Source organism: Bacillus sp. UNCCL81, assembly GCF_900112535.1.
Taxonomy (GTDB): Bacteria; Bacillota; Bacilli; order Bacillales; family Bacillaceae_G; genus Gottfriedia; species Gottfriedia luciferensis_B.
Genome location: NZ_FOMF01000004.1, coordinates 367,737 through 425,407, shown reverse-complemented (window position 1 = coordinate 425,407; position 57,671 = coordinate 367,737). Strand labels below are relative to the sequence as shown.

Genomic DNA, 57,671 nt, shown 5'->3' with positions numbered 1-57,671 from the left:
TATGCAGAGGACTATTCTCCACTTGATCCTAATTGTGATTGTTATGCATGTAAAAACTATACAAGAGCATATATCCGTCATTTAATCCGATGTGAAGAGACGTTTGGAATGCGTTTGACTACTTACCATAACTTACATTTTCTGTTACAATTAATGGAACAAGTTCGCCAAGCAATCCGCGAAGACCGTTTAGGTGATTTCCGAGAAGAGTTTTTTGAACAATACGGTTTTAATAAGCCGAACGCTAGGAACTTCTAAAATTTACATATTGAAAGGAAGATTAAGATGGGTAATGGTTTAATGGGGATTTTACCTCTAATATTAATGTTCATAGTTTTCTACTTCTTACTAATCCGTCCACAACAAAAGCGTCAAAAGCAAACAGCTGCTATGCAAGCTGGAATTAGCAAAGGCGATATGGTTGTAACAATCGGTGGATTACATGGTTTAGTTGATGCTGTTAACGAAGAAAATAATACAATCACTTTAAAAACTGCTGATGGATCACGTATGGTATTTGAAAAAAACGCAATTCGTGAAACAAGAACACAAGCTTAATTTTTTATTAATTGTATCGTAAGAAACGCTAGTTCCATTTTGGAAACTAGCGTTTTATTTATTTTGTAAGAAATTTAAATTAAGTCTGTAGTGGAAAAACTCAAAAAAAGTTGATTATCAGTCTGATTATTTATTATAAGATTTATTACTCGCAGCATTCACTCCAAAAATTGACCCTAACATACAAACACCTAAGAAAATACCATGATACATTATTTGTTCCTGTGAAAAAGTTCGGTCATAGCCAAGAAACTGTACAAAAAATACAAAAATAGAATACGCTCCACTCGTTAATAATCCTAGAATCCAACCTTTTTCTTTCCCTTTAGCTCCTGTAACAAAACCACCAATTAACATTACGATAAATGATAGGATAAGAGTTGTCGTTGTAACACTTGCTTCTGTAAGAGAAGTTAGTTTAAGTAATAATGATAAAATCAAACTAATTGACAATACTAATAATAGAATAGTTAAAAAGCCAAAAGAGACAGCTACAGCTGTTTTTTTCATTCATATTCCCCCTTGTACACTCTTTTAATACAAGCATATTCATGAGATGAATTTTTAGAATACTTATAGAGCAATTACAAATAGTAAAATTATGAACAAAATTCTACTATTATTTTCTTTATGGAAAATTAGTTGTATTTGGACTCATATTTACAGGTTTTAAGCGCTAGCTAAAGAACATGTTTTTTAAAATCAACAAGTTTTGGATGTGAGGGTAAGTAAAATGGAATTAGGTTCTATGACGGTTCGTACCATTTTAATTTATTTAATTATTGCATTTTTCTTTCGGTTAATGGGTAAGAGAGAAATAGGAGAGTTAAGTTTATTAGATTTAGTCGTCTATATATTATTAACTGAAATAGCAGCCATCGGAATTGAAACCCACAATGAACCGATTATAAAAGTGATTTATCCAATGTTTTTAATTGTTGTTATCCAAATAATTTTTTCCTTAATTTCGCTAAAAAGTGTTAAATTTAGAAAAATATTAGATGGACATCCTGTATTAATCATTAGTAAAGGTAAAGTTTTAGAAAAAGAGATGAAAAAACAGAGATATACGTTTGACGACTTATTACTCCAACTTAGAGAGAAGGATATAGGAGACGTACGAGATGTTGATTATGCACTACTAGAGCCTACAGGGAAATTATCAATATTCAAAAAGGAAATAAACGGTGATATAAATTATAGTTCACTCACATTTCCATTAATATTAGATGGCATCGTACAAGAAGATAATTTAAATCAGTATCATAAAGATAAACAATGGTTACTAGAACAGTTAAAAAAACATGGTTATGATGAATTTAAACAAGTATCATATTGCAGCTTACGAGGCGGAGAAATATTTTTTGATAAAAAAGACGAATAATGCAGGAGTAAGAGATAACTGTATCCTGAAGTGGAAAATAACATTAAATATTGTGGTCAGAGTGTTGAAATACTTTAGAGTCAATATGAAAAGTATGAACACTATGTTCCATGGTACATAAGGTTTCTGATTCTCATTGATAAAATAGTTTTTTTACGTTTTTAATTAAATTAATGTTATTTCGCTAAAAAAAAATTATTTAAACCTTTTTTCTACTAAAATAGTCTATAAGGGCATTACCTATAAATAATTATTCTTATTATTTTAAGAGTAATTTTTAAACTTGAAGAGTTGATTGGAACGAAGGGATGCTCGACTCCTATGGGAGATGCAGGAAGGGTGAGACCCCGCAGGAACGAGGAGGCTCAGCTCATGCCCCATGGAAAGCGAGCAACCCGTAGTGGAAATCAACAAGACATTACATATTTAATTGACAACTTTTTTTCAACAACAACAAAACCACAAAGTACATTAATTACTTTGTGGTTTTGTTATGATCTATTCTATTATCAATCATCTTGTAATCAGCTTTTTAAAGAATGGGATTCGGATGATCTCATCTTTCTTAACTAGGTTAAATAATAAAATTAATAAGATATACATCAATGTAACAACAGAAATACTTACTAAGGTTTGTACTAATAAAGAAGATGAAAAAACTACATATTCTTTGATGAACTTTCCGACATAAATACAAATACCTAAAATGATTAAACAATAAACATAATCTTTAACAAAAATCGAAAAGTTAATGGCCTTTAATACAGTGAAATAGTGAAGAACTGTTATTGTTACAATACTAATATTCATAGCTAAGGCAACACCGTTAATACCGAACTTTGGATTTGTAGCTAGTAATAAAATACTAGCGATTTTAACGACTGAACCGACAAAGCTATTAATCATAGCTGAATTTGCCAGATTAAGTGCCTGCAATACAGCTTGTAGTGGTCCTTGGAAATAGTAAAAAATAAAGCAAGGTGCTAAAAGTAATATAAAATTCGTAGCTTGGTCACTTTTGTACATTAGTGTTAAAATCGGTGAAGCAAATACGTATAAAATGACAACGGACCAACCACCAGCAATCATTGAGTAACGTAGTGCTTGCTGCAATCTTCTTTCAACAGTTACACGATCCTTTTTGGCCATTGCTTCACTAATCGCTGGCACAAGTGAAGTAGATAATGCATAAGTAATAAACGCTGGTAAAAGTAATAGAGGTAAAGCGTATCCTGCAAGTAATCCATATTGTTTAGTTGCAACAGCTGCACTTACACCTGCAATCGCTAAACTTTGTGAGACAACGATTGGTTCTAAAAACATTGATATTGAACCAATTAAACGACTTCCAGTTGTTGGTAATGCAATACTTAGTAGGTCACTAAGTGTTTTTCTTCCATCTTTAATATTGTTCTTAAATCCTGAAATGAACTTTGCATTTTTTTCTTTCTTAAATACATACAGCATATAAATTAATGAAGCTAATTCTCCTAATACAGAAGAGATAATGGCGCCACTAGCGGCAAATTCAACGCCATATGGTAAAAAAGTTTTAGTACAAACTGCAACTAGTACTATACGAACAACTTGTTCAATAACTTGGGAAAAGGAGGAAGGTCGCATATTCTGTACGCCTTGAAAATATCCTCGTAAAACTGATGAGATTGCTATAATTGGAACAACAGGAGCGATGGCAATTAGTGGGTACATAGTCCTTGCATCCGTTAATAAGTTTTTCGCAATGAAAGGGGATAAAAAAATCATTGCTGTTGTAAAAATAATACTTAATATGCCAGTTATTGACATTGAAACAGCTAAAATCTTTTTTATCCGATCTTGTCTATTTTGAGCAACTGCTTCTGCAATTAATTTTGAGATGGCAATTGGGAGGCCGAGCTGTGTAAGCGTCATGACCAAAAATAGTGTCGGGACTGCCATCATAAATAATCCTACGCCCTCTTCACCCATAATTCTTGCTACAACAATTCGATTAAAAAATCCTAATATTCTTGTGATAAGCCCTGCAATAAGTAAAAAAAACGTTCCTCTTAAAAACGTTTGCTTTGTCATTACTTTTACCACCTTCTCAAACAGCCTAGAATGATTTACAATTATATATATGCTAGAAATGTAGGCAAGCATGACAAGTTAGTTCAACATCTAGGAAATGAATGTGAAGGTCTAAAATCATTTTTCTAAAAATACAGAAAATTAGGGGGGAAGAGTATGTCGACTTTTCATCAACAAGCTGCAGAATTTAAACCTAAGCTACAGGTGGTAATTGAAAGTAAACTGGATGAATTTAGAATGCTTGGATTCGATACTGTCAGTGAGGATGATTTATGGGAATGCCTCGAAAGAACCTTATGGCGAAAGAAAGAGGATGAACCAAAGCTTTTTCAACTGGTAGAAGACATACTCTCATTAACTGTAAACGATTATATGAATTACATTCGAATCGAAGCATTTAAATCACCTACTTGGCAGTTTGGAGAGTCAGTTTAACCATTAATTGACAATAAAAAAATTGCATTTGTATAATATAAGAATGAAAACATACCATTTTCGTACTAGAACTTGAACTAGTTAGAGGAGGAAATTCACAACATGGTGAAGCGTAACAGAATTGTTGCCTTCTTCTTAATTATTGCTGTATTAGCAGCAGTAATCGGCACAACTGTATTTGGTACCGCGAAAAATATTAAGCTTGGTCTGGATTTACAGGGCGGGTTTGAGGTGCTTTACAAAGTTAAGCCGATTAAGAAAGGCGACAAAATTAACAAAAATGTTTTAGTAAGTACAGCGAAAGCTCTTGAAAAACGTGTAAACGTATTAGGAGTAAGTGAACCTAACATTCAAATCGAAGGGAAAGATCGTATTCGTGTACAATTAGCTGGTGTAAAAGATCAAGCTAAAGCACGTGATATTCTTTCTACTGAAGCGAACTTAACAATTCGTGACGTAAATGATAAGGTTCTAATGACTGGGGCGGATTTAAAAGAAGGCGCTTCAAAGCAAACATTTGACCAAATGGGTAAACCTAGTGTATCAATCACATTTAAGGATGCTTCTAAGGTTAAAGATGTTACAAGTAAAGTATTAAAAATGGGTGCTCCAAATAATATGATGGTTATTTGGTTAGATTTCAAAGAAGGACAAGACTCTTTCAAAAAGGAATCTGCAAAAGCAAAACCTAAATTCTTATCTGCAGCTAGTGTAAATCAAGTATTTACCGACGATTCGCTTTCTATTGTTGGTTCTACATTTACAGTTGAAAGTGCAAAAGAACTTTCAGATTTATTAAATGCAGGGGCTCTTCCAGTACACCTTGAAGAAATGTATTCAACATCAATCGGTGCAAAATTTGGTACAGATGCTCTGCATGAAACAATTTTTGCTGGAATTATTGGTGTATCAGTTATTTTCTTATTTATGCTTTATTTCTATCGCTTACCAGGTTTAATCGCAAGCATCATGTTAATGGCTTATACTTACGTAACATTACTTGTATTTGACGGCATGAATGCGGTATTAACACTTCCAGGTATTGCGGCATTAATCCTTGGTGTTGGTATTGCGGTTGATAACAATATTATTACGTTTGAGAGATTGAAGGACGAGCTTAAACTAGGAAAATCAGTAGCATCTGCTTATCGTGCAGGTAATCAGCGTTCATTTGGAACGATCTTTGATGCTAATATTACAACTTTACTTGCTGCTGTCGTATTGTTCTCATTCGGTACAAGCTCAGTAAAAGGTTTTGCAACAAGTTTAATTGTTAGTATTTTAGTAAGCTTTTTAACTGCAGTATTCGGTACTCGTTTATTACTTTCTTTATTAGTTCAAAGTCGTTACTTAAATAATAAGAAAACATGGTTTGGTATTAAACAAAGTGAAATTCTTGGTTTAAATCATAACTTAGCACATCCTCCTACAAAATATGATAAAGTCGATTTTGTAAGCGTTGGTCGAAAATTTGTTTATTTTTCAATCGTTACAGTAGTTGTAGGGGTTATTATACTTTCTATTTTCCGATTGAATTTAGGAATTGATTTTGCAAGTGGTACACGTGTAACATTTGAATCAAAATCAGCAGTTACAAAACAAGTTGTTAATGATGAAATTTCAAAAATGAACTTGAAGCCTGAAAGTATTACTGTTTCTACAAATGATGCAAAAACAGGTTCAATCGTATTTAAAGGAGTATTAACAAAAGATCAGATTAATGATTTGAAAAAGGATTTTACAGCTAAATTTGGGGTAGAACCAAACGTAAGTACTGTTGATCCAGTTGTTGGTAGAGAATTAGCAGCTAATGCCATTAAAGCATTAATTATCGCATCAGCAGGTATTATTCTTTACGTATCATTACGTTTCCAATTCTCATATGCAATTGCTTCAGTAATTGCCCTACTACATGATGCATTCTTCATTGTTGTAGTATTTAGTATCTTTAGATTAGAAGTAGATATCACATTCATCGCAGCGGTTCTAACGATTGTTGGTTATTCGATTAATGACTCGATCGTTACATTTGACCGAGTTCGTGAAAATATGAAGCTTAAGAAGAAAATTCGTTCTAGAGAAGAATTGAAACAGGTTGTTAACGAATCAATTCGTCAAACTTTAGGTCGATCTGTTAAAACAGTTCTTACTGTACTATTAGCAGTACTTGCATTGCTTTTATTCGGAAGTCATGCAATTCTTAACTTCTCACTTGCATTATTAATAGGTTTAGTTGTTGGAACATATTCTTCAATCTTTATCGCTTCACAAATTTGGTTATTTATTAAAGGTCGCCAACTTGATAAAAACCAAGTAATCGATGTTGAAGAAGCTAAATAAATTTAAAAGAGTATAAGCTCATGCTTATACTCTTTTTTGTATTAAATTCATTATGATTTGAAGATACTAATATAATGTGTTAATAATGATAAGTGTATTTTTTACAGTTAGAAAAAGGGAAGTAGGTAAAGTATATGGAACAGGAAGAGCGTTATAAGGAAGCCAAGAAAGGGGCTTATATCGGAATATATGGAAATTTACTTCTAGCAATTGTTAAAGCAATTATCGGATATATTGGAAATAGTAAAGCTTTAATGGCCGATGCAGTACATTCAGCGTCAGATGTGGTCGGTTCGATAGCGGTTTTATTTGGTTTAAGAGCTGCAAAAATGCCACCGGACGAGGACCATCCTTATGGCCATGGTAAAGCTGAATCAATCGCTGCTATTATTGTTGCCGTACTTTTATTTATCGTTGGAATTGAAATAACTAAATCATCTATAACCGCGTTTTTTAAGCCAGTTCATCCACCAGAGTTAATTGCTTTATTAGCAGCTTTTATATCTATCTTTTTAAAAGAATGGATGTTTCGCTATAAATATGCTTTAGGGAAAAGGTTAAATAGTGACGCAATCATCGCTAATGCATATGAACATCGCTCTGATGTATACTCATCTGCTGCAGCTATGGTTGGTATTGGTATTGCAATTCTTGGTACTAAATTTAATATGCCAGTACTTTTATATGCAGACCCTGCGGCTGGGCTTATTGTAGCAATTATGATTTTAAAAATGGCGTGGGATATTGGAGCAGAATCAATACATACAACAATGGATCATGTACTTCATGAAGAAGATATTGAACCATATAAAGAAGTAGTTAGGAATGTAGAAGGAGTTAAAGAGATAAATTCTCTCTATGCAAGAGAACACGGCTATTACGTCATCATCGATATAAAAGTCTCAGTAGATCCATATATAACCGTTGAAGAAGGACATAAGATTGGTAAAAATGTTAAAGCAAAGTTGATGGAACAAAAAGATGTGGAAAATGTTTTTGTCCATATTAATCCATATAATGATAAAAATAACTCTTTCATCCAATAAGTTTACTTTAGTATAATAGTACAGTTAGGGGTGAGAGTATTGTTAAAGTCAAAAGCACGTTGGAAACCGAAATTATCGAATCACCAAGAAGAGCAATTATTAAGTAAAGAATTACAGATTTCCCCTCTATTAGCTAAGCTACTTGTTACTCGTGGATTTAATACAGTAGATGCAGCAAGTAAGTTTTTATATGAAGATCAAATGAGCTTTCATGACCCGTTTTTATTAGAGGGTATGGATCTTGCAATTGACAGAGTGTTTCAAGCAATTGAAGAAGATGAAAAAATATTAATTTTTGGCGATTATGATGCAGATGGAGTTAGCAGTACTTCAGTATTGTATTTAACATTAATCGAACTAGAAGCAAAAGTAGATTTTTATATACCAAATCGTTTTACTGAAGGGTATGGTCCAAATAAGAATGCATTTAAATGGGCAAATGAACAAGGTTATTCATTAATCATTACTGTAGATACAGGTATTTCTGCAGCTGAGGAAGTTAATTTTGCAAATGAACTAGGTATGGATGTAATTATTACGGATCATCATGAACCACCAGAAGTATTACCAAACGCTATTGCAATTATTCATCCAAAGCTAAGTCCTAGCTATCCTTTTAAAGAATTAGCAGGTGTAGGAGTTGTGTTTAAATTCGCTTCCGCATTATTAGGTAGGGAGCCAGAGGAATATTTGGAACTAGTTTCGATTGGGACAGTTGCTGATTTAGTACCATTAGTTGATGAAAATCGTTTAATCGTAAAAAAAGGTGTAAGGCAACTAAAGCAAACTCAGCGTGAAGGACTAAGAGCTCTTTTAGAAATTAGTGGAACCACAACAGATTCAATTACGGAAGAAACAATTGGATTTGCAATTGGTCCTAGAATTAACGCAGTTGGTAGACTTGGCGATGCTAAGCCTGCAGTAGATTTAGTTTTAGAAAATGATAGAGCTATTGCTAAAAAAAGAGCAGAGCAAATTGAAATCTTAAATAAGGAACGACAAGAATTAGTTTCACGTATGACAGAAGAGGCAATTAAGCAAGTTAACGAACTTGATTCATCTTGTTCAAATAAAGTGATTATTGTCGCAAAAGAAGGCTGGAATGCAGGAGTAGTTGGAATCGTAGCTTCGAAATTAGTTGATCGCTTTTACAAACCAGTAATTGTTCTAAGTATTGATCATGAAAAAGGAATTGCAAAAGGTTCTGCAAGGAGCATTGAAGGTTTTTCTTTATTTGAAAACTTAACAAAATGTAAAGATATTTTACCTCATTTTGGAGGCCATACACTTGCTGCTGGTATGACATTAGCTATTGAAGAAGTCGAGCTATTAAGACATCGTTTAAATGAATATGCAGATCAAATTATGACAGATGAAGATTTTATCCCATTAAAAGAAGTCGATTTAAAATGTCAGGCTAGTGAAGTTTCAATCTCATTTATTAATGAATTAAATATGCTGGCACCTTTTGGGATGCATAATCCAAAACCTGTTTTAGAAATAAATGAGGTTGATGCTCTAAATATTAAACAAATCGGTAATGAAGGTGCACATCTTAAAGTACAACTAAAAGATGACGTTACATTCCTTGATGCTGTAGGGTTCGGATTTGGACATGTTGCTAATGAAATTGCAGCTGGTTCAAAAGTATCCTGCTTAGGAATGGCTTCTATCAATGAATGGAATGGTAAACGAAAGCCACAGTTAATGATTCATGATATTAAAGTAAATCATTGGCAGTTATTTGACTTAAGAGGTCAAGAGCCACATCGATTAACTTTACCTCATACCGAAGAAAAATTCATATTTTTACATCAATCATCAAATGAATATGAAAATTTAAAGACTAAATATCCTATTTCTACGTTTGTTGCATACGAAGATGTACTAAACTTAGATATTAATATACAAAATAATTATGTGATCCTACTTGATTTACCTAGTTCTGAAAATGATTTGAAAGAGGTATTTCGAAAAGGATTATCAGAACGTATCTACTTAATTTTTAATCAAGAAGAATTACATTTCTTCTCACCAATTCCGAGTAGAGAAAGTTTTAAAAAATTCTATTCAATCTTAGCGAATACTAATCCATTTGACATGAACATGTATGAAGTGGCATTATGTCGTAAGATGGGATGGAAAAAAGAACAAGTCGATTTTATGACAAAGGTGTTTTTTGATTTAGAATTTGTTACAATAGAGGATGGAAAAATTCGTTTGTTGCCACAAACTGAGAAGAAAGATCTCTCTTTATCTAATACCTATGCAAGAAAATTAGCTAGTATTGAACTAGAACGTTTGTTTCTGTACTCAAAATGTGATGAATTAACTACATTTTTTCAAAATATGAAAAGTCATTTTTCCGAAAATGGGGAGGCACTTATTTAATGAATTTAAAAGATTATATAACGATCGTACCAGACTGGCCAAAAGAAGGCGTTCAGTTTAAAGATATTTCATCATTAATGAATGATGGAAAAGCTTATAAAGAAGCAACTGATCAAATCGTAGCTTATGCGAAAGAAAAAGATGTTGATTTAGTAGTTGGACCAGAAGCTCGTGGATTTATCGTTGGTTGTCCAATTTCTTACGCTTTAGAAATAGGTTTTGCACCTGTTCGTAAACCAGGTAAATTACCTCGTGAAGTTATTAGCTACAACTACGATTTAGAATATGGTACAAATACGTTAACAATGCATAAAGATGCTATTAAACCAGGTCAACGTATTCTGATCACTGATGATTTATTAGCTACTGGTGGTACGATTGAAGCTACAATCAAACTAGTTGAAGAATTAGGTGGAATTGTAGTAGGTATTGCTTTCTTAATTGAGCTTTCTTACTTAGAAGGTCGTAAAAAATTAGAAGGTTATGATATATTTACACTAATGACATATTAATTTTTAACATATGATAATGTTATCCAAACGGGGTACTCTGATTAATCAGAGTGCTCTTTTTCTATCAAAGATCTGCAAAAAAAAATGAAATTTGACGACTCCTGCTTTACAAAAAACGAAATTTTCATGATAATAAAAGAAATAATGATTTAAGGTGATTAGATGGCTACTGAGCAAGTTTTGACAGCAGAACAGGTTTTAGAGCAAGCGACCCATTATTTAAAAGAGGATGATGTGGCGTTTATTAAACGTGCTTATGAATATGCTCGTGACGCACATAGTGAGCAATTTCGTAAGTCAGGTGAACCATATATTATACATCCGGTTCAAGTAGCAGGTATCCTTGTTGGCTTAGAGATGGATGCTACAACCATTAGTGCTGGGTTTCTTCATGATGTAGTAGAGGATACTGAAGTATCTAAAGAGGACTTAGAGACCCATTTTGGCAAAGAAGTATCTATGCTTGTAGATGGTGTAACAAAGTTAGGTAAAATCAAGTTTAAATCGAAGGAAGAACAGCAAGCTGAAAATCATCGCAAAATGTTTGTAGCGATGGCACAGGACTTGAGAGTTATATTAATTAAATTAGCCGATCGCCTTCACAATATGAGAACGTTAAAACACTTACCTCAAGAAAAACGTATGCGAATTGCAAATGAAACGTTAGAAATATTTGCACCGCTAGCTCATCGACTAGGGATTAGTAAAGTAAAGTGGGAGCTTGAAGATACAGCATTACGCTATTTAAATCCACAACAATACTATCGAATCGTTAACTTAATGAAGCGAAAAAGAGCAGAGCGCGAGCAATATTTAGAAGAGGTTATAAACGAAATTTCAACTCAACTTGAAGATGTAGAAATCAAAACAGAAATTTCTGGACGTCCTAAGCATATTTATAGCATTTATCATAAAATGGCTAAGCAGAATAAACAATTTAACGAGATCTATGACTTATTAGCCGTACGTGTAATTGTTAATAGTATTAAAGATTGCTACGCTGTTTTAGGCGTAATTCATACAAGCTGGAAACCAATGCCAGGTCGTTTTAAAGATTATATTGCCATGCCAAAGGCAAATCTGTATCAATCTCTTCATACGACTGTAATCGGACCAAAAGGTGAACCACTAGAAGTACAAATTCGTACACAAGAAATGCACCAAATTGCTGAATATGGTGTTGCAGCACACTGGGCATATAAAGAAGATAATGGAAATCTTACTTCACAAAAAACGTTAGAAAATAAATTAAGTTGGTTCCGTGAAATTATCGAATGGCAAGATAATTCAACAAATGCAGAAGAGTTCATGGAATCAGTAAAAATGGATTTATTCTCTGATATGGTTTTTGTATTTACTCCAAAAGGTGATGTTTTTGAATTACCACTAGGATCTGTTCCAATCGATTTTGCTTACCGAATTCACTCTGAAATTGGAAATAAAACAATTGGTTCAAAAGTAAATGGAAAAATGGTACCACTTGATTATAAACTTAAAACCGGTGATATCGTTGAGATTATGACATCGAAGCATTCGTATGGACCTAGCCAAGACTGGTTAAAGGTCGCTCAGTCTTCACATGCTAAAAATAAAATACGTCAATATTTTAAAAAGCAAAGAAGAGAAGAGAATGTTGAAAAGGGCAAGGAATTAGTTGAAAAAGAAATTAAGGCTTTAGAATGTGATTTAAAAGAAGTATTAACATCTGAAAATTTAAAACGCGTCGCAGAGAAATTTAATTTCTCTAATGCAGAAGATATGTATGCAGCCGTTGGATACAATGGAATTACTGCAACACAGATTGCTCACCGTTTAACAGATAGATTCCGTAAACGTACAGAAATTGAGCTAGAAGACCGATTAAAAGAACTTTCCTCGGATCTTAAAAAAGCTCCATCACGTCGAAAAGATGCTGGAATTTCTGTAAAAGGTGTAGATAATTTATTAATCCGTTTATCAAAATGCTGTAATCCTGTACCAGGTGATGATATTGTTGGCTATATCACAAAAGGCAGAGGAATCTCAGTTCATAGAAGCGATTGTGTAAACATGTTAAATGATAGTGAAGAAGATCGCTTTATTGAAGTTGATTGGGAAGAAAGCCCAACGTTTGAACGTGATTATAACGTTGATATAGAAATTTTCGGTTACGATCGTCGTGGTCTTTTAAATGAAGTTCTTTCAGTTGTAAATGAAACAAAAACGAATATCTCTTCAGTAACAGGAAAAAATGATCGAAATAAAATGGCAACTATTACAATGAGTTTGTCTATTCGTAATATAAACCACCTGCAAAAAGTAGTGGATAAGGTTAAACAAATTCCAGACATTTACTCTGTGAGACGTATTTTCCACTAATAGGAGGTGCCGCTTATGAAAGTATTATTACAGCGCACAAAAGAAGCAAAAGTCGTAGTAGATGGAAAAGTAGTAGGTCAAATACCTAAAGGGTTATTATTGTTAGTCGGAATAACGCATGAAGACACTATAGAAGATGTTAAATATTGTGCTGACAAAGCAGTTAACCTAAGAATCTTTGAAGATGAACTCGGAAAAATGAATTTATCATTAAATGATGTTGGAGGCCAGATTCTATCCGTTTCTCAATTCACCTTATATGGCGATACGAGAAAAGGTAGACGCCCAAGCTTCACAGATGCAGCTAAACCAGAAATCGCAAATGAATTATACGAATATTTTAATTCATATTTACGAGAACAAGGATACGAAGTACAAACGGGCATATTTGGTGCAGATATGGAAGTAACCTTTACAAACTGGGGACCAATTACCATTATGATTGAAAGTAAATAAGCTAATCTTTAACCTCCTTTTCCAAAAAGGAGGCATTTTTTTTTGATAGACTTAATTATTAAAATAATAACTTCATTTAACGAATATACTGAAGTACACGGGTTCTTACAAAGAATTCAGAGGAGGTAACTATATGGACATAATTACAATCGTGTTAATTCTAATCGCTGGTGTAATTTTGTTTACAATCCTCAAAAGTTTCTTTAAAGCACTTTTATTTGTTATTTTAATCATCCTAGTTTATTACGGATTAATGTATTTCATAGACGGATCAGTTGAAAGTGTTCAATCTAGTTTAAGAATATTTCATTAGACCATGGTATGTACCATGGTTTTTTTAGTTGAGAGGAAGATTTGTTGGATATAGTAAGTAATGACTGGAAATCGCAATAATAATAGGGAATGGCAAATAAAACCCTGGAATGGCAAATAAAAACTAAGAATGGTAAATAAAATTCGGGAATCGCAAATAAAATTTGGGAAACGCAAATAAAAACTGGGAATGGCAAATAAAATTCGGGAATCGCAAATAAAAACTAGGAATGGCAAATAAAATTTGGGAATGGCAAATAAAACCTGGAATGGCAAATAAAAATAGGGAATCGCAAATAAAACCCTGGGATTGCAAATAAAAACTAGGAATGGCAAATAAAATTCGGGAATCGCAAATAAAAACTGGGAATGGCAAATAAAATTTGGGAATGGCAAATAAAAACTAGGAATCGCAAATAAAAATAGAGAATCGCAATTAAAAATCAGAAATCGCAAATAAAACCCTGATAAACACAATTAATCTCAATAGATTTATGTAATTATCAATAAAAACATCAAATTTTACTAAATAAAATCTACTTTCAAGAATATCCACATTAAATACTACTCAAAATTGATTAGATTCCATTTCGTTTTCTCTGAATCCATAGAACTATATAAGTGATGTACAAAAAATATTAATTCAATTAAAAGCTTCCCAAAGTATTCAGGTAATATTTTGATTGTTTAATCCATTAATTAATTGGACATCCTATATAACAACATACTTGGAAGGAGACTGCAGCATGAGAATAAATAATCGTAATAGTCTAGGATCCGGTAGAAAAGGTGTCTTGAATATGGATTTTCATGAGTTTCAAAATAGGGGGCAAGAATCGAATTCATTAGAGATGGCAAGTGAGTTTGGTTTAACTTTAAGAGAAGTGCGTGATTTAAAAAGACAGTTGGAGCGTTCGTAAAAAATATTTAACTGTTCTTGACATTTGTTGTATCCGAACGTAAGATATAAAATAACATATTGATACATAGTAACATTCCATAGACGGAGAAAAGTAGGATAGGATCTCTTGTATAGAGAGGAAGTGCCGTGGCTGAGAGCATTTCCACAAGTAGACTATTTGAAAGACACTCCTGAGGCTTTATTCTGAACGATTTCTAGTAAGGATAAACGTAATCGGCGTTAACGATGAAAGTGGGAGAACAGTTTATTGTTCTTCAATTAGGGTGGCACCACGGGCTTATAACTCTCGTCCCTACTGTTTTTATTTCAGTAGGCACGAGGGTTTTTTGTATTTATAAAGGTTTATTATTTAGGAGGATTTAAAATGTCGATTAATATCCCAAGAGGTACGCAGGATCTTTTACCTGGTACAGTTGAAAAATGGCAGTATATTGAAAAGTTTGCAAGAGACTTATGCAAACGATATAACTATAACGAAATTCGTACACCAATCTTTGAACATACTGAATTATTCCAACGTGGTGTTGGAGATACAACGGATATTGTTCAAAAAGAAATGTATACATTTACTGATCGTGGAGATCGTCAATTAACATTACGTCCAGAAGGAACTGCATCAATCGCTCGTTCTTATGTTGAAAATAAAATGTACGGAAATGGCAATCAACCTACAAAGTTGTACTATATCGGTCCTATGTTCCGTTATGAACGTCCACAGGCTGGTCGCTATCGTCAGTTCGTACAATTCGGTATCGAAGCTTTAGGTAGTAATGATCCTTCGATCGATGCAGAAGTATTAGCTCTATCAATGGATTTATATCGTGGTCTTGGATTGAAAAATGTTAAGTTAGTACTTAATAGTTTAGGTGACTTAGAAAGCCGTAAAGCACACCGTGAAGCGCTTGTGAAGCATTTTAAACCGGTAGCACATGAGTTATGTAGTGATTGTAATAATCGTTTAGAAACTAATCCATTACGTGTTTTAGATTGTAAAAAGGATCACGATCACCCTTCGATGAAGACAGCACCATCCATTTTAGAATATTTAAATGAAGAATCTATGAACTATTTCGAAGCTGTACAATCTTATTTAACAGCTATGAAAATTCCGTTTGAGATCGATTCAAATTTAGTACGTGGTTTAGATTATTATAATCACACTGTATTTGAAATCATGTTAGAAGGTAAAGGATTCGGTACAATTTCAACTTTAAGTGGTGGTGGTCGTTATAACGGATTAGTTGAAGAAATCGGTGGTCCTAATACTCCTGGTATTGGTTTCGCATTAAGTATAGAGCGTTTATTATTAGCTCTTGAAACAGAAGGAATCGAGCTTCCAATCCAACAAGAAATGGATGTATTCCTAATTGGACTTGGAGAAGAAGTGAAAAAAGAAGCGACGGCTATTTTATATCAATTGCGTAAAGCTGGTCTTGTTTGTGAAAAAGATTACCAAGATCGTAAAATAAAAGGGCAATTCAAAGCAGCGGAGCGTTATAAAGCAAAATATGTAGCGGTTCTAGGTGAAGAAGAATTATCTCGAGGAGTCATTAATTTAAAAGACCAAGAGACTGGTGTACAAGAAGAAGTTGCATTAGACATCTTTGTAAAATACGTAAGCTCTAAATAAACAAATGGGGGAATTGAAAATGGAACAACGAACGCATTTATGTGGAGAACTAAGAGAATCACATATTGGTCAAAGTATAACACTTAAAGGATGGGTACAAAAAAGACGTGATTTAGGTGGATTAATTTTTATTGATTTACGTGACCGTTCTGGACTTGTACAAATCGTTTTTAATCCTGAAACTTCAGGTGAAGCTTTAGCTCTAGCTGAAACTGTTCGTAATGAATTTATTCTTCACGTTCACGGGAAAGTAGTATCTCGTGGTGAAGGTACAGCTAATACAAATCTTGAAACGGGAGCAATTGAAGTTTCTGTTGAAAAGCTTGAGATTATTAATAAAGCTAAGAATCCTCCATTTGCAATTGAAAATAAAACGGAAGTAGCAGAAGACCTTCGTTTAAAATATCGTTATTTAGATCTACGTCGTCCAGTTATGTATGACACTTTTAAATTACGTTCAAAAATTACAAAATCAATTCGTGATTTCTTAGATGGTGAAGACTTCTTAGAAGTTGAAACGCCAATTTTAACAAAGAGTACACCAGAAGGAGCTCGTGACTATTTAGTTCCTAGCCGAGTACATCCTGGTGAGTTTTATGCATTACCACAATCACCTCAAATTTTTAAACAATTATTAATGGTTTCAGGGTTTGAACGCTATTTCCAAATTGCACGTTGCTTCCGTGACGAAGATTTACGTGCTGACCGTCAACCAGAATTTACTCAAATAGACATTGAAACGAGCTTCCTTTCTCAAGAGGAAATAATGGAAATGTCTGAAAGAATGATGGTTAAAATGATGAAGGAAACAAAAGGTATTGAACTAGTTACACCACTTCCTCGTATGAGCTATGATGAAGCGATGAATCGCTATGGATCTGATAAGCCTGATACTCGTTTCGGATTAGAGTTAATTGATGTATCTTCTTTCGCTAAAGAAAGTGGATTCAAAGTATTTACATCAGCTGTTGAAAACGGTGGCCAAGTAAAATGTTTAAATGTAAAAGGTCAAGCAGCAAATTATTCTCGTAAAGACATCGATGTTCTTCAAGAATATGCTGGTCGTTATGGAGCAAAAGGTCTTGCTTGGTTAAAACTTGAAGAAGATGGTTTCAAAGGTCCAATTGCTAAATTTTTTAGTGAAGAAGAATTTGCTACATTAAAATTAGCTGTAGAGGCACAAGCAGGAGACTTAATCTTATTTGTAGCTTCAGATGCTTCAGTAGTTGCAAATAGCTTAGGTGCACTTCGATTAAAACTAGGTAAAGACTTAGATTTAATTGATCAATCTAAATTCAATTTCTTATGGGTTACTGACTGGCCATTACTTGAATATGATGCAGATTTAAATCGTTATTTTGCTGCTCATCATCCATTCACTTCACCTGTTCGTGAAGATATTGATAAATTAGATACAGATCCAGGTAGTGTTAAAGCTCAAGCTTATGACTTAGTGCTAAATGGTTACGAGCTTGGTGGAGGATCAGTTCGAATTTACGAAAGAGACATACAAGAGAAAATGTTCAAATGCTTAGGATTTTCTGAAGAAGAAGCACAAGCGCAATTTGGTTTCTTAATGGAAGCATTCGAATACGGAACTCCACCACACGGCGGAATTGCCTTAGGTTTAGACCGTATTGTTATGTTACTTGCAGGTCGTTCAAATTTACGTGACACAATTGCATTCCCTAAAACAGCATCAGCAAGTTGCTTATTAACAAATGCACCAAGTCCAGTTTCTTCTGCACAATTAGAAGAATTAGCGTTAAAAACAACTGTAGAAGAGTAAAATAAAAAGGAAGGGTGAAGGAATTAATTTTCTTAATCCTTTCCTTTTTCTTGTTGAAGGATTAAGAAAAATTCGGTTTTTCTTTAATTCAAGCTTGATGTAAATAGCTTGTATCATGTATATTTAAATCATTGTAATCTGATTAAGATAGTGGGAGTTGAATAAATGTTACACCAATTTTCTCGTAATGAGCTTGCTTTTGGTAAAGCAGGTTTAGAGCGATTACAAAACAGTACGGTAGCTATTTTAGGTATTGGAGGCGTTGGCTCATTTTCTGCCGAAGCTTTAGCGCGTTCTGGAGTCGGACGTTTAATACTAGTGGATAAAGATGTTATTGATATTACAAATGTGAATAGACAAATTCATGCTTTATTATCAACTGTTGGAGAGCCTAAAGTAGAAATGATGAAGCAACGTATTCTTGAGATTAATCCTGAGTGCGAAGTAATTACACATAGAATGTTTTATACAGAAGAAACATTTGAAAAGTTTTTCGAAATTCCATTAGATTATGTAATTGATGCTTCTGATACAATTACATATAAAATTCACTTAATTAAAGAGTGTCGTCGTCGTGGAATTCCACTTATTTCAAGTATGGGTGCTGCTAATAAGATGGATCCAACTCGATTTAAAATTGCTGATATATCAAAAACAACTCACGATCCTATTGCAAAGGTTATTCGAACTAAACTTCGCAAAGAAGGTATTCAAAAAGGAGTAACAGTTGTCTATTCAGATGAAAGTCCTATTGTTATTCGTGAAGATGTACGTAAAGAAATCGTACCAGATGAAAATACAAAAATTCGTAAAGCAAAAATGCCACCTTCTTCAAACGCCTTTGTACCATCAGTTGCTGGCTTAATCGCAGCTAGTCATGCAGTACGTGAATTAATAAAGGATATTGAAATTCAGCGTGTAGGTAAAGAATAACTAATAATACTAGCTGTAGGAATTAATTTCCTACAGTTTTTTTATTTATTAATGTAAAAACTACCTTCAATAGGAGGTGTTTGATATTGAATAGAGCATTGAAAGTATTTTGTACTTTCGGATTATCATTATCAATATTAACTGCTTGTAATAGTACAAGTGACGTGGAAAAAGATTCAAAACAGCATAGTGTAGATAATTTATCCAATCATTTAAATGTTAAGTATAACAGGAAAAATAATGTAGTTGAGAAAAACGGTAAGGTTGGCAAAGATGGCGTTGTAAACGATATGGAATCGATTGAAATGAATAAACGTAAGCCTAATAAATAAAAAAGACCCCCAAATTTCTTGGGGGTTTCAGACTGCCCGAAAACGCTCGCTTTCTTCGTTGCTTCACCAGTCTGCGGTGTTCATTACCGTCTAGGGTAACTCCGCTCCTCACTAGGCTTCACGCCACGAAAGACTAGCGCTTTCAATCAGTCTGCTCGGACACATTACTTTATAGGCTAAGGGGTTACATATTTAAGTCCTTCTCATTTTTAGCATTATTTTTCCGTCTTCTCACAAATTGACGTCCAATTAGTGAAATAACTAATAGTCCAACTACAAGAAGTAGAATTTGGAGATATGATAAGTTAAAGTATTTGGCACCGGTAACTATTAATAATGTAGATAACGTACCTTTAATAATAAAAAATATAATAATCCATAAACCGCCTTTTTTCCAATTCATTTCATTATACTCCTTACTATTGCTTTGCATATTGTTACTTCATTATACAATAGTACAAGTGATGATATACTGTGAATGTTTTACATTATTTTGTCCAAATTTATTCTGTTAGATTGAGCAAAACATTTTGTTTCTTTTGGATTAATGTTTTTAGATTAACAATTTGTTTGTTTAAATTTTCATTGTCAATTTTTAATTTAACTACTCTTTCTTTTAACTGTATATTTTCCTTCGAAGCTTGATTGTTTTGTTCGAAATTCATTAAGAATTGGATGACCATTTCAATATTGATTGAAGGAGGATTTATAAGCATATTTAACTTGCTAACTTCTTTAGGTTTGTTTATTTCTCTAAATTGATCTTTTGATAGTTTTCGGTATCTAGAAGCACATGCTGTCTTTGTCCGATTGATAATATTTGCTACCATTTCAAATGCTTCTTGCTTCGATTTACCTTTACTTTCGTATTTTTCAACTAGTTCAATTAATGTGTTTTCATCTTCAAGTGACCATTTTGTTTTTGGGGCATTCATTTTTTCACCTTCTTTATTTCATCTATTATTATCTTCACCAAATAAATTGTTAGTCAAAAGAAATATTTCCTAGGTGCAGATGAAAAATGTTTCCAATTCAATTACAATAGTAAAAAGAGTTATAAAGGAGGGAGAAAAATGAGTCATGAACCTCTAGCATACCGTATGAGACCAAGAACGATTGATGAATTAATTGGTCAGGAAAAAATTATCGGAAAAGAATCAGCGTTATATCGATTAATACATAACGGACGAGTTCCTTCAATGTTAATACACGGGGAACCTGGAATAGGTAAGACATCGTTTGCCCATGCAATTGCTGGTACTGTTGATAAACGTTTTGTAACTGTAAATGCGACTACTTCTGGTAAAAAAGAACTTGAGGATATCGTTCATGAGGCGAAAATGTTCGGTGAGATCATTCTTTTTGCAGATGAAATTCATCGTTGGTCAAAGTTGCAACAGGATTATTTATTATCATATGTAGAAAGCGGGTTTATCACGTTAATTGGGGCAACAACTGAGAACCCATACCACGATGTTAACAGTGCAATACGATCTCGATGTAACCACATTTTAAAATTAGAACCGCTCTTACCAAAACATATTTATAAATTATTAGATAAAGCATTAAGAGATGAGGATAGAGGATTAGGAAATTTGCAAATCCAAATTTCAGAGGAACAAATTTTAAAAATTGCTCATGGAGTAAACGGAGATGCAAGATCATCATTAAATATTTTGGAATCAATTGTATACGGTTCAACAAAAGAGTCAGACGGAACGATTGTAGTACAAGATGAAATTATTGATGAATTTCTTCGTTCAAAAGGTTTTAATCATGATAAAAATGGAGATTTTCATTATGACACATTGTCTGGTTTCCAAAAGAGTATTCGTGGAAGTGATGTAAATGCAGCACTTTATTATTTGGCCAGGCTCATTGAAGCGGGCGATTTAACTAGCATTATTCGAAGATTATTAGTGATTGCTTATGAGGATATCGGATTAGCCGGCGATCCATGGAAGGTTGTCCTGGCTTGTGAAGCCGCAAAGCAAGTTGGATTTCCTGAAGCAAGAATTATTCTTTCTAATGCAGTAATTGAACTTTGTTTGTCATCCAAATCGAATTCTAGTGTCACATCAATTGATCGAGCATTAAATGATGTGAGAAGTGGGCTACACGATGATATTCCAGCACATTTAAAAGATGCGCACTATGCTGGAGCAAAGGATATGGGGCATGGGGTTGGTTATATTTATCCGCATGATCATCCTTTAGGTAATTTTGGTGGTTGGGTAAATCAACAATATCTTCCAGATCGACTAGTAAATCAAGTTTACTATAAACCAAAAGAAGCAGGTAACGAAAAACGCTACGGGGCTATTTTTGAAAAACTACAGCAGTTTAAGAAAAATCGTAATTAAAGAGAAGGTAGATATAAAGCGAAATTGGTCGCTTAATCTACCTTTCTTTTTAATATAATCCACTCAATTATGATTAAATTTATTAATAAACCTACCCAAATATTAACATTTAGGGCTTCCTCGACCATTCGTTCTCTTCCACCAGGTAGATGCAATCCATTTAGCAAAAAGTAGGCTAATAATATAAATGGCACTAAAACTCGACCACTTACTGCTACTAAAGTGATTCCAAAACTTCGAGTCATCCAGATTTGATGAGCATTGTAGTTTTTCTTCTTAGCGCTATGAATACCTTTTATGGTAGTGAAAATCCAAAGTATAGCTAAAACAAGAAAAGACATTACTTTTGAAAAATTTTCAATATAAAATATTACGATCAATGACAAAATTCCACTAATAAAAACGCTAGTATAGTAAATAGTTCCAATCATTCGATGGATTCTTGGATAACGAGATCTAATCTTTTTTACAAATTGTAAAAATCCAGCAATTAAAGCAATAAACGCAAAAAAGATATGTGTAATTAAAGTAGGATATTGAATTGAAGTTGAACTAATTTGGATACGACTTTTCTCAGGATCAATAAGAAAATAAGGAGCCATAAATGGAACAATGACACATAACGATATAATAAATAAAATCCACCAACTTTTTCTAGAATTCATAAATTAACCTGTCCCCCGATATTTAGTTGATAATATGTATAAAATCTTTAAGTAATATCATAACAACCTATTATGAACGGAACATGAATAAAAAAAGTCGAGATTCGAGTCCCGACTTTACATTTAAGCACTAACATCATTTTCAAAAACTTCAATAGTTGGAGAATCAACTAAATGACTAGTTAATAATTTTATCTCAAGGAAAAGTAAATCGGGTTTAATAAAAGTTGAAGGGATTGATAAAATCTCTTCATCATCTTTATCATAGAAAACAATATAATTTACTTTTCGTTGATATGCTGCCATTTTGCCTTCGTTTTTACCCCATTTTCGGAGTTCGATTGTCATCCGATTTATCTTATGAAGCTCGATCGACTTCAATTCATTACCTTTTTTTAAAGTTAGCTGTCTACTTGTTAAAATTAACTTAGACTCTTTGCGAAGTTGAATTGTTGCATACACTTTATATAAGAAAATAATCCATAGTAAAGCTAGTAATAAAAAATAAATAGGATCGTGATTTCCAAAAGCAGTACCTGTTCTAACAGCAGTTAGAAATCCGAGGAAATAAGTACCAAAATGCCAGTTAGGCTTTGATTCCAAAATGACTTCTTGACCTAATTTATCGTTTTCTTCTTTATTTAATAATTCAAGTTGAGCTTTATGTTCATCCTCAGTATATTTATCCCATTTTGTAAATGCCGTAATTGTTTCATCATAAAATCGTGGACTAGGAATTTGTTCAGAAATATAAGCCCCTACATATGCAGCCATCCAATCATTTTCTGCCCAGTTTTCTTGCTGACTACGGAATTTAGTTAAATAATAAGTTACTTCTTGTTCATAATAGTTGGAAGTATCATAGCGTTTTATAATTTCTATCTCGTCGGGAATCACACCAAAATCTTCATGAGTAATTAAATAAAGAAACAGTCTGTTTTTCACAAAACTATGTTGATGTTCTTCTGTAAATGTGTACATATCTTTCTTTGAAAATTCATTTAATTTTGTATAAAACCATACCGCAGATTCAATATTATGAGCACAATAATCAAGGATTTCTTTTTCAATTTGTACGCCATGTTCCATCAGTGAAATAACAGCATCCACTTTTAAGTAAGGATCTTTATACTCAAGTGCTTCTTTTAAATATTCATGCATGCTATCGTCAAAATAATATTGCATTAATTGAAGGTAAATACCCATTTCTGTGCGAACGATGAGGTAAGATTCTTTCCAAGCTTGGTACACATATTTTAAGTTGTAATCTTGATCATAATTTAAATATGAATCTCGTTTAAGCTTATATAAAACTTTAATTTGTTCGATTATATAATCATTCTCAGCGGATGAAAATGGTAAAGAAATTGAATTTCTTTTACACAATAGAATCAGATGGAAAATTGAAACTGCAGTTTCTTCATTTTCGATTAAATGTAATAGTTTTTTTACAAGTTCTGGAGCCCAATTTGTCTCTTCGAAAATGAATTGAACATCGATATCAAGCGAGTACCGTTTACTATTTTTTTCAATGATTCGTATATATGCATCTCTAGCTAACTCTGATTTTAGACTTATTAATAAATAAAGAGCTTGAAGTTTTGCTCGTTCACTATATGCTTCAAAATTCTTTTCGATTGGAGTTATTAATTCTTGGAGTGCAAACTCTGAACAAAACCCAACTAAGTGATAGCTTCCATCATCCCAATCTTCTATTGATTTCGGGAAATTGCTTCCCGCTTCTTCTAATAAATATTTTAATGATTCAATAGAAGCACCTGATTGAAGAGACTTTCTAAGTTGGTCTATGCCTTTTGCACGCTGATATAGATCTTGGTGGCGTAATTGATTTACTATTTTCTTGAATTTTCTTTGTACAGCCAACTTAAAACCTCCTCTAGCTTCTTTTTAATTCCAATATATCATAATAAGGGTAATGAGAAATAGTTAAATAGTCTTGTAGTGTATTTGTTTAAATGAAAACTCAGGTCTTTTACCTTATTTTTTGTCATAATTGGATAAATTTTACAAATTGTTTTGATAATTTATTTTTAAGCTTTTATAATAATAAGAACAAGCTGTTCATATTTTATATAGAACTTGTCCAATCCTAGCGATCATTTCGATTAACTAATTCTCGAAACGAAAGTAGGAATTTTTTTTGTACCTAAAAATAGAGGAGGATGAACATGGTTAAGCTCTATGTCCTGGCGGTTGTCATTGGTGGAGTGACCGGATTTATTTTTCACATCCTGTTTAACAAAGGTACGATTATGCTTCCGGTGAGACGAAAGAAAGGCTTTTATTTAGGTTTTCTTGCAGATATTTTATTTGGAGCAACAGCCGCGACACTATTTGTTTCTTTATTTATACCAGAAAACATGTTAAAAGATATGCGTATGGTAATCGGATACTGTATATTAGCTGGTCTCTCATCTCAAAGCTTTCTTTTAAGCAGAGCACTTAACACTGAACGGGAAAGGGTAAGTTCACTGCATAATATTTCTAAGCAAATTGTGTAGTATTTTCAATAATTTACTTGGCAAAAGATGAAGGAGGCATGTAATGAGGCTAGTGCTAACACCCGAAGAGAAAGCAATTTATTTAGATTTATTAGAAGATTTATTAAATGCTGATACTGAATACGAAATTAAAAGTATCGAATTCCAAGTCATAAGCTTTTTAAACAACATAAAAGAATCTAGAAAAAATGTTGAAGATTTCGATGAAAAAGCGGCAGCCGCTCAATTCGTACGTGCTGGTAAATTGAAAAGTTAAGCAAGCATTTAATTGACTTTATTTAGCAACTAAAAACTGGAACTCAAAATTAGAGTTCCAGTTCTTTATTTTAGTTAATTCCTAGTTTTGCTTTAATTGTTTGGATTGTTTGACCATTAAGCTCTTGGACTGGACTCGGTGTATCTAAAACATAATCATTTTCTTTTAAATAATTGGTTTCTAGTAATTTAAAATCTTTTGTATCGGTAATGCCATCAAAGTTAATGTCAGTATTTCGATTGTTTTTATTCCAGTTTGCTTCTAGCAAAATTGCATCATTTAGATCGACCACGTTGTCTTTATTGATATCTCCAGCTTTCGATTTAGCAGTGTAGTAATAAATGCTTTCTCCAATACTTATATTTCCAGCTTTTCTTCCAACTTCAAGCGGAGTGTAAGTAGTAAAATGTCCTGGAACATCTACAATAACAGTGTAAAGAAGTTCGTTCGAAGGCAGGTTGTTAATAAAGATTTGGCCGTTTTTTTGTATTTCACCTATATATAAGTTACCTTTAGAATCTTGTACTTTAACACTTGCACCAACAGTTGTGTAATCCGTTGAATAATTGTAAGTGCCATCTTCTTTGTATAGGCCTTGTGCTCCAAGCTGAGCTTGTACTTTTGAATAGGGTGCAAAGATTGGAAGTAGACCTGTTTGCATCAGTGGTCTAACAGTTGCTCCACTAAAATCTTTGTATGCCCCTCCGTAAATATTAAATAGTTGACTAAGTACATTTACATATTCATCTGCTTTAGTATCAAATACTAGATCGATTAATGGCACATCCCCTGAAATACCATCGTTAGGCATTTTCAATGTAATGTTTGAAGTTAAGCTAGTTGTACCGCTAGTAGTAGTAGTAAGATCAGAACCATCTGGTAATGTTTTGTTTTTTTCTATCTCAACAGAATCAAAATATTTATTCAAGTAATTTATCGAAAAGCTCATTTCTTTAGCGTTCTTTAATCCATGGCTAAACAAAGTATAGGTTACTTTATCACCCATAGTTATTGATTCTTTATTGGGCTTAGCATAAATGTATTGCGAACCAGCTTTTACATAGTAAATTACCTTTGGTGCAACAGATGAATTACCAGCTCGATCAGCACCTACAAATTGAAGCATTGTAGCAGACGAAGAGCCAGTTACAGAAATTTCTTTCGAGAATTTACCATTTTCATCTACGCTTATACTTAATGCTGGTCCATTAGAGCCGTAATATACCTTGTTAGTAGATTGTGTTATATTCATTCCGTTCTTTTGCATTTCACTTACTTCGTTATCGATTACCGTGCCCGATAACGTAACTGTTTTTTGATCTGGTGCTAATTCAACAAATGGAAGATCTCCTTTTGGTATAGCATTTGTTTGATCTAATGAGAGCGTTGCACCGTTATTATCGATATAGACTTTATCAGTTTTGACAAATTGTTTACCAGCTTGATTTGTTCCAATGGCTTTAATTTTATAAACGCCATCTGGAGCTGAAATAGAAGTAAATCCAATCGGCTTTTTAGCATTTCCAGTAAAGGGGAAATATCTACCTGCAAATCCATCTTGTAAATAATAATCATAGTCTACAGCAGCACCTGTCGTGTTGATTGAAGTGATTAACCCTAAATCTTTATCTGTTTTTGGATCAACTAAAACAAAATCGATGGTTTTCATAGGTGAATTTAAATTGAAATCTAAATCAGTATCTTTAATACTATATTGTGCGATTACACGATTATTTGAGATAGATGGAGAGTGGGTCGCAAAATATTTAAATCCTTCTTCAACAACACGTGCGCCAAATGGAATTTGATAATTCTCTTCAGGATTTTTTTCATTTTCAATACGAATGTATCCTTCATACGTTCCTTTTTCAGCTGTTTTTGGAACTGTTAATAAGACAGAAAGTTCTTTTTGAGTACCTGATTTTATCTTAAAAGAATCCTCAGATAATTTTACATTTACACCGTTTTTTTCAGCATCCAATGAACCTTGCGCGCCTACATTATATTCTACAGAAATAACGTATTTTTTCATTTTTTTGCTTGAGTTAGAGATTACAAGTTTCTTTGACTCGTTGAAAGAAGTTTCATTATTCATAGGAATAAAACCATAGCTAAGACCACCTGTTTGCTCTTGAATCATATGCTCTTGTCCATTTTCAATATAAGGTGTTTCATCTAAAACTGATATTTCTGTATCAGAATGAATAGCTTCATAAGGGTCAACCCTGCCTGCGCCTATCTCAAATACGCTATTCTTACCGTTTAATGGGTCCGCTGTATTCATTAATACTGTTTTAATATCAGCAGGTTTATAGCTTGGGTTTGCTTGCAGTAAAAGTGCTGCAATACCTGCAACATGGGGAGTCGCCATTGATGTACCTGACATTCTTTCATATGCAGATGAATAATCATTCTTATCATTTTTATTATTGATATAGGAAGGAACTGTTGAAAGTACATTTACGCCTGGCGCTGTTATTTCTGGTTTTATATCGTATAAAGTTCCTGATGGACCTTTTGAACTGAAGTCTGCTAATACATCACCGGGAATTTCACTCTCTCCTAATGCACCTAATGAAACAGTTAATGGACCAGTTGGTAATAAATCCCTAACTGCCGAGCCAGTATTATTATCCAACGAAAAGACTGGAATATTGTCATTACTCTCTCCTAAAAAGTATGGAATTTGCCCCTCGTTACTATTGTTGTTATATATAATAATTCCTGTTGCACCGTTTTGTTTTGCATACTTCATTTTATCGATTAAAGCATATGTGCCACGTATAACAAATGCTATTTTCCCTTTTACATCTTTTCCGGAATAATCATTTGGACCACCTTCTCCAACATTTACAATATCAAATGATTTTCCAGAAAGATTGCTAAAGTCATCGGTCCATTTTTTAGTCATTAACTGTAATGTTCCGTTTATTTTTCTTTTTCCAACTTTAAAACTACTTTTAAAGGTTGTTACTTTAGTAGATGCTGAGCTTGCCCCAACGGTTAATGCTAGTGCAGCTGCACCCGGCGAGCCTAATGTAGACATTCCGTACTCGCCTGAATTTCCTGCTGCAACAACTGCTGTGACACCACTTAGTACAGCATTATCAATTGCTAGGCTTGTAGGGTCTAATGGGTCATTATAATCGCTTCCTAATGATAGGTTTATCACATCCATGTCATCTTCTACGGACTTATCAATTCCAGCAATTACCGAAGAATTTGCGCCGCTACCATAGGGACCTAGAACACGATATACATATAAATCAGCATCAGGCGCTATGCCTGTTACTTTGAAATCTGAATCGTTTTTAGCTTGTCCAGCAATCGTACCTGAAACGTGCGTACCGTGCTCGGTATAATAAGCATTACCAATATAGAATTCAGGTTTTCCAGATTTCTTCCAATCATCGTAAGTCGTTTCCATTGGATTGTTGTCATTGTCTACGAAGTCATATCCACCTTTATACGCATCCTTTAAATCAGGATGATTAAAATCAATACCAGTATCAATTACGCCAATCTTTATTCCTTTTCCAGTAATGCCTTCTTTATGAAGCTGATCTACTTTTAAAAATGGTATACTGTCAACGTTTGTTTTGTCCTTTGTTTCATCAATCAGTTTTGGAGGATTTACTCGAACTTGAGAATCACTGAAAATTGCTTTCACATCATTAAATTTTAATAATTTTTTAATCTGATTTGCAGGGAGAGTTAATGAGACTCCATTAAGTGAATGTTTATAAGTATGTTTAATTTGATAAATAGTTCGATTCGATTTCGTATCTTTACCTATTTTTTCTTGTAAATCTTTTTTAAATTGAATGTGAGATTTCTCTACTTTGGCCTTAGCGGTATCAAGTGAAATGTTTTTTCCTTTAGCAGCTGCCGTTAACTGTTCAGTTTTCGCGGGAAGAACATTAAATTCAACAATTACGGAAACTTCTTTTGAACTATTTAAATCTACATCTGATGAAAGATGCAATCCCGTTTTGAATTCGTTCGAATTTAATGTTTGAAGTGCCGCTCTTTGTTCTGATGTCAATGTAGCTAATATCGCTTCACTTGAAGAAATTGTTTCAGCATTTGCATTAAAATGATCAGTAATAGGTGCAAAGGTTCCAAACAGTAGACAAGTACTTAATCCAATGGTTGTAAGGTGATTCGTTTTACTTTTCTTTGATTTTCGCATTTTTTCCCCACTTCTTTCTCAATTAATAAACTACTAGTATTTATTTTACAGAATATTCTTTGAATAAAAGGCGGGTTATTTTTGATGCATTTTTGTTAATTTTAACTGATTAAAGTGTAAGCAATTTAGTGAAACCTTGAATTAACAACATTTCGTGTAGAAAGAAATTGGGCGGATTTTTAGGACAGTAGATTATTTGTGAAAATGGAGGAGTAAGACTAAACGTTTTTATTCTACGGTTTGTTAAAAAGTTAGACTAGTAAACTAAAAAATTTTACTTACAGTTTTTTAGATCGATATTGCACTTTTCCAATTGGTATAGTGCATTTTTTACCTGGTATGTGAATTTATAGGATAAATAGTGTACAATAATTGTATTACTACAGTTTAAAAATAGGATAAATCTGATAAAAATAAGAGATACAGTTTATTGAACGGAGTGAATTAATGAAGATTTCAACTAAGGGAAGATACGGACTGACAGTTATGATTGAATTAGCTAAAAGATATTGTGATAAACCAATTTCACTCAAGAGTATTGCGAAAGCACAAAATCTTTCAGAGCATTATTTAGAACAAATTATTTCATTATTACGTAATGCAGGATTAGTTAAAAGTATTCGCGGGGCATATGGTGGGTATATTTTAACAAAGGAACCGAATGAAATTTCTGCAGGTGAAGTAATAACTGCACTTGAAGGTTCACTATCTCCAATCGAAAATCTTGAAGATGAAAATCCTGCACAAAGAGAGTTATGGACACGTGTACAAAAAGCGATTAATGAAGTGTTAGACCATACGAGTCTTGAGGATTTAGCAAAATTAGAATCTGATGATTTAAATGGATATATGTTTTATATTTAATTTTAGTGCGTTCAAAATAGGTGAACGCTTCATAAAGAAAGGATTTAATAAAAATGGAACGTATTTATGTAGATCATGCTGCGACTTCTCCAATGCATCCAGAAGTAATTGAAAAGATGGTTGTAGAAATGCAAGAGACTTTTGGAAATCCATCTAGTATTCATTCATTTGGCCGACAAGCTCGTCAAAAGATTGATACTGCACGCATGATTTGTGCTAATAGTATAGGATCAAAAGTTAACGAAATTATTTTTACAAGTGGTGGAACGGAAAGTGATAACCTTGCTGTTTTAGGTGCTGCTTATGCGAATCAAAAATATGGTAAGCACATTATTACCTCTAGCATCGAGCATCATGCTATATTACATACATGCCAGGCTCTTGAAAAGAAAGGCTTTGAGGTTACGTATTTACCAGTTGATCATACAGGCCGCGTAAATGTAGAGGATGTAAAGGCTGCACTTCGTGATGATACAATTTTAGTATCAATTATGATGGTTAATAATGAAATAGGAACAGTTCAACCAATTAAAGAAATTGGTGAACTTCTTAGTGACCATAAAGCTCATTTCCATACAGATGCAGTACAAGCTTACGGTTTAATTCCAATTAATGTTGAAGAACTTGGTGTCGACTTATTATCCATTTCCTCACATAAAATTAATGGACCTAAAGGTGTAGGTTTTCTTTATGTAAGTGAAAATGCAATTTTTACACAATTACAATATGGCGGTCAGCAAGAGCGTAAACGTCGTGCGGGTACAGAAAATGTACCTGGTATTGTTGGATTAGCTAAAGCAGTAGAAGTAATTCACATCGGAAGAGATGAACGGATAGAAAGCTATTTGCGTTTCCATGAAATTTTAATGAATGTTCTAAAAGAAAATGGAATTCGTTTTGAAAAGAATGGAAATGAGTCGTTTTTTGCACCGCATGTGTTAAACTTATCCTTCGAAGATATTTCAATTGAATCATTTTTGGTAAACCTTGATTTATCAGGTATAGCAGCTTCAAGCGGGTCTGCTTGCACTGCTGGTAGTATAGATCCATCACATGTTTTAGTTGAAATGTTTGGAATAGATTCACCTAAAATACGTTCTTCGGTCCGGTTCAGCTTTGGTTATGGAAATACAGAAGAACAAATCCGTATACTTGGAGAACGTGTATCTTCAATTGTAAAACGATTAGTTAAAATATAAAATTTTATAGTGCGAGGGGATATTATTTATGAATAAAAAAGATCCAAAAGACACTCGCGTAGTAGTAGGAATGTCAGGTGGTGTAGATTCATCTGTAACAGCATATTTATTGAAACAACAAGGATATGATGTCATCGGTATTTTTATGAAAAACTGGGATGACACAGATGAATTTGGCGTATGTACAGCAACTGAGGATTATGAAGATGTAATTGCAGTTTGTAATCAAATAGGAATTCCGTATTATGCAGTGAATTTTGAAAAGCAATATTGGGATAAAGTGTTTACTTATTTCTTAGATGAATATAAAAAAGGTAGAACACCAAACCCAGACGTAATGTGTAATAAAGAAATTAAGTTTAAAGCATTTCTTGAACATGCAATGGAGCTAGGAGCAGATTACGTAGCGACAGGTCATTATGCTGGAGTTGAGTTCCGTGACGATGAATTTAAAATGTTACGAGGAATTGATAGCAATAAAGACCAAACTTATTTCTTAAATCAACTTGGCCAAGAACAACTATCGAAAGTTATGTTTCCACTTGGAGGCTATTTAAAGCCTGAAATTCGTAAAATTGCTGAAGAGGCAGATTTAGCTACAGCTAAGAAAAAAGACAGTACTGGAATTTGCTTCATAGGTGAACGTAACTTTAAAGAATTTCTAAGTAATTATTTACCTGCGCAACCTGGTGAAATGAGAACAATGAACGGGGAAGTTAAAGGTAAACATGATGGACTTATGTATTATACAATTGGTCAACGTCATGGACTTGGAATCGGTGGAAATGGAGACCCTTGGTTCGTTGTAGGAAAAGACTTAAAAAATAATATTTTATTAGTTGAACAAGGTTTTCATAATGAGTTACTTTATAGTAATGAAGTACTTGCTTCTGATATTAGTTGGACATCAGATAAACCGAAAGAAGGTTCATTTACATGTACTGCTAAATTCCGTTATCGCTCTGAAGATAACGAAGTAACAGTTCACATCTTAGATGATAACTCTGTAAGAATTCTTTGCCACGAAAAAATTCGTGCAATCACTCCTGGCCAAGCCGTTGTATTTTATGATGGGACAGACTGTCTAGGTGGAGGAACAATTGATCGTGCATTTATCGATGGTAATGAATTAACTTATTTAAGATAAATCTATTTACCCCAATCATAATGGTTGGGGTTGTTTTTTTGAATGGAAATACATAATTTTTCGCAGGAATTTTGAAGAAACGTTCCTTTGAAATGTATACTATGGTGTGATAGTGTTAAATAGATATATTAAGTTTCTTAAACTGATTAGTATAGAAAATGGAGTCTGTCAAAAATAATTGAAAGAAAATACATAGAGGTGTTATAGATGAATAATTTTGAACGTGGCGTAGAAGCCCTGCAAGAGGGGAACTTAGAGGATGCAGCTAATTTTTTAACGAAAGAAATTGAAGAAAATCCTACTAATTCATTAGCGTATGTTAATTTTGGTCAACTTTTACTATCGATGGGAGATGTAGAACGAGCTTGTCTTTTTTTTGAAAAGGCTTTAGAAATTGATCCTGAATTGGCAGCAGCGCATTATGCAGTTGGAACAGTGTATTTTGAAGATGGTAAATTTGAATTAGCTAAAAAACATTTTCAACATTGTGTGAAACTTGGCATGAATGATAGTGATGTCCATTTTATGATTGGTTTATGCTGTGTTAATAATGGCGAAGATCGTTTTGCACTTCCATTTTTTCAACGAGCGATTGAGCTAGATGATCAAGATGTAGACGCATTATTCCAATACGGCCTTACTTTAGCTAAATTGGAAATGTTAGATGAAGCAAAGGTTAATTTAGAAAAGGTTTTACAATTAGATGAACTTCATGCTGATGCACATTATAATCTAGGCATAATTGCGATGTTTAATGATCAAGTTACAACTGCGAAAGACCATTTTAATAAAGCGATTGAATGCCAAGATGATCATATGCTTGCTATGCATGCTTTAAAAGTAATTGAAAATAAAGAAGTAGAATGAAGCTAGTTTAGTTGTGTAAGTACGGGGAGGTGGAAAAAGTGCAAACCCAAAGTGAAATGGAATTGTTTGTTGATGAGACACCATATATTAAAGGGCATATCACAACAATCATCTTTTATAATGCAGAAAATTTTTATACTGTTGCAAAGATAAAAGTAGTTGATACAAATTTATCAAATTGTGAACAGGAAATGACAATTACTGGGAATATTCCAAGGATGAATGAAGATGAAACATATACATTTAAAGGGATTGTAAAAGACCATCCGAGGTATGGTAAACAATTTCAAATATCATCATTTGAAAAAGAGCTTCCATCTACTAAAAAAGGTGTTATTCAATATTTATCCTCAGATTTGTTTAAAGGAATTGGGAAAAGAACAGCTGAAAAAATCGTTGACCATTTAGGTGAAGGTGCAATTAATAAAATTTTAGATAATGCTGATAGCTTAGAAGGTGTTCCCGGGCTGGCAAAATCTAAAGCTAAAGAAATTTATGAAACAATTTTATCTCATCAAGGTCTTGAAAAAGTAATCAGCTTTTTAAGTAGCTACGGTATTGGAACGGGTTTATCGATTAAAATTTATAAGACCTATAATGAATCAACTCTAGATGTTATCAGAACAAATCCATTTAAGTTAATTGAAGATGTGGATGGGATTGGGTTTGGAAGAGCAGATGAAATTGGTCGAGCAATCGGTATTACGGGAAATCATCCAGATCGGATACGAGCGGGTTGTATTTATATTTTAGAACATTTATCGATGCAAGAAGGACATGTTTATATAACGCAAGATCAGTTTATTGATGAAACTAGACAATTATTAATGAAACAAGATAAAGAGCTTGTCGAACCAGTCGACATTTCTCGGGAAATGAAACGATTGGTAGCAGACGGAAAGCTAGTAATGGAAGACGAGAGAATCTATCTAGCCGCTCTTTATTACGCTGAGAAGGGCATTGTAAATGCGATCCAAAAATTATTAAGCAGTGCTCCAGATTTAGGTGAAATGACTGAAACTAGATTTGCAAAAGAGCTAGAAGACCTCGAATCAAAAATGAATGTAAAATATGCCCCTTCACAAGCACAAGCAATCAAAAAGGCAATGGAGTCAGCTATGATGGTCCTTACAGGTGGACCAGGGACAGGTAAAACGACAGTTATTAAAGGAATCGTTAATCTGTTTTCAACAATCCATGATTTATCATTAGATCAGCATTCTTACCCGAAAGATGATCCATTCCCTTATTTGCTTGCTGCACCTACAGGTAGAGCGGCAAAAAGAATGAGTGAAGCAACTGGATTACCGGCAGTAACAATCCATCGTTTACTCGGTTGGACAAGAGAAGGGGAGTTTAGCCATCATGAGGAAAATCCTTTAAATGGAAAGTTACTAATCATTGATGAGTTTTCAATGGTCGATGTTTGGTTAGGGAATCAATTACTCAAAAGCATTCCAGAAGGATGCCAAGTCATTTTTGTAGGGGATGAGGATCAATTACCTTCTGTTGGTCCAGGTCAAGTCTTAAAGGATTTATTAAACTCTGGTACAGTTCCAACCGTACGATTAAAAGATATTTACCGTCAATCAGAAGATTCTTCGATTATTACGCTTGCACATTATATAAAAGATGGAACAATATCTGAGGATTTATTTGAACAAAGAAAAGATCGTTCATTTATCGGTTGTTCAAGCCAACAAGTTGTTGAAGTCGTCAAAAAAGTGTGTGAAAATGCCAATAAAAAAGGTTTTCCTGTAAGAGATATCCAAGTATTAGCGCCGATGTATCGTGGTCCAGCAGGAATTGATGCTTTAAATGAAGGGCTGCAAGAAGTGTTTAACCCTAAAAGGGAAAAGCAACGTGAAATGAATTTTGGTGATACTACTTTTCGTACAGGTGACAAAGTTCTCCAACTTGTAAACGTTCCTGAAAATAATGTTTTTAATGGAGATATGGGTGAAATTGTAAACATTTTTTTCGCTAAAGAAAATGTAGAACAACAAGATATTATAATCGTTTCATTTGATGGAAATGAAGTGACTTATACTAGACCAGATTTTTCTCAATTAACTCTTGCTTACTGTTGTTCAATTCATAAGTCTCAAGGTAGTGAATTTGATATTATTGTGCTTCCAATTGTCAAAAGTTATTATCGAATGCTTCGAAGAAATTTAATTTACACTGCAGTGACAAGAAGCAAGAAGTTCTTAATCATGTGCGGTGAACAAGATGCATTTATTCAAGGTATTGGAAGAACAGATGATGGTCAAAGACAAACTACTCTATGTATGAAACTAAAAGGGATTGAAAATGGTGAAGTGCAACTAAACGAAGATTTACCATTTCAGCTTTCAGACGAATTACCAAATCTTTCACCTTATGATTTCATGTAAATGACTAAGAATATATAGTGCAAGACGATTCCTGTACTAACGTATATTTTTATGAAAATTTGGTCACAATGCTTAGAAACATTGCCTTTTTTAGGCTAAGGGAGCGAGCGTTGTGATTTGTCCAAATTGTCATAGTAAAGACTTAGGGAAAATAGGTGTAAATCAATATTATTGTTGGGGATGTTATATTGAACTAACAATTAATAAAGGGATAATTTATACCCACCAAGTTGAAGAAGATGGTACGTTAAGTTCGTTGGATGATTTATTTGACGAAGAGGATCGAAAACTTAGTATGTAGGAGTGGGTAATTGATGGCTAGAAAAAGCTCTTTATTAGGTTTAGGTTTAGGTGCAGGTGCACTTGCGATGAAGTTAATGTACGATAACAAATGGCTTACTTCAAAGAATATGAAACGTATGAGAAAGTCATTGAAAAAAATGCTTTAATTTTTTTAGCGCATGTCTATAGGGGCATGTGCTTTTTTACTGTCAAAAAAATAATCAAATTTTCGTAAAAGGAGCCGAGTGAGGTTGATTTCCACTACGGGGTGCTCGCTTTCCATGGGGCGAGATTCTTTAGCCTCCTCGGCAAGCCTGCGGGGTCTCAGCCTTCCCGCTTATCCCATAGGAGTCGAGCACCCCTCCGTTCCAATCAACTTATTCATTGAAAAAAGTTACACTAAAAAACCTAATTTAATATCCTTTTACTAGAGTAGCTTAACAGCTAATCAGTATATAGTTCAATTAAGATCGAGTATCAACTTATAATAATAATTTGAACTTGTTTTCTAATAATTAACTCTAAAAATTTTTAACTTCTCAAGAATAAAACAATTACTTAGTTTGTTGATAATATAACCATATTTACGACATGTGCTTTGTTTTTTTCAATGTATTAAATCAATGTATTAAATCCAATCCTAATCATACATTCCCAATATATTTAAAATTTTTTCATTGAGAAAATGATCATCTTCTTTTATCATTTATAAAAACATGGAAAAGAGATGGTAAATATGGGAGTGGGAGTTAAGCTTGTTAAGAATGATTTAAAGTATGCAGAGCAGGTTTTTAAGTTATCATCAGATCCAGGTGTGAAAGATGTTTTGGGAATAAAAGTAGATCGTATTGAGGATACAATTGGATTTATAAGTTATATTGTTCAGCAGGAATTAGACGGTAAAGTAATAAATCGGATAATTTTAAATGAGCAAGATGAGGTTGTCGGTATAACAAGTTTAAAGCACATTGACCGAGGAGATGGAATTTGTCATATCGGCACTTGGATAGGGGTTCCATTTTGGGGACAAGGGTATAATGAAGCTTCGAAAATTGAAATTTTAAAAATTGCTTTTAACGAGTTGAAAATGGACTATGTTTTTGCTGGTGCAAAAGCGTCAAATGCTAGATCTAGGCGAGCACAAGAGAAATTAGTTTATATGACAATTGGTGTAGAGAAGGAATTTCCAAAAGAACTAACAATCATTGAAAAAGAGGCAAAAACGAAATGTGTATTGAATGTAGTGAAGAGGGAAGACTTCGCAAATTTTTTAACGAGTCACATAATTTAATCGAAATTCTCCATACTATTACCAGTATGGAGGTTTTTTATGGACGGTTTAAAGTTAAAGTGGATATATCGACTATGTTTAATTTTGTTAATTGGATTAGTTGGAATCGTTTTTTATTATTTAAAACCGGTTTATTTACATATTGTAATTGGTGTTTTAAAATCGATGGTTCCATTTTTGATTGGGTTAATCATTGCTTATTTGCTACATCCAGCAATTGAATATATTCATAATAAAGGGATAAAACGAGTAATTGCGATTTTATTGATTTATTTATTATTTTTTGGAGGGTGTGTACTTGGGCTTTATTTATTACTCCCTATTTTTAAACAACAGTGGCAAGATATTTTAAGAGCTTTTCCTAAAGTAATGGCATTATATGATAATTTTTTATCAAAAATCGAACGAAAGACTTCGAGGATGCCAATTTTTCTTCATAATCGTATTGATTTAATGATTAATGGTGCTGAAAAATCGGGATTATCATTATTGAGTAAATCTGGTGAATGGATGAAGCAATTAGTAAATAATATTATTTCACTCTTTATCATTCCGTTTATCGTTTTTTACTTTTTAAAAGACTATAAGGTCTTATCGAAAATGTTTTGGAAAATTATCCCTTACAAATGGCGATATGAAGCAAAAGGTTTGGCAAAAGAACTAAATAATACATTTGGAAAATATATTCGTGGTCAAATATTAGTTTGCTTTTTATTGTTTGTATTAGCAACAATCTTTCTATGGATTGTTCGAATGAAATATGCTCTAGTATTAGGAGTTGTCATAGGAATAACAGATATCATTCCGTATTTCGGACCGGTTATTGGAGCTGTACCAACCTTGTTTCTAGCCGCTTCGGAAGGGACCGGTTTATTAATTAGAGTAGGTATTACTATAATTGTTTTACAATTGATTGAAGGTAACGTCCTTTCTCCGCTTATAATTGGAAAATCAATTCATACTCATCCAGTTATTATTATGTTTTCATTATTAGTCGCAGGTGAAATAGCTGGTTTTATTGGTTTGTTAATTGCAGTTCCATTATTAGTTGTCATTATTTCTGTTATTCGCTATTACAGCAATAGAAAAGAACGTCTCTCAACTTGACTTTCATTTTTGACAATGATACTATTTTTTCATACAATTTATATTTGCAAAATTTTGAAGGAACAAGTATGTCACTAAACCATTTAAGCTTATGCATAAGAGAGAAGTTTCCTAGGCTGAAAGAAACTTTAATGAAGGGTGACAGAAAAGCTACTCCTGAATGCAGCTAATCACTGACGCGTCAGACCACGTTACGGTCTCTTGAGGTGATGAATAGACTTTGAGGCATTTTGCCTAAGCAACTAGCTTTCTATTCATAATCAGGGTGGTATCGCGAGTACATCTCGTCCCTGTTTTAGGGACGGGATTTTTTTGTTTTTATAACATTATAAATTTACTAAATGGAGGTTAATATAATGAAAAAGCTAACTGCTGCTCAAATTCGCCAAATGTACTTAGACTTCTTTAAAGAAAAAGGTCACTCTATTGAGCCAAGTGCATCTTTAGTACCAGTAGAAGATCCAACTTTATTATGGATTAATAGTGGTGTAGCGACATTAAAAAAATATTTTGATGGTCGAGTAATTCCAGAGAATCCAAGAATAACAAATTCACAAAAATCAATTCGAACAAATGATATTGAGAATGTTGGGAAAACAGCTCGTCACCATACATTTTTTGAAATGCTAGGTAATTTCTCAATCGGAGATTATTTCCGTGAAGAAGCTGTAACATGGGGTTGGGAGCTTTTAACTTCATCTGAATGGTTTGGTTTTGAAAAAGAAAAATTATACGTTACTGTTTATCCAGAAGATAAAGATACGTATGATTTATGGATTAAATTAGGATTAAATCCTGAGCATATTATCCTGTTAGAAGGTAACTTCTGGGAAATTGGTGAAGGACCATGTGGACCATGTACAGAGATTTTCTATGATCGTGGAACAAAATATGATCCAGAAAACATTGGAATTAAATTATTAAAAGAGGATTTAGAAAATGATCGATATTTAGAAATTTGGAATATTGTATTCTCTCAATTTAATTCAAAAGATGGTTTAGACCGTAAAGAATACCCTGAATTACCAAATAAAAACATTGATACTGGTATGGGCTTAGAACGTATGGCAAGTGTAATACAAGAAGTAGACACAAACTTTGATACTGATTTATTTATGCCAATTATCAATGTTGTTGAAACAATTTCTGGTAAAAAATATCGAAATGGACAATTAGATCAAGATACTGCTTTTAAAGTAATTGCTGACCATATACGTACAGTATCTTTTGCTGTTGCAGATGGCGCTCTTCCTTCAAATGAAGGTCGTGGATATGTATTACGTCGATTAATCCGTCGTGCAGTTCGTTTTGCTAAAAAATTAGGTATTGAGCGTCCATTTATGTTTGAACTTGTTCCAGTTGTTGCTGAAATCATGGAAAGCTACTATCCAAATGTAAAAGAAAAAGTACCGTTCATTCAAAAAGTAATTAAAAATGAGGAAGAGCGTTTCCATGAAACATTACATGAAGGATTATCACTTCTTACAAATGTAATGAAAGATGCAAAAGCTAAAGGAAGTACTGTAATTAAAGGTGAAGATGTTTTCCGTCTTTATGACACATATGGATTCCCAATTGAATTAACAGAAGAATATGCAGAAGAAGAAGGATTAACAGTTGATCATGACGGTTTCGAAGTTGAAATGGAAAAACAACGTGAGCGTGCTCGTTCTGCAAGACAAGATGTTGACTCAATGCAGGTACAAAGTGAAGCACTTCGTGAAATCAAAGAAACTTCAGCTTTTGTCGGGTATAGCGAAGGTTCGGTTGAATCTACAGTACTTGTTCTAGTACAAGACGGAGAAAAAGTTGAAGATGTAGCAAATGGAGAAGAAGCTCATTTAATTCTTGATGTAACGCCTTTCTACGCTGAAAGTGGGGGTCAAATTGCAGACCGTGGAACTTTAACTGCTCCTGGTTTAAAGGTAGAAGTACTTGATGTTCAAAAAGCTCCAAACGGTCAAAATTTACATCGAGTGAAAGTTGTTGAAGGTGCGTTATCAGTTGGTGCTAAAGTTGAATCAACAATCAATAAAGCTAACCGTTCAAGCATTGTAAAGAACCACACAGCTACTCACTTATTACACCAAGCATTAAAGGATGTACTTGGAACTCATGTAAATCAAGCAGGTTCATTAGTAAACCAAGAACGTTTACGTTTTGACTTCTCGCATTTCGGTCAAGTAACGTCTGAAGAACTTGAAACAATTGAAAAAATTGTGAATGAAAAAATTTGGGAAAGCATCCCTGTTCAAATTTCTGAAAAAGCAATTGCTGAAGCAAAAGCAATGGGTGCAATGGCATTATTCGGTGAAAAATATGGTGATGTAGTACGAGTAGTACAAGTTGGAGATTATAGTCTTGAACTATGTGGTGGTTGTCATGTTGATAACACAGCATCGATCGGTACATTTAAAATAATTTCTGAGTCAGGTATTGGAGCTGGTACGCGCCGTATAGAGGCAGTAACTGGCAAATCAGCTTATGAATATATGCAAGAACAAATTGGTCAACTTAAAGAGGCAGCTAGCCTTTTAAAATCAAATACAAAAGACGTTGTTGCTCGTATTGAAACTTTACAATCAGATTTAAAACAAGTACAAAAAGAGAATGAATCACTTTCTTCAAAATTAAGTAATATTGAAGCAGGAAATATTAGTAATAACGTGAAAGAAGTAAATGGAGTAAAATTCGTTGCTGCTAAAGTAAATGGAGCAGATATGAATAGTCTTCGCACAATGGTTGATGACCTTAAAAATAAAATTGGTTCTGTTGTTGTATTACTTGGTTCTGCTAATGAAGGTAAAGTTAACTTAATTGCTGGTGTTACAAAAGATTTAGTAGGTCAAGGATATCATGCAGGAAATCTAATAAAAGAAGCTGCTTCAATTTGTGGTGGAGGAGGCGGAGGCCGTCCTGATATGGCTCAAGCTGGCGGTAAAGATCCTTCAAAATTAGACGAGGCTGTTGCTTTTGTTGAAAAATGGATGAACACGATTTCAAAATAATACAAAAATCGTGTACAATAACAGATATAAAAATTTTTAGCTGATTCGTAACTGCGTAATAAAAATGGTACAATGTAATTAGCTAAAAATATACGGATAAGTGGGGTGCTTTGTATGGATTCATTTGATAAAACGATGAAGTTTAGTTTGCAAGATGAAGGTCAAGATATACGAGTTAATGAAGTTTTGTTAAAGGTTCATGACGCGTTACAAGAAAAAGGCTATAATCCAATCAATCAAATAGTAGGATACTTATTATCAGGTGATCCTGCATACATTCCTCGTCACAATGACGCAAGAAGTATGATGAAAAAATTAGAACGTGATGAAATCATTGAAGAATTAGTTAAATCTTACTTACTACAACATCGTGGAGAATAATTAATGAGAGCACTTGGGCTAGATGTAGGTACTAAAACAATTGGTGTAGCTGTAAGTGATGCTCTTGGTTGGACAGCTCAAGGTATTGAGACAGTAAAAATTGATGAAGAACGTCAGAAATTTGGACTAGACCGACTAAAAGAAATCATCGACAGCTACGAAATCGAAAAAATAGTTGTAGGCTTACCTAAAAATATGAACGGAAGTATTGGAGAACGCGGTGAAGCTTGTACGCGTTTTGGAAAAATGATTGAAGAAGAATTCAATCTTCCGGTTATACTATGGGATGAAAGACTTTCAACAATGGCTGCCGAACGTTTTCTAATCTCTGCTGACGTAAGTCGTAAGAAAAGAAAACAAGTAATTGATAAAATGGCAGCAGTAGTTATTTTACAAAACTACTTAGATAGTATAAAGTGATAAAGTAGAATGGAGATTGGCCGACAACAAGAGTATTTGCATTAGTACTTATGGTCGGCCCCTCCAACTATTCACTTATACATAAAAGGATTAAAATAATTGAGGTGATATAAATGGAACACGGTGAAGACAGACAAATTACAATCATCGATGAGGAAGGTAATGAGATTCTTTGTAATATTATCATGACTTTTGAATCAGATGATTATGGTAAATCATACGTAATTTATAGTCCAGTTGGACAAGAGTTTGATGAAGATGGAGACCCAATCTATCATGCATCTAGCTTCATTCCTGCAGAAGATGGAGAAGATGGAGAGTTATATCCAATCGAATCTGACGAAGAGTGGGAAATGGTTGAAGAAGTATTAAACACTTTCTTTGACGAAGAAGAAGGAGAATAATATCTCTGGATTTAAAAATGCTAAGCGCTTATAAAAGTGTTTAGCATTTTTTTTATGTAGAAAATTGCCGATTTAGCACATATTTGTAGTATACTATAACGTGGAAAAGGAGGTAGATAAGTTTGTCATTTAATGATTTTGATAAGAATGGATACAAGAATACAAATAAAAAAAGCAAAGGTATGCTTATTTTTACATATTTAATTATTGCTTGTATTGTCGTAGTTGGAGCGGGTTTTGCAACTTATAAATATATGTTAAAACCTGTTAATTCAGCAAATAAACAAATTAAATTGGTAACAATTCCTGAAGGAAGCTCTGTTGATAATATTGCAGCAATTTTTAAAAAGAAAAACTTAATAAAAAATACATCAATTTTTAAACTATATGTGAAGTTGCATAACAAAGCTAGTCTAAAATCAGGGAATTATCATTTTAGCGAAAACCAAGGGGTTGCAACGATTGTAAACCACTTACAGGTAGGTGGTAAATATCAGGTTGCTGTAAAGGATTTAATGATTCCCGAAGGTTCTCAAATAAACGAAATTGCAGCGATTATTGCAAAAGAATTTAAATTAGATCAAGCAGCTGTACTAAAACAGTTGAATGATAAATCATTTATTCAGGGGCTACAAAAAAAGTTCCCTCAATTAATAACGAATGATATTTTTAAACCTGGAATTCGCTATCCATTAGAGGGGTACTTATATCCTTCAACTTATATGTATGGGGATTTTACTCCGAGCTTAGAGGAAATTATCACACCTATGCTAAATGAAACAGTGAAAATTTTAGACCAATATAAAGCAGAAATGAGTAATAAAAAACTTACGCCTCATCAGACATTAACAATGGCCTCGTTAATTGAGGAAGAAGCAACTGGTACAACCGATCGAAAGTTAATTTCAAGTGTATTTTATAATCGACTTAAAATAGGAATGCCGTTACAAACGGATCCAACAGTTTTGTATGCACTTGGTAAACATAAAGAACGTGTATTATATAAAGATTTAGAAGTTAAATCTCCTTATAATACCTATTACGTTAAAGGGTTACCGGTAGGACCAATCGCAAGTGCTGGCGTTGATAGTATAGTAGCCGCTCTTGAGCCTGCTAAATCAGATTATCTATATTTCCTTGCAGATAAAACAGGTAAAGTAATCTTTACAAAATCGTTAGCAGAGCACAATACTGAAAAAGAAAAGCATATAAAATAAAAAGTTGGAAATACTTGTATACAAAATATTAAATTCCTCAGTAGTATAAATAGTCTACTGAGGAATTTTGTAAATTAAAAAACAGTGAAAGCGTTGCTACAATTCTTGGTACTAGCCAAGGGTCTTTTTTTTATGTTAGAATATTACGGGTCTAAAAAAATTCAGATACACAGAAATTTTACTTACACCTTGTTTTAAGACAAGGTTGTATTTCTATTGGAGGCTTTATAAGCAATGAATGACGTTTTAGTTCGTCAATACTTGGCGAATTTTTATAAACATAGAGAACCTTTTATAGAAGAAATGGAAACATATGCATTTGAGCATCATGTGCCGATCATGGATAAAGCAGGCATGGAATTTATGCTTGGTTTACTTTATTTAATACAGCCAACTTCAATTCTTGAAATTGGAAGTGCGATAGGTTATTCAAGTATTCGAATGGCAAAAGAGTTTCCAAATGTGAAGATTGTTACAATGGAGCGAAACGCAGAGAGAATTCGAAAAGCAAAAGAGTTTATTGAGCGAAGTGATTACAGTAATCGAATTCTACTTTTAGAAGGTGATGCTTTACTTTTAAAAGAAAAATTGCCTGAAAACAGACAATATGATGTTATTTTTATCGATGCAGCTAAAGCTCAGTATAAACGATTTTTTGAATTATATGAGCCTTTGTTATCAGACAGAGGCGTTATCATATCAGATAATGTTTTATTTAAAGGCCAAGTTGCTGAAAGTGCGGATTTAGTTGATGATCGACGAAAGAAAGCTTTAATAAAAAAGATTCAAAATTACAATGAATGGCTAATGAATCACCCTAAGTATGATTCGACAATTATACCAATAGGTGATGGAGTTGCTATTAGTAAGAAAAGGGGAGTTAATAATGATTAAGCCTGAATTATTAGTTACGCCAACTAACCTAAGTGATATAGATAAATTAGCTGATGCAGGTGCAGACGCAGTTATTATTGGTGAACAACGTTTTGGATTACGCTTAGCGGGCGAATTTAATCGTGAAGCTGTAAAAGAAGCGGTAGAAATTGCACATAAAAAAAATGTAAAAGTATATGTAGCTATGAATGGCGTTTACCATAATGAAATTCTTGATGAAATTGAAGATTATATTGCTTTTTTAAGAGATGCAAATGTAGATGCAATTGTATTCGGAGATCCTGCAGTTCTTATGTCAGTGCGTGCGATTGCACCTAATATGCAATTACATTGGAATACGGAAACAACGGCTACAAACTGGTTTACTTGTAATTACTGGGGTAAACGTGGATCAAAACGTGCGGTATTAGCTAGAGAATTAAGCTTTGAAGCTGTTGCTGAAATTAAAGAAAATGCTAAGGTAGAAATCGAAGTACAAGTACATGGAATAACTGCTATGTTCCAATCAAAACGTTCACTTGTTGGTAACTATTTTGAATACCAAGGTAAGAATTTAGAAATCGTTGAACAAAAAAAATATGAAGAAAATATGTTCTTAGTTGACCACGAACGTAATAATAAATATCCAATTTTTGAAGATCAAAATGGTACTCATATTATGAGTCCAAATGATATTTGTATTGTTAACGAGTTAGAAGAATTAGTTGATGCAGGTATTGATTCATTCAAAATTGATGGTGTCTTAAAATCTTCAGAGTATATCATTGAAGTTACAAAACTATATAGACAAGCTATAGACCTATGTGTAGAAGACCGCGGGGCCTACGAAGAAATCAAAGACGAACTTTTCGACAAAATCGAAGCAATCCAACCTATTAACAGACCACTGGATACAGGATTTTTCTTTAAAGAAACAGTGTATTAATAGAGTTTAGATTAATGATGGAAAAGCAGGAAAGCCAGGGAATTCTAGAAATCAGTAAAAACAGTATCCTAGAACCTTGTACCTTCCCTGTATTAAAGAGGAGGACTAATAATGGCAATTGGACAATTAGATAAAATAGTTGATGGCAAACGTGTAATCGTGAAGAAACCTGAGCTATTAGCACCGGCTGGTAATTTAGAAAAATTAAAAATTGCAGTAAGATATGGCGCAGATGCTGTATTTATTGGTGGTAGAGAGTTCGGTTTACGTTCGAATGCAGATAACTTCTCTATTGAAGAAATGGCTGAAGGAGTAGAATTTGCAAACAAATTTAATGCGAAAATTTATGTAACAACAAATATATTTGCTCATAACGAAAACATGGACGGATTAGTTGAGTATTTACAAGGAATTGAAGCTGCTGGAGTTACGGGTATTATTGTAGCTGACCCATATATTATTGAAACATGTAAAGAAGCTGCACCTAAATTAGAAGTACATTTAAGTACACAACAATCTTTATCAAATTATCGTGCTGCTCAGTACTGGAAAGAAGAAGGATTACATCGATTAGTATTAGCACGTGAGACGAGCTATGAAGAAATAAAAGAAATTAAAGAAAAAGTAGACGTTGAAATTGAAACATTTATTCATGGAGCAATGTGTATTGCTTATTCTGGCCGTTGTACTTTGAGTAATCATATGACTGCACGTGATTCGAATCGTGGTGGATGCTGTCAATCATGTCGTTGGGATTATGATTTAGTCCAAACTGAGTCACAAAATCCGGATGCATCAGAAAATGCTTTATTTGCTGAAGAAGATGCACCATTTGCAATGAGCCCGAAAGATTTAAATTTATTACGTTCAATTCCTAAATTTATTGAAATGGGTGTAGATAGTTTAAAAATTGAAGGCCGTATGAAATCAATTCATTACGTAGCAACAGTTGTATCCGTTTATCGTAAAATAATTGATGCATATTGTGCTGACCCAGAAAACTTTGAATTTAAAGAAGAATGGGTTGAAGAACTAGATAAATGTGCTAATCGTGACACTGCTTCTTCATTCTTTGAAGGATTCCCAGGAATGAAAGAGCAAATGTATGGAAATCATAGCAAAAAAACTACGTATGATTTTGCAGGTCTTGTATTAGACTATGATGATGAAACTGGTATCGCAACAATCCAACAACGTAACTACTTCAAGCCAGGTGATCAAATTGAATTCTTTGGACCTGAAATTGAAAACTTCAAACAAACAGTTGGTGTAATTGTCAATGAAGATGAAACAGAAGTAGACGCTGCAAGACATCCATTAGAAATTGTAAAAATTAAAGTGGATCAAAAAGTTTATCCTTACAACATGATGAGAAAAAAGTTAGTTTGATAAGAAAGAGGGATTGAAGTATGGGGAATAAGCCCATTGTAATTGGAATTGCTGGAGGGACTGGCTCTGGTAAAACTTCTGTAACAAAAGCAATTTATGATCAATTTAAAGGTCATTCAATTTTAATGATTCAGCAAGATTCTTATTATAGAGATCAAACGCATTTACCAATGGAAGAAAGATTGAAAACAAATTATGACCATCCATTAGCATTTGATAATGATTTGTTTATTGAGCATATAAAAGATTTATTGCAATACAAAGCAATTGAAAAACCTGTATATGACTATACAATTCATACAAGATCTTCAGAAACAATCCCTGTAGAACCAAAAGAAGTTATAATTTTAGAAGGTATTCTAGTACTAGAAGACGAGCGTTTACGTGACTTAATGGATATAAAGATATTTGTAGATACGGATGCTGACTTACGAATACTTCGTCGAATACAACGAGATATAAAAGAACGTGGAAGAACAGTTGATTCTGTGGTAGATCAATATGTAAATGTTGTACGCCCTATGCATAATCAATTCTGTGAACCATCTAAGAAATTCGCAGATATTATCATACCAGAAGGCGGTCAGAACTTTGTGGCTATTGATTTAATGGCTACAAAAATTCAGACTATACTTGAAAGAGTAAGTGTATTATAATACGTTCATATGAGAGAATAATTCCTAAATATAATTTTGGAAAGATGGAGAAGCACTAACTTCTTCATCTTTCTATATAAAAGAATGCGTTTTCATAAGTTGAATGTTTCATAAATTATTCTCATACACTGTTTGTACAACTACATTGTATAAACATATATTTAGAAGTTCTACATAAAAGAAACGGTGGATACTAAAAGGAGTGTACAAAATGGCTAACGAAAAAAAATTCCCTATGACTTTAGCTGGGAAACAAAAATTAGAACAAGAATTAGAAAACTTAAAAACAGTAAAGCGTGCTGAAGTAGTAGAGCGTATTAAAATTGCTCGTAGCTTTGGTGACCTTTCAGAGAACTCTGAATACGATGCTGCAAAAGATGAACAAGCATTTGTTGAAGGTCGTATTACAACTTTAGAAAATATGATCCGTAATGCTGAAATTATTACTGAAAATAATGATGCATCAGATACAGTAACTTTAGGTAAATCTGTAACTTTCTTAGAATTGCCAGCTGGTGACGAAGAAACTTACACAATTGTAGGTAGTGCTGAGGCTGATCCATTTGAAGGTAAAATTTCAAATGATTCTCCAATCGCAAAAAGCTTATTAGGCAAAACTGTTGGTGAAGAAGTGACAGTTAATACTCCAGGTGGAGATATGCAAGTAAGAATTCTTGCTGTTAAATAATTTGATTTGTTTAACAATTTAATTGTTTGAAAAAAGAACACCCCGTCTACACTGTAGATGAGGTGTTTTTTATATGCATAGACGGATAAAAGCCATATTAATTATAATTTCGTTACTTTTTTCTTTAATCGTATACAGATGTTTAGATATTAGTGTACTACATCAAAAGAATTTTGGCCCACAAAAGGTAAATCTAATCGAACGAAGTGTTGCTCAAAGAACATTTCAGTTTCGGATTGATAATGGACGTGGAAAAATACTTGACCGAAATGGAAAATTATTAAGTGCAGCTTACACTCCAAAAGTTATTTTATTTCCATTTTTAAAAACAATCGATTGGCCGATTGATAAATTATCGTCGATTACAGGAGTACCGGTTGCAGCTATTAAAAATCAGTTTAACGGTAAAAAAGAACCTTTTACATTAGAAGGAATGACAAAAACATTATCATCGGAACAAATTGATGAAATAAATAATTTACATGTTTCTGGACTTATTTCCATGTTGTCTCAAGACAAAGACGATAAACAATTGGCAGAACACCTAATTGGAATAGCTAGAGAAAATAAAGAACAATATGAAAAACAGTATGAAAGTGATCGAGATTATAAACCTAAAGAATTTGGGGTAATTGGCTTAGAGGCTCAGTTTGAAGATTTCTTAAAATCTGATGGCACATCTAATTTAATGCTTCACGTAGATAATTTAGGTAAACCGATGTTTGGAAATGAAGTAAAATATGCGAAACCTAGTAATCCATTTTATCCAGTTTCCCTTTCAACTACATTAGATAAAGATTTACAACAAATATTAGAACAGGCTGTTGATCAAGCTAAACTTCAAAAAGGTGCAGCAGTGTTAATTGACGTAAAGACTAACAATTTATTAGCAATGGTTAGCCGACCAAATATGAATTTCCAAAAACTATTTTCTTCGAATGATAATACGGCGACTAATTATGCACTATTAGCTAGTACACCAGGTTCTGTCTTTAAAACAGTTGTAGCGGCTGCCGCAATAGATCAAGGAATTGTGAAAGAAAATCAAGTGTATAATTGTAATAATAATCTAGTTGGTAAATACGAAGATGAAGAGAAAAAGCGTAAAGGAAATTTAACTTTTCAACAAAGTTTCTATGAAAGTTGTAATTACACATTTGGTCAATTAGGTAAACAATTAACTTTAAAAAATAAAGATATGTTTCAAACATATGCCAAAAAGCTAGGTTTAGATGGTCCAGTAGGATGGACAGGATCTGTCTATCATGAGTCTAGTTTTAGTCAATTTCAAAACGAAGGGAAACCAACTTATTTTGTAGGAAACTATTTAAGTGATAAGCTCTTAAATACTTCCATTGGGCAACAGGATGTAAAAGTATCCCCTTTAGCCGTAGCTAATATGATGGCTACAATTGCAAGAGGTGGTAGCCCAAAACAAGTAAAAGTAGTCGATTCTGTATTATATAAAAATGGTACAGAAATGTTTAAATTTCCAGAACAGACATTAGTAGATGATTATTTAGCTCCGGATTCAATGCAACAATTAAGAGAGTTACTTCGTGGTGTCGTTACGGATGCGAAAGGAACAGGAAATCGATATACTAGTTTACCTTACACTTTAGCAGGGAAAAGTGGTACAGCTGAAACAAAAGTAGTTGATGGTAAAATAGTCGAACAAAACAAATGGTTTGCAGGGTATTTTCCATATGATCAGCCAAGATATGCATTCGCTGTAGTTAGTTTAAATGTTTCAAACGAAGTTACATCTACTTCTGACACAGTTACAAGTTTAATAAAATCTATCTATAACTTTGATAAAAACCACACAAAATAGCTTTTTTAATTAATTAACTCTATGTTAAAATAGGGAAAAATTAGTTGTTTTTGGAGGATTTTGTCAATGTCTTCGATTGAACCAAACAAAAGGGTCCAAAAATTAAGACGAGTACGAAGTGGGAATTATTTTTACAGAATATTACTTATTCCACTTCTTTTTGGAATCATCTATTTAGGGATAAAAATAGCTTTACCGATTGTTAACCAACAAAAGATAGAGCCTAATACGGCAAAAGCTAAGATTACTACGATTGCTCAAGAACCAAAGCAAATGACTGATATACCGAATCCATATCAAGCGAAATATCGTGAAAAAGTAAATGAGATCATTAAAGATTCAATAAACGATGAAAATATTATAGAATCGACTGTAAAAGAATGGACACCTAACAAAACAAGACAAATTGAACCTCATACAGTTCACTATAGTCATAAGTCTCAGGATTTTTATGAAATGGAAGAAGCAGTATCAAATGCGATTTCTTTAACAAAAGAAGATTATTCAGTTTGGCATATTGAACAAGGATTCGATCAACAAAGTATAAAAGTATACGTTGCCACAAACGACTTAAGCTATAAATATGTCGTATACTTACACTGGGTTGTAAAAGAAGGCTGGCTACCTATTTTGGTACAAGAAGTAAATGAGTTAAAGTATTAAACGAGGGAATGAAGTTTTTAGGCCCTACAGGAGAAATGGTAAGCTTACGCCACATAGTAAGCTAGCTCCGGTAAAGTAAAAGAATGTCCTTCTTTTTAAGAATTAAAGTGTTTTTTGTTGTACGTATTCTTAAAGATGAATGATATGTCGCTATATGGTAAAATAATTAAAGTTTGAAAGAGAAAGTAGGTAATTAAAAGAATGAAAATAGCTATTATTGGAGCAATGGAAGAAGAAGTACATGTATTACGCGATAAATTAGACAATGTAAGAAAAGAAGAAGTTGCGGGTTCAGAATATAACATAGGTACATACGAAGGAAAAGAAGTAATTTTATTAAAGTCTGGCATTGGTAAAGTTAATGCAGCAATGGCAACAGCAATTCTTTTAGAAAAATACCAGCCAGATGTTGTTATTAACACAGGATCTGCAGGTGGACTCCATACGGATTTAAATGTTGGGGACGTTGTTATCTCAACTGAGGTGCGTCATCATGACGTAGACGTTACCGCATTCAATTATGAATATGGACAAGTTCCAGGTATGCCAGCTGCATTCCCTTCTGATGATAAATTAAAGTCTATCGCTAAAAAATGCGCTGAAAAAATTAATGGTATCCAAGTTGTTGAAGGATTAATCGTAACTGGTGATTCATTTATGAACGATCCAGTAAGAGTTGACTTTGTAAAAGAGAAATTTGGTGATCTGTATGCTGTAGAGATGGAAGCAGCTGCAATCGCACAAGTTTGTTATGCTTTTAAAGTACCATTTGTTGTAACAAGAGCATTGTCTGATATTGCAGGGAAAGAATCAAATATTTCATTTGATCAATTCATTCATACTGCTGCTGTTAATTCTACATTAATGGTTGAGGAAATGATTAAAGCGTTATAAATTGTTTAAAGAAAGATGTCTTATAGTCATCTTTCTTTTTTTATTAAAATACAATTGAGTGAGTACTCACTTTTTGTTGACTGGCAATAAAAAGTGGATTAAGATAAAGATATAAAGTGAGTACTCACTCATTATGGTGTACTTTAAAAGAAATAGACTTGAACGGAGGAATAAGATGAGCAATGTTGTTCAAATCCAAAATGTTGACCGTTTATTTGGAAAAAGAGCTGTGCTAAAAAATATTTCAATGAGCATTCAAGAAAGAGAGATATTTGGGATTTTAGGTCCATCAGGTTCTGGTAAAACAACTTTAATAAAATTAATTGCTGGGATCGATAAAAGTTCAAATGGCGAAGTATTAGTTTACAATAATGAAATGCCTAATTTCACAGTCCTTCCTTCAATAGGCTATATGGGACAATCTGACGCTTTATATAGCGATTTAACGGGTGCTGATAATTTAAGTTTCTTTGGTGCCCTATATAATCTAAAAGGTAAAGAACTTAAATCAAGAATTCAAGAAGTAGCCCAAATCGTTGGGTTAGAGGACTCATTAAACAAGCAAGTTAATCAATATTCTGGTGGAATGAAAAAACGACTTTCTCTTGCAATTTCAATCCTTCATAAACCTACATTATTAATCCTTGATGAACCGACAGTTGGAATTGATCCAGTTCTAAGAAAGCAAATTTGGAATCAATTTTTTGAGATGAAAAAACAAGGTACTACAATAATTATTACAACTCATATCATGGAAGAAGCTGAAAAATGTGAACGAATCGGATTAATTAGAGAAGGTGAATTAATCGCTTTAGATACTACTGAAAATTTAATCTCGCAATCAAAAACAGGCAAAATCGAAGACCTATATTTTAATACTGAGGTGAGCTCATGAGAGTCTTTGCTATTTCTAAACGTATAATAAAACAATTTTTAAAAGATAGAAGATCCCTTGCAATGATTTTTGTTGCTCCTATCGTATTATTGTTTTTATTTTCTTATATCTTAAAACAAGATGACACAAAACCAACTTTAGCACTAGTAGATGCGCCTCCAGCATTTGAGCAAATTGTAAAAGATTATGCGAAAGTAAAAAATGTAAATCCTTCAGACATTGAAGATAAATTGAAAAATATGGATCTTGACGGAGCTGTTTTGTTCAAATCAGGAGAAATAGTTGTACAGTTTGAAGGGACAGATAAAGCAAGATCAACTGCAGTAATGGATGCAATTCAATCGGCAGTTAAGGAAAATACCCCTTCTAATCTTAAAATAGTAATGGACCCAATTTATGGTAGCAAAAATATGGAATCATTTGATTCAATTGGACCAATTTTTATTGGATTTTTCTCGTTCTTATTTGTTTTTATCTTATCAGGTATTTCATTTGTAAGGGAAAGATTAACAACAACACTTGAAAGATTACTCGTTACACCAGTCAAAAGATGGGAAATTGTTGTTGGTTATATTTTAGGCTTTGGATTTTTTGCTTTAATCCAATCAATCATCATAACAGTCTTTTCAATCAGTGTATTAGATATGTATAATGTAGGAAGTGCATGGGAAGTCTGTGTAGTTAATATTCTATTATCTTTAACTGCTCTTACACTTGGTATGCTGTTATCGGCATATGCAAATAATGAATTTCAGGTTGTACAATTTATTCCAGTTATTGCTGTTCCGCAAATACTTTTTTCAGGTATTTTCTCAACGGCATTTTTACCCAATTGGTTCAAATTTATCGGGGGTATTTTACCACTGACATATGGAGCAGAAGCTCTTAGAGGAATTATGATAAAAGGGCAGTCACTTTCTGATGTTGTATATCAATTATTAATCCTACTTGGATTTTCAATATTATTTATTTCTTTAAATATAGTTGCATTAAAGAAACAGCGTTCAATTTAAGGAGTGTTACCAATTAAATTAGAAGAGTTTTTTCCAGAAGAAAAATTACAAGAAATGAATGAAAAAGAAATAAAAATCCTTGAAGCTGCTATTGAAATTTTTGCAGAAAAAGGATTCGTTAGTACATCTACCAATGAAATTGCCAAAAAAGCAAATGTTGCTGAAGGTACTATTTTTCGTTACTTTAAAACAAAAAAGGATTTATTAAAAAGTATTATTAAACCGACATTAGTAAAAACAATTGCTCCTTTTGAAATGGATCGTTTTTCTAAAGCAGTATTTCATTTAGAGTACGAAACATTTGAAGATTTTCTTAATGCGCTTATTAAAAATCGTATGGAATTTGCAAAGAAAAATAAGGCAGTTGTAAAAATAATCATACAAGAAATGCCATTCCAAGACGATATGCAAGAAGAGCTAAAAAGACTCTTTAAAGATAAAATGTACCCTAAAGTAGCCACTGTATTACAATCGTTTATCGATAAAGGGCAAATAAAAGAACTACCGATACCGACAGTACTAAGACTAATTATCTCAACAGTAGTTGGTCTAGTTATCTCTTCAATTGTCCTAGAAAATACACCTTTTTGGAACGAAGAACAGGAAACTGAACGTACGATTGAGTTTATTAAGAATGGTCTAAAATAACTTAAGAATATGTGATAGTATACGCATTTGAAAGAGAAAGGGATTTAAAATAATTCCTTTCTTCTTTGTGTTGAAATAGATACTGGTAATATTTTAGCAATATAGTTTTAGTGATAAAGCATAACGCAAAAATCAACAAGACAATAATTAACTCCTTGACAAATTGTACTTACTAATCTCTACATATACTGCCTTTAATTACCTTCACTTTTTTTGTATAAAGTATGTTAAAGTTATTAAGTCAACAAGAAGGGAAGGTGTAGTATTCGTGAATTTAAAAAAGCTACAGGCGAAAATTAACGATTTTAAAACATTTGGAGCAATAACAACAGCATTGGCTACTTTTTTCTATATCGGGACTCTCCTTCCAAAGGACGGATTAACCCAACATAAAATATTAATAGTCGAAAGTATCGTTTTTACAATGCTGATTTTTGCATTAGGTTTCTTTCTGACATCCAATTATTTTAAACGCAAAATGCAAAAAGAAGAGCAAGCATAAAACCACTAAAAATGAATTCACTCCAATTGTTAGATCTGACTAACAATTGGAGGTCATATTCATCTTTAGTGGTTTATTTTTTATCTTTTTTCTTTTCTTTTTCAGCTCTTAAAAACTCGTGGTACATTTTCATTAATGCACGTTTTTCAATTCTCGAAACATAACTTCTTGAGATACCTAATTTCTTTGCGATTTCACGTTGAGTTAGTTCCTTATCCATATCAATACCAAAGCGCTGAATAATTACATCTTTTTCACGGTCGTCTAGAATCTTAATATATTGCTTGATTTTTTCTAATTCCATATTAAGTTGAATTTGATCAACTACATCTTCTGTCTCAGTTTTTAATATGTCTAAAAGTGAAATTTCATTGCCTTCTTTATCCTGACCTATTGGATCATGAAGGGAGACATCTTTTTTTGTTTTCTTTAAAGCACGTAAATGCATAAGTATTTCGTTTTCAATACATCTAGCAGCATATGTGGCTAATTTAGTTCCTTTACCTTGAACAAAGCTCTCAATTGCCTTTATTAAACCTATTGTGCCAATCGAAATTAAATCTTCCGCATCTTCTCCGGTATTTTCAAATTTTTTGACGATGTGAGCAACGAGCCTTAAATTATGTTCAATTAATAAATTCCGTGCTTCTCCATCTCCATTTGCCATACGATTTAAATAGAGCGTTTCTTCAGCTTGTGAAAGAGGTTGAGGGAAGGCATTATTTTTAACATAGGAAACAAACACAAACACTTCTTTTAAGAAAAGACTTAAGGCGGTAAATAGACCAGGCATATAATCACTCCTAAGGAAGGTAAGGTTAGTTGTTATTTATATATTTATGTAATGTACAAATTCTGTGTGTCTGTACCATAAAAAAAATGTAAGCAGTATAAAAAAAATGTTGAAAATAGTAAGCGCTACCATTCCAATAACGATGTATCTTTTTTAAAATCGTTACATATTCTAGAAAAAAAATGCATTGACAGTCTATTTAAAAGTGCTTTATAATCCTCATTAATAACTTTTTTAATGAATCTTTTGACAATTAAATATATTTGCGTTGATAAGGGCACAGTAGGCATAACTTCCCTGTTTAAGAGAGCTGACGGAAGCTGCGAGTCAGTACATAAGGTATGCTGAATTACATTCTTGGAGCAATTTCTATTTCATTTAATGAAAATAGAAACGGTCATTTTGATCGTTAACAAAATGAAGGTGGTGAACAGAGTTTTTGTTCACAACTAGGGTGGTACCGCGATTAAATAATTCGTCCCTACTGTTTATTCAGTAGGGACTTTTTGTTTTCATTTTTTACATACTTACTTCTTGATAAAAGAAGTGGTATTGGAATAGACATTTAAAATTTGAGGAGGAAAAAGAAATGAGTACAAATAATGAGTTAGTGCAATTACGTGATAAGGTTGATGAGATTAATTTAAAAATCGTTGAATTATTAAACGAGCGTGGAAAAGTTGTTCAAGAAATTGGTCAGCAAAAGATTAAACATGGTATTAAGCGTTTCGATCCAGTTCGTGAGCGTGAAGTATTAGATATGATTGCAAATGTAAATGAAGGTCCATTTGAAACTTCTACTTTACAACATATTTTCAAGACGATCTTCCAGGCAAGCTTAGAGTTACAAGAGGATGATCACAGAAAAGCTCTTTTAGTTTCAAGAAAGAAAAAGCCTGACAATACAATTGTAAAAGTGAAAAATGATATTGTCCTTGGTGATGGTTCTCAATCATTTATTATGGGTCCATGTGCAGTTGAAAGCTATGAACAAGTACGTGCAGTGGCACAAGCTATGAAACAACAAGGTTTAACAATGATGCGAGGCGGTGCATTTAAACCTAGAACTTCTCCATACGATTTCCAAGGACTTGGATACGAAGGGCTACAAATTTTAAGAGAAGTAGCAAATGAATTTGATTTAGCAGTAATAAGTGAAATTCTAAATCCAAATGATGTTGAAAGATCTTTAGAATACGTTGATGTAATTCAAATTGGTGCACGTAATATGCAAAACTTTGATTTACTGAGAACAGTTGGTCAAGTAAATAAACCAGTATTATTAAAACGTGGACTGTCAGCAACAATTGAAGAATTTATTAATGCAGCAGAATACATTATTTCACAAGGAAATGACCAAATTATTCTTTGTGAAAGAGGAATTCGTACTTACGAGAAAGCTACAAGAAATACATTAGATATCTCAGCAGTACCTATTCTAAAGAAAGAAACACATTTACCTGTTGTAGTAGATGTTACACATTCTACAGGTCGTAAAGACTTACTATTACCGACAGCAAAAGCAGCATTAGCAATTGGAGCAGATGCAATAATGGCTGAAGTACATCCAGATCCAGCAGTTGCGTTATCAGATTCAGCTCAACAAATGAATATCCCACAATTTGAAGAATTTATGTTTGAGTTAAAAGACTTCCGTGCAAAACTACAATCATAAATAATATTACTTAATGAAGGATAGGCGGTGAATGCCTTGAAAAAGAACGTCCTTTTAATTGGCACAGGATTAATCGGAGGCTCAATTGCCTTGGCAATAAAAAAAGTTCATGATGTAAATATAATTGGATATGATATAAACGAAAAACAACTT

At 33.2% G+C, this 57,671-nt stretch carries 55 protein-coding genes and 2 other annotated features (2 of these 57 cut by a window edge); of the genes, 47 read left to right on the top strand and 8 right to left on the bottom strand.

What is annotated here, in order from left to right:
* Together tgt and yajC are read left to right on the top strand one after the other, a co-directional pair.
* Positions 1 to 258, top strand: the 3' portion of a protein-coding gene (gene tgt, locus BM319_RS11495; protein ID WP_069035162.1) for a tRNA guanosine(34) transglycosylase Tgt. The gene continues 882 nt to the left of window position 1, outside the view; 258 of the gene's 1,140 nt are visible here — the last part of the coding sequence; its start codon lies off the left edge, out of view; it ends in the stop codon at positions 256 to 258.
* Positions 259 to 285: 27 nt separating this feature from the next.
* On the top strand, positions 286 to 558 hold the full coding sequence (gene yajC, locus BM319_RS11490) for a preprotein translocase subunit YajC (RefSeq protein WP_254664636.1): 273 nt from the start codon (positions 286 to 288) through the stop codon (positions 556 to 558).
* A gap of 126 nt (positions 559 to 684) precedes the next feature.
* Here yajC and BM319_RS11485 read toward each other — a convergent pair whose 3' ends face one another.
* The gene (locus tag BM319_RS11485; RefSeq protein ID WP_069035161.1) at positions 685 to 1,068 is read right to left on the bottom strand and encodes a TIGR04086 family membrane protein; all 384 of its coding nucleotides are present in this window, start codon (positions 1,066 to 1,068) and stop codon (positions 685 to 687) included.
* Between the two features lie 223 nt (positions 1,069 to 1,291).
* Between BM319_RS11485 and BM319_RS11480 the strand changes: the two genes are divergently transcribed.
* Positions 1,292 to 1,942 carry a DUF421 domain-containing protein gene (locus BM319_RS11480; RefSeq protein WP_069035160.1) on the top strand — a complete coding sequence of 217 codons (651 nt, stop codon included), beginning with the start codon at positions 1,292 to 1,294 and terminating at the stop codon, positions 1,940 to 1,942.
* Between the two features lie 513 nt (positions 1,943 to 2,455).
* On the opposite strand, the gene spoVB is transcribed toward BM319_RS11480, so the two are convergent.
* Entirely contained in the window at positions 2,456 to 4,012 is a 1,557-nt protein-coding gene (spoVB, locus tag BM319_RS11475) for a stage V sporulation protein B (RefSeq protein ID WP_069035159.1), read from the bottom strand.
* A gap of 156 nt (positions 4,013 to 4,168) precedes the next feature.
* On the opposite strand from spoVB, the gene BM319_RS11470 reads away from it, so the two are divergent.
* From BM319_RS11470 to BM319_RS11415, 13 genes are all read left to right on the top strand, one after another.
* Complete coding sequence (locus BM319_RS11470; protein ID WP_069035158.1) at positions 4,169 to 4,447, top strand: post-transcriptional regulator; 279 nt, start codon at positions 4,169 to 4,171, stop codon at positions 4,445 to 4,447.
* A 102-nt stretch (positions 4,448 to 4,549) separates the two neighbouring features.
* Complete coding sequence (secDF, locus tag BM319_RS11465; RefSeq protein WP_091022717.1) at positions 4,550 to 6,787, top strand: protein translocase subunit SecDF; 2,238 nt, start codon at positions 4,550 to 4,552, stop codon at positions 6,785 to 6,787.
* 134 nt (positions 6,788 to 6,921) lie between these two features.
* A complete protein-coding gene (locus BM319_RS11460) occupies positions 6,922 to 7,833 on the top strand; it encodes a cation diffusion facilitator family transporter (RefSeq protein WP_069035156.1) in 912 nt (303 codons plus the stop codon).
* 39 nt (positions 7,834 to 7,872) lie between these two features.
* Complete coding sequence (gene recJ / locus BM319_RS11455; protein ID WP_091022715.1) at positions 7,873 to 10,224, top strand: single-stranded-DNA-specific exonuclease RecJ; 2,352 nt, start codon at positions 7,873 to 7,875, stop codon at positions 10,222 to 10,224.
* Positions 10,224 to 10,736 carry an adenine phosphoribosyltransferase gene (locus BM319_RS11450; protein ID WP_069035154.1) on the top strand — a complete coding sequence of 171 codons (513 nt, stop codon included), beginning with the start codon at positions 10,224 to 10,226 and terminating at the stop codon, positions 10,734 to 10,736. The genes recJ and BM319_RS11450 overlap by 1 nt, the downstream gene beginning before the upstream one ends.
* Positions 10,737 to 10,898: 162 nt before the next feature.
* Positions 10,899 to 13,094, top strand: a complete 2,196-nt coding sequence (locus BM319_RS11445; RefSeq protein ID WP_069035153.1) for a RelA/SpoT family protein — start codon at positions 10,899 to 10,901, stop codon at positions 13,092 to 13,094.
* 15 nt (positions 13,095 to 13,109) lie between these two features.
* Entirely contained in the window at positions 13,110 to 13,550 is a 441-nt protein-coding gene (gene dtd, locus BM319_RS11440; RefSeq protein ID WP_091022713.1) for a D-aminoacyl-tRNA deacylase, read from the top strand.
* 133 nt (positions 13,551 to 13,683) lie between these two features.
* Positions 13,684 to 13,863: a hypothetical protein gene (locus BM319_RS11435; protein ID WP_069035151.1), complete on the top strand. Its 180-nt coding sequence runs from the start codon at positions 13,684 to 13,686 to the stop codon at positions 13,861 to 13,863.
* A gap of 745 nt (positions 13,864 to 14,608) precedes the next feature.
* Complete coding sequence (locus tag BM319_RS24710) at positions 14,609 to 14,782, top strand: hypothetical protein (RefSeq protein ID WP_088013656.1); 174 nt, start codon at positions 14,609 to 14,611, stop codon at positions 14,780 to 14,782.
* A gap of 71 nt (positions 14,783 to 14,853) precedes the next feature.
* Positions 14,854 to 15,081, top strand: a binding site (T-box leader).
* Between the two features lie 67 nt (positions 15,082 to 15,148).
* Positions 15,149 to 16,414, top strand: a complete 1,266-nt coding sequence (hisS, locus tag BM319_RS11430; protein ID WP_069035150.1) for a histidine--tRNA ligase — start codon at positions 15,149 to 15,151, stop codon at positions 16,412 to 16,414.
* 19 nt (positions 16,415 to 16,433) lie between these two features.
* Entirely contained in the window at positions 16,434 to 18,203 is a 1,770-nt protein-coding gene (aspS, locus tag BM319_RS11425) for an aspartate--tRNA ligase (protein ID WP_091022711.1), read from the top strand.
* Between the two features lie 165 nt (positions 18,204 to 18,368).
* Positions 18,369 to 19,136 carry a tRNA threonylcarbamoyladenosine dehydratase gene (locus BM319_RS11420; RefSeq protein ID WP_069035148.1) on the top strand — a complete coding sequence of 256 codons (768 nt, stop codon included), beginning with the start codon at positions 18,369 to 18,371 and terminating at the stop codon, positions 19,134 to 19,136.
* Between the two features lie 86 nt (positions 19,137 to 19,222).
* On the top strand, positions 19,223 to 19,468 hold the full coding sequence (locus tag BM319_RS11415; RefSeq protein ID WP_069035147.1) for a hypothetical protein: 246 nt from the start codon (positions 19,223 to 19,225) through the stop codon (positions 19,466 to 19,468).
* A 184-nt stretch (positions 19,469 to 19,652) separates the two neighbouring features.
* Here BM319_RS11415 and BM319_RS11410 read toward each other — a convergent pair whose 3' ends face one another.
* Both BM319_RS11410 and BM319_RS11405 read right to left on the bottom strand, forming a co-directional pair.
* Positions 19,653 to 19,871 carry a hypothetical protein gene (locus BM319_RS11410; protein ID WP_069035146.1) on the bottom strand — a complete coding sequence of 73 codons (219 nt, stop codon included), beginning with the start codon at positions 19,869 to 19,871 and terminating at the stop codon, positions 19,653 to 19,655.
* Positions 19,872 to 19,971: 100 nt separating this feature from the next.
* Complete coding sequence (locus BM319_RS11405) at positions 19,972 to 20,403, bottom strand: SANT/Myb-like DNA-binding domain-containing protein (protein WP_069035145.1); 432 nt, start codon at positions 20,401 to 20,403, stop codon at positions 19,972 to 19,974.
* A 138-nt stretch (positions 20,404 to 20,541) separates the two neighbouring features.
* Here BM319_RS11405 and BM319_RS11400 point away from each other — a divergent pair, with 138 nt between their 5' ends.
* Entirely contained in the window at positions 20,542 to 21,831 is a 1,290-nt protein-coding gene (locus BM319_RS11400; RefSeq protein ID WP_091022709.1) for a replication-associated recombination protein A, read from the top strand.
* A gap of 32 nt (positions 21,832 to 21,863) precedes the next feature.
* Here BM319_RS11400 and BM319_RS11395 read toward each other — a convergent pair whose 3' ends face one another.
* Complete coding sequence (locus BM319_RS11395) at positions 21,864 to 22,496, bottom strand: DUF2306 domain-containing protein (protein ID WP_091022707.1); 633 nt, start codon at positions 22,494 to 22,496, stop codon at positions 21,864 to 21,866.
* Between the two features lie 123 nt (positions 22,497 to 22,619).
* Positions 22,620 to 24,380, bottom strand: coding sequence for a hypothetical protein (locus BM319_RS11390; protein ID WP_069035142.1), 1,761 nt, complete (start codon positions 24,378 to 24,380; stop codon positions 22,620 to 22,622).
* 305 nt (positions 24,381 to 24,685) lie between these two features.
* On the opposite strand from BM319_RS11390, the gene BM319_RS11385 reads away from it, so the two are divergent.
* Both BM319_RS11385 and BM319_RS11380 read left to right on the top strand, forming a co-directional pair.
* Positions 24,686 to 25,018: a DUF4257 domain-containing protein gene (locus tag BM319_RS11385; protein WP_056472677.1), complete on the top strand. Its 333-nt coding sequence runs from the start codon at positions 24,686 to 24,688 to the stop codon at positions 25,016 to 25,018.
* Between the two features lie 43 nt (positions 25,019 to 25,061).
* Positions 25,062 to 25,274 carry a hypothetical protein gene (locus tag BM319_RS11380; protein WP_056472680.1) on the top strand — a complete coding sequence of 71 codons (213 nt, stop codon included), beginning with the start codon at positions 25,062 to 25,064 and terminating at the stop codon, positions 25,272 to 25,274.
* Positions 25,275 to 25,344: 70 nt separating this feature from the next.
* Here the strand turns inward: BM319_RS11380 and BM319_RS11375 are convergent, their stop codons facing one another.
* Positions 25,345 to 29,466: a S8 family serine peptidase gene (locus BM319_RS11375; protein ID WP_091022705.1), complete on the bottom strand. Its 4,122-nt coding sequence runs from the start codon at positions 29,464 to 29,466 to the stop codon at positions 25,345 to 25,347.
* 447 nt (positions 29,467 to 29,913) lie between these two features.
* Here BM319_RS11375 and cymR point away from each other — a divergent pair, with 447 nt between their 5' ends.
* The 26 genes from cymR (at position 29,914) to BM319_RS11245 (ending at position 55,050) form a co-directional block, all read left to right on the top strand.
* On the top strand, positions 29,914 to 30,330 hold the full coding sequence (cymR, locus tag BM319_RS11370) for a cysteine metabolism transcriptional regulator CymR (RefSeq protein ID WP_056472685.1): 417 nt from the start codon (positions 29,914 to 29,916) through the stop codon (positions 30,328 to 30,330).
* Positions 30,331 to 30,383: 53 nt separating this feature from the next.
* Positions 30,384 to 31,529 carry a cysteine desulfurase family protein gene (locus tag BM319_RS11365; protein ID WP_069035140.1) on the top strand — a complete coding sequence of 382 codons (1,146 nt, stop codon included), beginning with the start codon at positions 30,384 to 30,386 and terminating at the stop codon, positions 31,527 to 31,529.
* Positions 31,530 to 31,557: 28 nt separating this feature from the next.
* The gene (mnmA, locus tag BM319_RS11360) at positions 31,558 to 32,676 is read left to right on the top strand and encodes a tRNA 2-thiouridine(34) synthase MnmA (RefSeq protein WP_069035139.1); all 1,119 of its coding nucleotides are present in this window, start codon (positions 31,558 to 31,560) and stop codon (positions 32,674 to 32,676) included.
* Between the two features lie 207 nt (positions 32,677 to 32,883).
* On the top strand, positions 32,884 to 33,543 hold the full coding sequence (locus tag BM319_RS11355; protein ID WP_091022703.1) for a tetratricopeptide repeat protein: 660 nt from the start codon (positions 32,884 to 32,886) through the stop codon (positions 33,541 to 33,543).
* Between the two features lie 38 nt (positions 33,544 to 33,581).
* Positions 33,582 to 35,939: an SF1B family DNA helicase RecD2 gene (gene recD2 / locus BM319_RS11350; RefSeq protein ID WP_439097798.1), complete on the top strand. Its 2,358-nt coding sequence runs from the start codon at positions 33,582 to 33,584 to the stop codon at positions 35,937 to 35,939.
* Positions 35,940 to 36,051: 112 nt separating this feature from the next.
* Positions 36,052 to 36,240: a YrzR-like zinc ribbon domain gene (locus BM319_RS11345; RefSeq protein ID WP_069035137.1), complete on the top strand. Its 189-nt coding sequence runs from the start codon at positions 36,052 to 36,054 to the stop codon at positions 36,238 to 36,240.
* A gap of 13 nt (positions 36,241 to 36,253) precedes the next feature.
* Complete coding sequence (locus tag BM319_RS11340; RefSeq protein ID WP_082459514.1) at positions 36,254 to 36,388, top strand: DUF3918 family protein; 135 nt, start codon at positions 36,254 to 36,256, stop codon at positions 36,386 to 36,388.
* Between the two features lie 569 nt (positions 36,389 to 36,957).
* On the top strand, positions 36,958 to 37,512 hold the full coding sequence (locus BM319_RS11335) for a GNAT family N-acetyltransferase (RefSeq protein WP_091022701.1): 555 nt from the start codon (positions 36,958 to 36,960) through the stop codon (positions 37,510 to 37,512).
* Between the two features lie 39 nt (positions 37,513 to 37,551).
* Positions 37,552 to 38,619, top strand: a complete 1,068-nt coding sequence (locus BM319_RS11330; protein WP_091022699.1) for an AI-2E family transporter — start codon at positions 37,552 to 37,554, stop codon at positions 38,617 to 38,619.
* A 356-nt stretch (positions 38,620 to 38,975) separates the two neighbouring features.
* Complete coding sequence (gene alaS / locus BM319_RS11325) at positions 38,976 to 41,627, top strand: alanine--tRNA ligase (protein WP_069035134.1); 2,652 nt, start codon at positions 38,976 to 38,978, stop codon at positions 41,625 to 41,627.
* A 114-nt stretch (positions 41,628 to 41,741) separates the two neighbouring features.
* Positions 41,742 to 42,008 carry an IreB family regulatory phosphoprotein gene (locus BM319_RS11320; protein WP_069035133.1) on the top strand — a complete coding sequence of 89 codons (267 nt, stop codon included), beginning with the start codon at positions 41,742 to 41,744 and terminating at the stop codon, positions 42,006 to 42,008.
* A gap of 3 nt (positions 42,009 to 42,011) precedes the next feature.
* A complete protein-coding gene (gene ruvX, locus BM319_RS11315) occupies positions 42,012 to 42,428 on the top strand; it encodes a Holliday junction resolvase RuvX (RefSeq protein WP_069035132.1) in 417 nt (138 codons plus the stop codon).
* A 113-nt stretch (positions 42,429 to 42,541) separates the two neighbouring features.
* Complete coding sequence (locus tag BM319_RS11310) at positions 42,542 to 42,832, top strand: DUF1292 domain-containing protein (protein ID WP_056472710.1); 291 nt, start codon at positions 42,542 to 42,544, stop codon at positions 42,830 to 42,832.
* Between the two features lie 182 nt (positions 42,833 to 43,014).
* Positions 43,015 to 44,049, top strand: a complete 1,035-nt coding sequence (gene mltG / locus BM319_RS11305) for an endolytic transglycosylase MltG (protein WP_069035229.1) — start codon at positions 43,015 to 43,017, stop codon at positions 44,047 to 44,049.
* A 234-nt stretch (positions 44,050 to 44,283) separates the two neighbouring features.
* Positions 44,284 to 44,943, top strand: coding sequence for an O-methyltransferase (locus tag BM319_RS11300; RefSeq protein WP_091022697.1), 660 nt, complete (start codon positions 44,284 to 44,286; stop codon positions 44,941 to 44,943).
* A complete protein-coding gene (locus BM319_RS11295; protein ID WP_091022695.1) occupies positions 44,936 to 45,868 on the top strand; it encodes a peptidase U32 family protein in 933 nt (310 codons plus the stop codon). The genes BM319_RS11300 and BM319_RS11295 overlap by 8 nt, the downstream gene beginning before the upstream one ends.
* Positions 45,869 to 45,979: 111 nt before the next feature.
* Positions 45,980 to 47,257: a peptidase U32 family protein gene (locus tag BM319_RS11290; protein WP_069035129.1), complete on the top strand. Its 1,278-nt coding sequence runs from the start codon at positions 45,980 to 45,982 to the stop codon at positions 47,255 to 47,257.
* A gap of 20 nt (positions 47,258 to 47,277) precedes the next feature.
* Positions 47,278 to 47,913 carry a uridine kinase gene (udk, locus tag BM319_RS11285; protein ID WP_056472723.1) on the top strand — a complete coding sequence of 212 codons (636 nt, stop codon included), beginning with the start codon at positions 47,278 to 47,280 and terminating at the stop codon, positions 47,911 to 47,913.
* Between the two features lie 211 nt (positions 47,914 to 48,124).
* Positions 48,125 to 48,601 carry a transcription elongation factor GreA gene (gene greA / locus BM319_RS11280; protein WP_056472726.1) on the top strand — a complete coding sequence of 159 codons (477 nt, stop codon included), beginning with the start codon at positions 48,125 to 48,127 and terminating at the stop codon, positions 48,599 to 48,601.
* Between the two features lie 73 nt (positions 48,602 to 48,674).
* On the top strand, positions 48,675 to 50,435 hold the full coding sequence (locus tag BM319_RS11275; RefSeq protein WP_069035128.1) for a peptidoglycan D,D-transpeptidase FtsI family protein: 1,761 nt from the start codon (positions 48,675 to 48,677) through the stop codon (positions 50,433 to 50,435).
* A gap of 66 nt (positions 50,436 to 50,501) precedes the next feature.
* Positions 50,502 to 51,098 carry a YrrS family protein gene (locus BM319_RS11270; RefSeq protein WP_069035127.1) on the top strand — a complete coding sequence of 199 codons (597 nt, stop codon included), beginning with the start codon at positions 50,502 to 50,504 and terminating at the stop codon, positions 51,096 to 51,098.
* A 201-nt stretch (positions 51,099 to 51,299) separates the two neighbouring features.
* Positions 51,300 to 51,992 (top strand): 5'-methylthioadenosine/S-adenosylhomocysteine nucleosidase, encoded by a 693-nt coding sequence (gene mtnN / locus BM319_RS11265; RefSeq protein ID WP_069035126.1) that lies wholly within the window; start codon positions 51,300 to 51,302, stop codon positions 51,990 to 51,992.
* A 175-nt stretch (positions 51,993 to 52,167) separates the two neighbouring features.
* Positions 52,168 to 52,887 (top strand): ABC transporter ATP-binding protein, encoded by a 720-nt coding sequence (locus tag BM319_RS11260; RefSeq protein ID WP_069035125.1) that lies wholly within the window; start codon positions 52,168 to 52,170, stop codon positions 52,885 to 52,887.
* A complete protein-coding gene (locus BM319_RS11255) occupies positions 52,884 to 53,900 on the top strand; it encodes an ABC transporter permease (protein ID WP_069035124.1) in 1,017 nt (338 codons plus the stop codon). Before BM319_RS11260 ends, BM319_RS11255 begins: the two co-directional genes overlap by 4 nt.
* A gap of 3 nt (positions 53,901 to 53,903) precedes the next feature.
* Positions 53,904 to 54,548, top strand: coding sequence for a TetR/AcrR family transcriptional regulator (locus BM319_RS11250; protein WP_084007012.1), 645 nt, complete (start codon positions 53,904 to 53,906; stop codon positions 54,546 to 54,548).
* Positions 54,549 to 54,816: 268 nt separating this feature from the next.
* Complete coding sequence (locus BM319_RS11245) at positions 54,817 to 55,050, top strand: YrhC family protein (RefSeq protein ID WP_069035123.1); 234 nt, start codon at positions 54,817 to 54,819, stop codon at positions 55,048 to 55,050.
* 73 nt (positions 55,051 to 55,123) lie between these two features.
* On the opposite strand, the gene sigK is transcribed toward BM319_RS11245, so the two are convergent.
* Positions 55,124 to 55,843, bottom strand: a complete 720-nt coding sequence (gene sigK / locus BM319_RS11240) for an RNA polymerase sporulation sigma factor SigK (protein WP_069035122.1) — start codon at positions 55,841 to 55,843, stop codon at positions 55,124 to 55,126.
* Positions 55,844 to 56,102: 259 nt separating this feature from the next.
* Positions 56,103 to 56,329: a binding site (T-box leader), on the top strand.
* A 103-nt stretch (positions 56,330 to 56,432) separates the two neighbouring features.
* Here sigK and BM319_RS11235 point away from each other — a divergent pair.
* Together BM319_RS11235 and BM319_RS11230 are read left to right on the top strand one after the other, a co-directional pair.
* The gene (locus BM319_RS11235; RefSeq protein WP_069035121.1) at positions 56,433 to 57,518 is read left to right on the top strand and encodes a bifunctional 3-deoxy-7-phosphoheptulonate synthase/chorismate mutase; all 1,086 of its coding nucleotides are present in this window, start codon (positions 56,433 to 56,435) and stop codon (positions 57,516 to 57,518) included.
* A gap of 36 nt (positions 57,519 to 57,554) precedes the next feature.
* Positions 57,555 to 57,671, top strand: partial view of a prephenate dehydrogenase gene (locus BM319_RS11230; protein WP_069035120.1) — the beginning only. The gene runs 984 nt beyond the window's last position; the window shows 117 of its 1,101 coding nt (coding positions 1–117); the start codon lies at positions 57,555 to 57,557; its stop codon lies off the right edge, out of view.

Coding starts and splice junctions, on each gene's coding strand:
- yajC (WP_254664636.1), top strand. CDS start 286: ATGGGTAATGGTTTAATGGGGATTTTACCTCTAATATTAATGTTCATA.
- BM319_RS11485 (WP_069035161.1), bottom strand. CDS start 1,068: ATGAAAAAAACAGCTGTAGCTGTCTCTTTTGGCTTTTTAACTATTCTA.
- BM319_RS11480 (WP_069035160.1), top strand. CDS start 1,292: ATGGAATTAGGTTCTATGACGGTTCGTACCATTTTAATTTATTTAATT.
- spoVB (WP_069035159.1), bottom strand. CDS start 4,012: ATGACAAAGCAAACGTTTTTAAGAGGAACGTTTTTTTTACTTATTGCA.
- BM319_RS11470 (WP_069035158.1), top strand. CDS start 4,169: ATGTCGACTTTTCATCAACAAGCTGCAGAATTTAAACCTAAGCTACAG.
- secDF (WP_091022717.1), top strand. CDS start 4,550: ATGGTGAAGCGTAACAGAATTGTTGCCTTCTTCTTAATTATTGCTGTA.
- BM319_RS11460 (WP_069035156.1), top strand. CDS start 6,922: ATGGAACAGGAAGAGCGTTATAAGGAAGCCAAGAAAGGGGCTTATATC.
- BM319_RS11450 (WP_069035154.1), top strand. CDS start 10,224: ATGAATTTAAAAGATTATATAACGATCGTACCAGACTGGCCAAAAGAA.
- BM319_RS11445 (WP_069035153.1), top strand. CDS start 10,899: ATGGCTACTGAGCAAGTTTTGACAGCAGAACAGGTTTTAGAGCAAGCG.
- dtd (WP_091022713.1), top strand. CDS start 13,110: ATGAAAGTATTATTACAGCGCACAAAAGAAGCAAAAGTCGTAGTAGAT.
- BM319_RS11435 (WP_069035151.1), top strand. CDS start 13,684: ATGGACATAATTACAATCGTGTTAATTCTAATCGCTGGTGTAATTTTG.
- BM319_RS24710 (WP_088013656.1), top strand. CDS start 14,609: ATGAGAATAAATAATCGTAATAGTCTAGGATCCGGTAGAAAAGGTGTC.
- hisS (WP_069035150.1), top strand. CDS start 15,149: ATGTCGATTAATATCCCAAGAGGTACGCAGGATCTTTTACCTGGTACA.
- aspS (WP_091022711.1), top strand. CDS start 16,434: ATGGAACAACGAACGCATTTATGTGGAGAACTAAGAGAATCACATATT.
- BM319_RS11420 (WP_069035148.1), top strand. CDS start 18,369: ATGTTACACCAATTTTCTCGTAATGAGCTTGCTTTTGGTAAAGCAGGT.
- BM319_RS11410 (WP_069035146.1), bottom strand. CDS start 19,871: ATGAATTGGAAAAAAGGCGGTTTATGGATTATTATATTTTTTATTATT.
- BM319_RS11405 (WP_069035145.1), bottom strand. CDS start 20,403: ATGAATGCCCCAAAAACAAAATGGTCACTTGAAGATGAAAACACATTA.
- BM319_RS11400 (WP_091022709.1), top strand. CDS start 20,542: ATGAGTCATGAACCTCTAGCATACCGTATGAGACCAAGAACGATTGAT.
- BM319_RS11395 (WP_091022707.1), bottom strand. CDS start 22,496: ATGAATTCTAGAAAAAGTTGGTGGATTTTATTTATTATATCGTTATGT.
- BM319_RS11385 (WP_056472677.1), top strand. CDS start 24,686: ATGGTTAAGCTCTATGTCCTGGCGGTTGTCATTGGTGGAGTGACCGGA.
- BM319_RS11380 (WP_056472680.1), top strand. CDS start 25,062: ATGAGGCTAGTGCTAACACCCGAAGAGAAAGCAATTTATTTAGATTTA.
- BM319_RS11375 (WP_091022705.1), bottom strand. CDS start 29,466: ATGCGAAAATCAAAGAAAAGTAAAACGAATCACCTTACAACCATTGGA.
- cymR (WP_056472685.1), top strand. CDS start 29,914: ATGAAGATTTCAACTAAGGGAAGATACGGACTGACAGTTATGATTGAA.
- BM319_RS11365 (WP_069035140.1), top strand. CDS start 30,384: ATGGAACGTATTTATGTAGATCATGCTGCGACTTCTCCAATGCATCCA.
- mnmA (WP_069035139.1), top strand. CDS start 31,558: ATGAATAAAAAAGATCCAAAAGACACTCGCGTAGTAGTAGGAATGTCA.
- BM319_RS11355 (WP_091022703.1), top strand. CDS start 32,884: ATGAATAATTTTGAACGTGGCGTAGAAGCCCTGCAAGAGGGGAACTTA.
- BM319_RS11340 (WP_082459514.1), top strand. CDS start 36,254: ATGGCTAGAAAAAGCTCTTTATTAGGTTTAGGTTTAGGTGCAGGTGCA.
- BM319_RS11335 (WP_091022701.1), top strand. CDS start 36,958: ATGGGAGTGGGAGTTAAGCTTGTTAAGAATGATTTAAAGTATGCAGAG.
- BM319_RS11330 (WP_091022699.1), top strand. CDS start 37,552: ATGGACGGTTTAAAGTTAAAGTGGATATATCGACTATGTTTAATTTTG.
- alaS (WP_069035134.1), top strand. CDS start 38,976: ATGAAAAAGCTAACTGCTGCTCAAATTCGCCAAATGTACTTAGACTTC.
- BM319_RS11320 (WP_069035133.1), top strand. CDS start 41,742: ATGGATTCATTTGATAAAACGATGAAGTTTAGTTTGCAAGATGAAGGT.
- ruvX (WP_069035132.1), top strand. CDS start 42,012: ATGAGAGCACTTGGGCTAGATGTAGGTACTAAAACAATTGGTGTAGCT.
- BM319_RS11310 (WP_056472710.1), top strand. CDS start 42,542: ATGGAACACGGTGAAGACAGACAAATTACAATCATCGATGAGGAAGGT.
- mltG (WP_069035229.1), top strand. CDS start 43,015: ATGCTTATTTTTACATATTTAATTATTGCTTGTATTGTCGTAGTTGGA.
- BM319_RS11300 (WP_091022697.1), top strand. CDS start 44,284: ATGAATGACGTTTTAGTTCGTCAATACTTGGCGAATTTTTATAAACAT.
- BM319_RS11295 (WP_091022695.1), top strand. CDS start 44,936: ATGATTAAGCCTGAATTATTAGTTACGCCAACTAACCTAAGTGATATA.
- BM319_RS11290 (WP_069035129.1), top strand. CDS start 45,980: ATGGCAATTGGACAATTAGATAAAATAGTTGATGGCAAACGTGTAATC.
- udk (WP_056472723.1), top strand. CDS start 47,278: ATGGGGAATAAGCCCATTGTAATTGGAATTGCTGGAGGGACTGGCTCT.
- greA (WP_056472726.1), top strand. CDS start 48,125: ATGGCTAACGAAAAAAAATTCCCTATGACTTTAGCTGGGAAACAAAAA.
- BM319_RS11275 (WP_069035128.1), top strand. CDS start 48,675: ATGCATAGACGGATAAAAGCCATATTAATTATAATTTCGTTACTTTTT.
- BM319_RS11270 (WP_069035127.1), top strand. CDS start 50,502: ATGTCTTCGATTGAACCAAACAAAAGGGTCCAAAAATTAAGACGAGTA.
- mtnN (WP_069035126.1), top strand. CDS start 51,300: ATGAAAATAGCTATTATTGGAGCAATGGAAGAAGAAGTACATGTATTA.
- BM319_RS11260 (WP_069035125.1), top strand. CDS start 52,168: ATGAGCAATGTTGTTCAAATCCAAAATGTTGACCGTTTATTTGGAAAA.
- BM319_RS11255 (WP_069035124.1), top strand. CDS start 52,884: ATGAGAGTCTTTGCTATTTCTAAACGTATAATAAAACAATTTTTAAAA.
- sigK (WP_069035122.1), bottom strand. CDS start 55,843: ATGCCTGGTCTATTTACCGCCTTAAGTCTTTTCTTAAAAGAAGTGTTT.
- BM319_RS11235 (WP_069035121.1), top strand. CDS start 56,433: ATGAGTACAAATAATGAGTTAGTGCAATTACGTGATAAGGTTGATGAG.